This is a genomic window from Cupriavidus sp. GW822-FHT03E04 (assembly GCF_058801495.1).
This window is the reverse complement of the sequence record NZ_JBXANI010000006.1, coordinates 309,871-363,173: the sequence shown is the minus strand read 5'-3', so window position 1 is coordinate 363,173 and position 53,303 is coordinate 309,871. Positions and strand designations below refer to the sequence as shown.

At 60.3% G+C, this 53,303-nt stretch carries 61 protein-coding genes and 4 pseudogenes (1 of these 65 running past the window's edge); 20 read left to right on the top strand and 45 right to left on the bottom strand.

The window, feature by feature from the left end:
• Positions 1 to 513 precede the first annotated feature (513 nt).
• The 8 genes from AC1RQC_RS10905 to AC1RQC_RS10870 form a co-directional block, all read right to left on the bottom strand.
• On the bottom strand, positions 514 to 2,541 hold the full coding sequence (locus tag AC1RQC_RS10905; protein ID WP_492883289.1) for a YncE family protein: 2,028 nt from the start codon (positions 2,539 to 2,541) through the stop codon (positions 514 to 516).
• Between the two features lie 93 nt (positions 2,542 to 2,634).
• On the bottom strand, positions 2,635 to 2,832 hold the full coding sequence (locus AC1RQC_RS10900; protein ID WP_253933394.1) for a hypothetical protein: 198 nt from the start codon (positions 2,830 to 2,832) through the stop codon (positions 2,635 to 2,637).
• Positions 2,829 to 3,359: a hypothetical protein gene (locus AC1RQC_RS10895; protein WP_492883287.1), complete on the bottom strand. Its 531-nt coding sequence runs from the start codon at positions 3,357 to 3,359 to the stop codon at positions 2,829 to 2,831. The genes AC1RQC_RS10900 and AC1RQC_RS10895 overlap by 4 nt, the downstream gene beginning before the upstream one ends.
• Positions 3,360 to 3,432: 73 nt before the next feature.
• Positions 3,433 to 3,654, bottom strand: coding sequence for a hypothetical protein (locus AC1RQC_RS10890; RefSeq protein ID WP_492883285.1), 222 nt, complete (start codon positions 3,652 to 3,654; stop codon positions 3,433 to 3,435).
• A 61-nt stretch (positions 3,655 to 3,715) separates the two neighbouring features.
• Positions 3,716 to 4,849: a winged helix-turn-helix domain-containing protein gene (locus tag AC1RQC_RS10885; RefSeq protein ID WP_492883283.1), complete on the bottom strand. Its 1,134-nt coding sequence runs from the start codon at positions 4,847 to 4,849 to the stop codon at positions 3,716 to 3,718.
• Between the two features lie 9 nt (positions 4,850 to 4,858).
• Positions 4,859 to 5,524, bottom strand: coding sequence for a hypothetical protein (locus AC1RQC_RS10880; RefSeq protein ID WP_492883282.1), 666 nt, complete (start codon positions 5,522 to 5,524; stop codon positions 4,859 to 4,861).
• Between the two features lie 3 nt (positions 5,525 to 5,527).
• Positions 5,528 to 5,977: a DUF7832 domain-containing protein gene (locus AC1RQC_RS10875; RefSeq protein ID WP_492883280.1), complete on the bottom strand. Its 450-nt coding sequence runs from the start codon at positions 5,975 to 5,977 to the stop codon at positions 5,528 to 5,530.
• A gap of 250 nt (positions 5,978 to 6,227) precedes the next feature.
• Positions 6,228 to 7,067 carry a tetratricopeptide repeat protein gene (locus AC1RQC_RS10870; RefSeq protein ID WP_492883278.1) on the bottom strand — a complete coding sequence of 280 codons (840 nt, stop codon included), beginning with the start codon at positions 7,065 to 7,067 and terminating at the stop codon, positions 6,228 to 6,230.
• A 196-nt stretch (positions 7,068 to 7,263) separates the two neighbouring features.
• Between AC1RQC_RS10870 and AC1RQC_RS10865 the strand changes: the two genes are divergently transcribed.
• From AC1RQC_RS10865 to AC1RQC_RS10850, 4 genes are all read left to right on the top strand, one after another.
• A complete protein-coding gene (locus AC1RQC_RS10865; protein ID WP_492832512.1) occupies positions 7,264 to 7,404 on the top strand; it encodes a hypothetical protein in 141 nt (46 codons plus the stop codon).
• Between the two features lie 897 nt (positions 7,405 to 8,301).
• Positions 8,302 to 9,180 (top strand): hypothetical protein, encoded by an 879-nt coding sequence (locus tag AC1RQC_RS10860; protein ID WP_492883276.1) that lies wholly within the window; start codon positions 8,302 to 8,304, stop codon positions 9,178 to 9,180.
• 49 nt (positions 9,181 to 9,229) lie between these two features.
• Positions 9,230 to 9,679 (top strand): hypothetical protein, encoded by a 450-nt coding sequence (locus AC1RQC_RS10855; protein ID WP_492883274.1) that lies wholly within the window; start codon positions 9,230 to 9,232, stop codon positions 9,677 to 9,679.
• Positions 9,669 to 10,451 (top strand): hypothetical protein, encoded by a 783-nt coding sequence (locus tag AC1RQC_RS10850; protein WP_492883272.1) that lies wholly within the window; start codon positions 9,669 to 9,671, stop codon positions 10,449 to 10,451. The genes AC1RQC_RS10855 and AC1RQC_RS10850 overlap by 11 nt, the downstream gene beginning before the upstream one ends.
• Here the strand turns inward: AC1RQC_RS10850 and AC1RQC_RS10845 are convergent.
• Positions 10,431 to 10,679: an EAL domain-containing protein gene (locus tag AC1RQC_RS10845; RefSeq protein ID WP_492883270.1), complete on the bottom strand. Its 249-nt coding sequence runs from the start codon at positions 10,677 to 10,679 to the stop codon at positions 10,431 to 10,433. The two genes, AC1RQC_RS10850 and AC1RQC_RS10845, sit on opposite strands and share 21 nt — an antisense overlap.
• Between AC1RQC_RS10845 and AC1RQC_RS10840 the strand changes: the two genes are divergently transcribed.
• Positions 10,614 to 10,892 (top strand): IS4 family transposase, encoded by a 279-nt coding sequence (locus tag AC1RQC_RS10840; RefSeq protein ID WP_492883268.1) that lies wholly within the window; start codon positions 10,614 to 10,616, stop codon positions 10,890 to 10,892. The two genes, AC1RQC_RS10845 and AC1RQC_RS10840, sit on opposite strands and share 66 nt — an antisense overlap.
• Here AC1RQC_RS10840 and AC1RQC_RS10835 read toward each other — a convergent pair.
• A complete protein-coding gene (locus AC1RQC_RS10835) occupies positions 10,854 to 11,225 on the bottom strand; it encodes a DUF7079 family protein (protein ID WP_492883266.1) in 372 nt (123 codons plus the stop codon). The genes AC1RQC_RS10840 and AC1RQC_RS10835 overlap by 39 nt on opposite strands.
• 82 nt (positions 11,226 to 11,307) lie before the next feature.
• Positions 11,308 to 11,865 (bottom strand): hypothetical protein, encoded by a 558-nt coding sequence (locus AC1RQC_RS10830; protein ID WP_492883264.1) that lies wholly within the window; start codon positions 11,863 to 11,865, stop codon positions 11,308 to 11,310.
• A 100-nt stretch (positions 11,866 to 11,965) separates the two neighbouring features.
• On the opposite strand from AC1RQC_RS10830, the pseudogene AC1RQC_RS10825 reads away from it, so the two are divergent.
• Positions 11,966 to 12,643 (top strand): annotated as a pseudogene (locus tag AC1RQC_RS10825) (IS5 family transposase); the annotation flags it as partial.
• On the opposite strand, the pseudogene AC1RQC_RS10820 reads toward AC1RQC_RS10825, so the two are convergent.
• From AC1RQC_RS10820 to AC1RQC_RS10810, 3 genes and pseudogenes are all read right to left on the bottom strand, one after another.
• Positions 12,637 to 12,772, bottom strand: a pseudogene (locus AC1RQC_RS10820) (IS66 family transposase); the annotation flags it as partial. The pseudogenes AC1RQC_RS10825 and AC1RQC_RS10820 overlap by 7 nt on opposite strands.
• A 112-nt stretch (positions 12,773 to 12,884) precedes the next feature.
• Positions 12,885 to 13,379, bottom strand: a complete 495-nt coding sequence (locus tag AC1RQC_RS10815) for a hypothetical protein (RefSeq protein ID WP_492883262.1) — start codon at positions 13,377 to 13,379, stop codon at positions 12,885 to 12,887.
• Between the two features lie 268 nt (positions 13,380 to 13,647).
• Entirely contained in the window at positions 13,648 to 14,271 is a 624-nt protein-coding gene (locus AC1RQC_RS10810; protein WP_492883260.1) for a tetratricopeptide repeat protein, read from the bottom strand.
• 619 nt (positions 14,272 to 14,890) lie between these two features.
• Between AC1RQC_RS10810 and AC1RQC_RS10805 the strand changes: the two genes are divergently transcribed.
• The 9 genes from AC1RQC_RS10805 to AC1RQC_RS10765 all read left to right on the top strand — a co-directional run bounded on the left by AC1RQC_RS10805 (position 14,891) and on the right by AC1RQC_RS10765 (position 19,824).
• Positions 14,891 to 15,775: an MBL fold metallo-hydrolase gene (locus AC1RQC_RS10805; protein ID WP_492832492.1), complete on the top strand. Its 885-nt coding sequence runs from the start codon at positions 14,891 to 14,893 to the stop codon at positions 15,773 to 15,775.
• A gap of 508 nt (positions 15,776 to 16,283) precedes the next feature.
• Positions 16,284 to 16,994: a DUF3577 domain-containing protein gene (locus AC1RQC_RS10800; RefSeq protein ID WP_492883258.1), complete on the top strand. Its 711-nt coding sequence runs from the start codon at positions 16,284 to 16,286 to the stop codon at positions 16,992 to 16,994.
• A gap of 381 nt (positions 16,995 to 17,375) precedes the next feature.
• The gene (locus AC1RQC_RS10795) at positions 17,376 to 17,675 is read left to right on the top strand and encodes a hypothetical protein (protein ID WP_492883256.1); all 300 of its coding nucleotides are present in this window, start codon (positions 17,376 to 17,378) and stop codon (positions 17,673 to 17,675) included.
• An 86-nt stretch (positions 17,676 to 17,761) separates the two neighbouring features.
• The gene (locus AC1RQC_RS10790) at positions 17,762 to 17,917 is read left to right on the top strand and encodes a hypothetical protein (RefSeq protein WP_492883254.1); all 156 of its coding nucleotides are present in this window, start codon (positions 17,762 to 17,764) and stop codon (positions 17,915 to 17,917) included.
• Between the two features lie 81 nt (positions 17,918 to 17,998).
• A complete protein-coding gene (locus AC1RQC_RS10785) occupies positions 17,999 to 18,166 on the top strand; it encodes a hypothetical protein (RefSeq protein WP_492372329.1) in 168 nt (55 codons plus the stop codon).
• Between the two features lie 325 nt (positions 18,167 to 18,491).
• Complete coding sequence (locus tag AC1RQC_RS10780; RefSeq protein WP_492883252.1) at positions 18,492 to 18,749, top strand: type II toxin-antitoxin system Phd/YefM family antitoxin; 258 nt, start codon at positions 18,492 to 18,494, stop codon at positions 18,747 to 18,749.
• A 9-nt stretch (positions 18,750 to 18,758) separates the two neighbouring features.
• Positions 18,759 to 19,169: a type II toxin-antitoxin system VapC family toxin gene (locus AC1RQC_RS10775; RefSeq protein ID WP_492372326.1), complete on the top strand. Its 411-nt coding sequence runs from the start codon at positions 18,759 to 18,761 to the stop codon at positions 19,167 to 19,169.
• Between the two features lie 178 nt (positions 19,170 to 19,347).
• Complete coding sequence (locus AC1RQC_RS10770) at positions 19,348 to 19,527, top strand: hypothetical protein (protein WP_492372325.1); 180 nt, start codon at positions 19,348 to 19,350, stop codon at positions 19,525 to 19,527.
• A 57-nt stretch (positions 19,528 to 19,584) separates the two neighbouring features.
• Positions 19,585 to 19,824, top strand: a complete 240-nt coding sequence (locus AC1RQC_RS10765) for a protein L (protein ID WP_492372324.1) — start codon at positions 19,585 to 19,587, stop codon at positions 19,822 to 19,824.
• 921 nt (positions 19,825 to 20,745) lie between these two features.
• Here the strand turns inward: AC1RQC_RS10765 and AC1RQC_RS10760 are convergent.
• The 5 genes from AC1RQC_RS10760 to AC1RQC_RS10740 form a co-directional block, all read right to left on the bottom strand.
• Positions 20,746 to 22,458 carry a CocE/NonD family hydrolase gene (locus tag AC1RQC_RS10760; RefSeq protein WP_492372323.1) on the bottom strand — a complete coding sequence of 571 codons (1,713 nt, stop codon included), beginning with the start codon at positions 22,456 to 22,458 and terminating at the stop codon, positions 20,746 to 20,748.
• A gap of 33 nt (positions 22,459 to 22,491) precedes the next feature.
• Positions 22,492 to 23,481 (bottom strand): porin, encoded by a 990-nt coding sequence (locus AC1RQC_RS10755; protein ID WP_492372322.1) that lies wholly within the window; start codon positions 23,479 to 23,481, stop codon positions 22,492 to 22,494.
• Positions 23,482 to 23,790: 309 nt separating this feature from the next.
• Positions 23,791 to 25,104 carry a fumarylacetoacetase gene (gene fahA, locus AC1RQC_RS10750; RefSeq protein ID WP_492372321.1) on the bottom strand — a complete coding sequence of 438 codons (1,314 nt, stop codon included), beginning with the start codon at positions 25,102 to 25,104 and terminating at the stop codon, positions 23,791 to 23,793.
• A gap of 7 nt (positions 25,105 to 25,111) precedes the next feature.
• Complete coding sequence (locus AC1RQC_RS10745) at positions 25,112 to 25,915, bottom strand: cyclase family protein (protein WP_492372320.1); 804 nt, start codon at positions 25,913 to 25,915, stop codon at positions 25,112 to 25,114.
• 43 nt (positions 25,916 to 25,958) lie between these two features.
• On the bottom strand, positions 25,959 to 27,224 hold the full coding sequence (locus AC1RQC_RS10740; protein ID WP_492372319.1) for an MFS transporter: 1,266 nt from the start codon (positions 27,222 to 27,224) through the stop codon (positions 25,959 to 25,961).
• 190 nt (positions 27,225 to 27,414) lie between these two features.
• Between AC1RQC_RS10740 and AC1RQC_RS10735 the strand changes: the two genes are divergently transcribed.
• Positions 27,415 to 28,098 (top strand): TetR/AcrR family transcriptional regulator, encoded by a 684-nt coding sequence (locus tag AC1RQC_RS10735; protein ID WP_492812299.1) that lies wholly within the window; start codon positions 27,415 to 27,417, stop codon positions 28,096 to 28,098.
• A 308-nt stretch (positions 28,099 to 28,406) separates the two neighbouring features.
• Here the strand turns inward: AC1RQC_RS10735 and AC1RQC_RS10730 are convergent, their stop codons facing one another.
• The 8 genes and pseudogenes from AC1RQC_RS10730 to AC1RQC_RS10695 form a co-directional block, all read right to left on the bottom strand.
• Positions 28,407 to 29,234: an SDR family oxidoreductase gene (locus AC1RQC_RS10730; RefSeq protein ID WP_492883250.1), complete on the bottom strand. Its 828-nt coding sequence runs from the start codon at positions 29,232 to 29,234 to the stop codon at positions 28,407 to 28,409.
• A gap of 23 nt (positions 29,235 to 29,257) precedes the next feature.
• Positions 29,258 to 29,842: an NAD(P)H-binding protein gene (locus AC1RQC_RS10725; protein ID WP_492883248.1), complete on the bottom strand. Its 585-nt coding sequence runs from the start codon at positions 29,840 to 29,842 to the stop codon at positions 29,258 to 29,260.
• A gap of 21 nt (positions 29,843 to 29,863) precedes the next feature.
• Complete coding sequence (locus AC1RQC_RS10720) at positions 29,864 to 30,604, bottom strand: SDR family oxidoreductase (protein WP_477102794.1); 741 nt, start codon at positions 30,602 to 30,604, stop codon at positions 29,864 to 29,866.
• Positions 30,605 to 30,645: 41 nt separating this feature from the next.
• Positions 30,646 to 31,629 (bottom strand): aldo/keto reductase, encoded by a 984-nt coding sequence (locus AC1RQC_RS10715; RefSeq protein ID WP_492812304.1) that lies wholly within the window; start codon positions 31,627 to 31,629, stop codon positions 30,646 to 30,648.
• Between the two features lie 2 nt (positions 31,630 to 31,631).
• Positions 31,632 to 31,943, bottom strand: a pseudogene (locus AC1RQC_RS10710) (aldo/keto reductase); the annotation flags it as partial.
• Between the two features lie 37 nt (positions 31,944 to 31,980).
• Positions 31,981 to 32,112: a hypothetical protein gene (locus AC1RQC_RS10705; RefSeq protein ID WP_492883246.1), complete on the bottom strand. Its 132-nt coding sequence runs from the start codon at positions 32,110 to 32,112 to the stop codon at positions 31,981 to 31,983.
• Between the two features lie 19 nt (positions 32,113 to 32,131).
• The gene (locus AC1RQC_RS10700) at positions 32,132 to 33,124 is read right to left on the bottom strand and encodes an aldo/keto reductase (protein ID WP_492883245.1); all 993 of its coding nucleotides are present in this window, start codon (positions 33,122 to 33,124) and stop codon (positions 32,132 to 32,134) included.
• Complete coding sequence (locus AC1RQC_RS10695) at positions 33,121 to 33,549, bottom strand: (R)-mandelonitrile lyase (RefSeq protein WP_492372311.1); 429 nt, start codon at positions 33,547 to 33,549, stop codon at positions 33,121 to 33,123. The genes AC1RQC_RS10700 and AC1RQC_RS10695 overlap by 4 nt, the downstream gene beginning before the upstream one ends.
• Positions 33,550 to 33,648: 99 nt before the next feature.
• On the opposite strand from AC1RQC_RS10695, the gene AC1RQC_RS10690 reads away from it, so the two are divergent.
• Entirely contained in the window at positions 33,649 to 34,542 is an 894-nt protein-coding gene (locus tag AC1RQC_RS10690; protein ID WP_492372310.1) for a LysR family transcriptional regulator, read from the top strand.
• Positions 34,543 to 34,698: 156 nt separating this feature from the next.
• Here AC1RQC_RS10690 and AC1RQC_RS10685 read toward each other — a convergent pair whose 3' ends face one another.
• From AC1RQC_RS10685 to AC1RQC_RS10605, 17 genes and pseudogenes are all read right to left on the bottom strand, one after another.
• Positions 34,699 to 35,151, bottom strand: a complete 453-nt coding sequence (locus tag AC1RQC_RS10685) for a DUF1444 family protein (RefSeq protein WP_492883243.1) — start codon at positions 35,149 to 35,151, stop codon at positions 34,699 to 34,701.
• A gap of 136 nt (positions 35,152 to 35,287) precedes the next feature.
• Positions 35,288 to 35,881 (bottom strand): hypothetical protein, encoded by a 594-nt coding sequence (locus AC1RQC_RS10680; protein ID WP_492372308.1) that lies wholly within the window; start codon positions 35,879 to 35,881, stop codon positions 35,288 to 35,290.
• Between the two features lie 653 nt (positions 35,882 to 36,534).
• Positions 36,535 to 36,861: a toxin-antitoxin system YwqK family antitoxin gene (locus AC1RQC_RS10675; protein ID WP_492883241.1), complete on the bottom strand. Its 327-nt coding sequence runs from the start codon at positions 36,859 to 36,861 to the stop codon at positions 36,535 to 36,537.
• Positions 36,862 to 37,080: 219 nt separating this feature from the next.
• The gene (locus tag AC1RQC_RS10670) at positions 37,081 to 37,266 is read right to left on the bottom strand and encodes a tyrosine-type recombinase/integrase (protein WP_492883239.1); all 186 of its coding nucleotides are present in this window, start codon (positions 37,264 to 37,266) and stop codon (positions 37,081 to 37,083) included.
• Positions 37,267 to 37,357: 91 nt separating this feature from the next.
• Complete coding sequence (locus tag AC1RQC_RS10665) at positions 37,358 to 38,614, bottom strand: MFS transporter (RefSeq protein WP_492812315.1); 1,257 nt, start codon at positions 38,612 to 38,614, stop codon at positions 37,358 to 37,360.
• Positions 38,615 to 39,011: 397 nt separating this feature from the next.
• The gene (locus tag AC1RQC_RS10660; protein ID WP_492883237.1) at positions 39,012 to 39,638 is read right to left on the bottom strand and encodes a 3-keto-alpha-glucoside-1,2-lyase-like domain-containing protein; all 627 of its coding nucleotides are present in this window, start codon (positions 39,636 to 39,638) and stop codon (positions 39,012 to 39,014) included.
• A 35-nt stretch (positions 39,639 to 39,673) separates the two neighbouring features.
• On the bottom strand, positions 39,674 to 40,132 hold the full coding sequence (locus tag AC1RQC_RS10655) for a chromate resistance protein ChrB domain-containing protein (RefSeq protein ID WP_492812321.1): 459 nt from the start codon (positions 40,130 to 40,132) through the stop codon (positions 39,674 to 39,676).
• Between the two features lie 10 nt (positions 40,133 to 40,142).
• The gene (gene chrE / locus AC1RQC_RS10650; protein WP_492372302.1) at positions 40,143 to 40,469 is read right to left on the bottom strand and encodes a rhodanese family chromate resistance protein ChrE; all 327 of its coding nucleotides are present in this window, start codon (positions 40,467 to 40,469) and stop codon (positions 40,143 to 40,145) included.
• 15 nt (positions 40,470 to 40,484) lie between these two features.
• Positions 40,485 to 40,748, bottom strand: a pseudogene (locus AC1RQC_RS10645) (Fe-Mn family superoxide dismutase); the annotation flags it as partial.
• A gap of 27 nt (positions 40,749 to 40,775) precedes the next feature.
• Entirely contained in the window at positions 40,776 to 41,978 is a 1,203-nt protein-coding gene (locus AC1RQC_RS10640) for a chromate transporter (RefSeq protein WP_492372301.1), read from the bottom strand.
• 30 nt (positions 41,979 to 42,008) lie between these two features.
• Complete coding sequence (locus tag AC1RQC_RS10635) at positions 42,009 to 42,971, bottom strand: chromate resistance protein ChrB domain-containing protein (protein WP_492812324.1); 963 nt, start codon at positions 42,969 to 42,971, stop codon at positions 42,009 to 42,011.
• A gap of 1,188 nt (positions 42,972 to 44,159) precedes the next feature.
• A complete protein-coding gene (locus tag AC1RQC_RS10630; RefSeq protein WP_492372299.1) occupies positions 44,160 to 44,468 on the bottom strand; it encodes a hypothetical protein in 309 nt (102 codons plus the stop codon).
• A 122-nt stretch (positions 44,469 to 44,590) separates the two neighbouring features.
• Positions 44,591 to 45,256: a GntR family transcriptional regulator gene (locus tag AC1RQC_RS10625; RefSeq protein ID WP_492883235.1), complete on the bottom strand. Its 666-nt coding sequence runs from the start codon at positions 45,254 to 45,256 to the stop codon at positions 44,591 to 44,593.
• A gap of 239 nt (positions 45,257 to 45,495) precedes the next feature.
• Entirely contained in the window at positions 45,496 to 46,509 is a 1,014-nt protein-coding gene (locus AC1RQC_RS10620) for a zinc-binding dehydrogenase (protein ID WP_492883233.1), read from the bottom strand.
• Between the two features lie 10 nt (positions 46,510 to 46,519).
• Entirely contained in the window at positions 46,520 to 47,479 is a 960-nt protein-coding gene (locus AC1RQC_RS10615) for a TIGR03571 family LLM class oxidoreductase (protein WP_492883231.1), read from the bottom strand.
• Between the two features lie 21 nt (positions 47,480 to 47,500).
• Entirely contained in the window at positions 47,501 to 48,631 is a 1,131-nt protein-coding gene (locus AC1RQC_RS10610) for an alkene reductase (protein WP_492883229.1), read from the bottom strand.
• A gap of 775 nt (positions 48,632 to 49,406) precedes the next feature.
• Positions 49,407 to 50,327, bottom strand: coding sequence for a LysR family transcriptional regulator (locus tag AC1RQC_RS10605; RefSeq protein ID WP_492812334.1), 921 nt, complete (start codon positions 50,325 to 50,327; stop codon positions 49,407 to 49,409).
• A 206-nt stretch (positions 50,328 to 50,533) separates the two neighbouring features.
• Here AC1RQC_RS10605 and AC1RQC_RS10600 point away from each other — a divergent pair, with 206 nt between their 5' ends.
• Together AC1RQC_RS10600 and AC1RQC_RS10595 are read left to right on the top strand one after the other, a co-directional pair.
• Entirely contained in the window at positions 50,534 to 50,959 is a 426-nt protein-coding gene (locus AC1RQC_RS10600; protein WP_492883227.1) for a DoxX family protein, read from the top strand.
• Positions 50,960 to 51,050: 91 nt separating this feature from the next.
• On the top strand, positions 51,051 to 52,397 hold the full coding sequence (locus AC1RQC_RS10595) for an MFS transporter (RefSeq protein WP_492883226.1): 1,347 nt from the start codon (positions 51,051 to 51,053) through the stop codon (positions 52,395 to 52,397).
• Here the strand turns inward: AC1RQC_RS10595 and AC1RQC_RS10590 are convergent.
• Positions 52,375 to 52,800: a CzcE family metal-binding protein gene (locus tag AC1RQC_RS10590; RefSeq protein ID WP_492883224.1), complete on the bottom strand. Its 426-nt coding sequence runs from the start codon at positions 52,798 to 52,800 to the stop codon at positions 52,375 to 52,377. The two genes, AC1RQC_RS10595 and AC1RQC_RS10590, sit on opposite strands and share 23 nt — an antisense overlap.
• Before the next feature lie 175 nt (positions 52,801 to 52,975).
• Between AC1RQC_RS10590 and AC1RQC_RS10585 the strand changes: the two genes are divergently transcribed.
• Positions 52,976 to 53,303, top strand: partial view of a heavy metal response regulator transcription factor gene (locus tag AC1RQC_RS10585; protein WP_492372290.1) — the 5' end (the start) only. The gene runs 359 nt beyond the window's last position; the window shows 328 of its 687 coding nt (coding positions 1-328); the start codon lies at positions 52,976 to 52,978; the stop codon falls past the right edge of the window.

Genomic DNA, 53,303 nt, shown 5'->3' with positions numbered 1-53,303 from the left:
CAGGGTATTCCCTCGCGCCTATGAATCCAAACTGAACTGCACATCCTATTGACAATGGAAGTCATATCAGCGAGTCGGCAGGACCGTGGTGACTGCGGGCTAGCAACAGTGTATGAGGTCAGGCGGCGTATTGGAGTTGGCCAACCGCCCCCTCGAATAGCGCCTTCTGCTTGGCGTTGAGTTGCTCGCTCTGGACCCAGAACTTCGGCACTGTGGCGTCGTCGAGGCAAGTTTCTGAAGTCCATAGACGTCCATCTAATTTAGATGCACGCCATCTTCACGAGTCCAGCCGGAAAATTCAACGTGTGATGACTGGCCGCTTACAGTTGATCCCGCGCGAAGCGCAAACATACGCGGGGACCGAAAGCGGTGAAGAAGAAAGGCTATGTGGCCGGATGCGTAGCACGGCGACACGTTTTTACCGCCCGTGTCATCACGGCTGGACGGTGTCGTCTAATCACCTTGAAAGCGGTGGGATTTAGACCGCCATTAACAGGTGCCGAGTGAGGCCTTCTACTCACATGTAGACACCGTGCATCGCACTTGATCGGGTATGGCTGTGTCCGACGCGGGGTCGTGCAGAGGCTCGGGAACATTCCACACCATGACTTTAGGGTTGTCGGTGCCGAGCGCCATAAGGTAGACCCAGAGCGCGTCACCTTTCCAGGAAAATGCGATCGTGACAACGCGAAACCCCTCGGGCACGCGGATGTTGGCTACGGGGGTTCCGCTGCGCATGTCGAGGACGGCGATGGGTGCGTTGCTCGCGTCGCTGCTCGTGGCCAACAGGCGGCCGTGTGCTGTGCGAGCAAGGCCGCTGGGGTAGTGCACCGTGGGCGTGTTCAGATCCCATTGCGGCAGGCCGCTTTTGAGATCGACGATACGATAGTAGCGCTCGCCGGAAATCGTCACCGGGGCCATTCCCCAATTTGCCTCCAGGCTGCCGAAGATCAAATTCTCGGTGCTGGTCTTGACGGTCTTGGTGACACGTCCCGTATCAGGAGATATGCCGTAACCATCGCGGTCGGCAAGCCAGAACAGCCCGTCATTGAAATGGACGCGACGGCTAGAGACCCGGGGCGCGACATGTTTCTGGGTGTCGACGGCCTCGCGGCGCAGACTGCTGTTCCACAAATGATGGGTGAGCACGCCATTTTTCTCCGAAAGGCTATAGAGCGTGTCGCTCGCCCGGATCGCCGCGCCATGCCCCGGCTGGACTACCCAATCTTCGATAGGCCGATCCTCAAGACCGGACAGCGGGTGCGCGACGGCCTTGGTTTTGTCCAGACGCCACGACAACAGCACCGGGGCGAAGATCGTGTCGCCATGGCTCATGCCCCATAGCGTGCCGTTCGGATCCAACTTCAGGCCCGCGGCGCCGGGAAAGTAGGGGGCCGTACTCTGACGTTCCAAGCTGCTCGCCTTAAGCACCAGACGATGCGTCTGCGGCCAGCCCGAGATCAAGGCGCTGCCGTCGGGCAGTGCCAGCAAGCGCCATCTGTCGTTGTCGTAGCGGCGAAAGTTGGCTTCGTCATCGGGCAGGTCGAAAGTGGGGGCCTCTTGGACAGGCGCGATACTGCTCGCCACCTTAGGTACCTGGTCGAGCGGAGCGTGGCGATCCGGTGTCCGCATGATATTCGCGGCCTCGGCCAGTGGCATGGCATGCAGGTCGGCCGCCAGTTTGCTCATGGCGCGTTCGAACGCCGGACTTACTTTGTCGTTGACTTGTGACTCACGCTCGATATGAGGATCGGGAAAGCAGGTCACGCCGACCAGGCAGCTCACGAGCCGTAGTCTTTTGGTGGTGACGGTTTCCATGCCGCCGAACCAGACCAGGGTCATGGGGCCGCGATTGAGGGGCGACGAAACATCCATGATGACGCCGAAGTCGTCGACAACCTTGGAGCGTCCTGTTTTTCGGGTGAACGTCCAACGGTTGATGCGTTGCACGAAAAAAGGAACGTCTTTCAGATCGTCGTAATTGTATTCCCGCTGTTGTTGGATGGCTTGCTGAAACTGCGTCTTCTCGTCCGGTGTAATGGTTCCTGCCGCCAAGGCCATGTCCAGCACCGATGATGCTTTTTGGGACACTTCCTGGTTGAGCTCTTCCTGCAGGGTGGGTTGGTTGGCCAGGCTGATGGTGACCCAATAGGACTCCATTTTTGACAACGCTGCGGATCGGTCCTTCCACCGAAAGCCTTTGAGACCCGCGCCATCGATGCCCTTTTCAAGCATTGCTTTGACGTTGTCCAAGGGAAGCGGCACCAAAAAATAGATGCCAGGCTTGTAGTTATGACCGTCATGCCTCATGCTCAGCTGAGCCGGGATCGGCGTGGTCGCTGGCGTGAGCGCGAGGGCGGCCTGGCTTGCCAATAGTCCGAAAAGCAGTATCCAGGCTCGCGGCCCGCGTATTACCTTCTTTGATCTATAGCTATCCATGTTCGTGGTTACCTGCTCTTGTTGGATACGGTCGTCATGACGCGGTTGTATGAGGTCATTCAGAATTCGGAATTCGGAATTTAAAGCACGTTGGCGCGGCACGATCGGCCTCTGTCCTGGGCTTCAGGTTGGCGCAGAGGGTGCTCAGGAAAGCGTGCCATTCAGATAGTTAATTACGATCGCGCGCTCAAGTCCCTACGGGCTGCCGGCGCCATCCGCCGCTGCGCTGCGAGCGCCGATGCGGCGGCACGCGACGTGCGCTATGCGATCCCCTCGGCTGTCAGCATCCGGATGCAGCCGCTGGCCCAGGCTGATGATGGTGTCGGGCACCACAGCGTTGGCGGAGTCCGTGCCGATGCCCATGACGAACGAGCGATCAGCACAATGACTCAAGGGCGCAGCGCCTTGAACAACACAGCCCAGTTGCCTTGCGCGTTGTCGAGCAATTCACCCAGCTGCGTCCTCGCCACGGCGGCCAGCTCCGCAATCGAGGTGTCGTCCGGTACACTCTCCTCGCCTGAGATAAATGGGATGGCCGCTTTGATCTCCGTGGCATGGGCCTGCCAGCCGCCCGCTGCGGCAAGAAGGTGAGTCAAGTGGTAGCTGATCGTGAATCCCGGAACGATGGAGTTGGCCTGCTCCGCGCGACGAAGATCATCTATCCTGGCCTTCAAGACTTCGCTGGAGAATGTGTTGTCGTCGGGGGCATCGCACAGCTCTGAGTCATCGATCGCGTACTCGACCAACTCACTCCAGTACGCATGGTCATGTGCACCATCGGTTTGCAACATGTACCGGCTCGCGAACGCCGCCATCTGCTTCGGGCAGTCAATCAAAGGCGACACCACATAATCGAACCCGGGAGCGTAGCCAAAAAAATACCGGACGTCGTCCAGAACCAGCGATTCGATTCCGCCCACGTGACCTACGTACTTGTCCAGTGGGACAGGCACGGCCAAGGGTGCTGGTCGGTTGAGTACATTCCTCAAGAAATCAAACAGCAAATTGGGCCTCTTTAGCCATGAGCGTCGCGCAAGGTGTCAGCGCTTCAGCGATTTCAGGAAATAGATTGACGGCCCACCGCCCAGGGCAGGAACTTGTCAATCCGGCGATGGCGCAGGCGCGCCTCGGGATCGGTCCCGTTAAACAGGGCGCGCCGAGCAGCGCCTTGGATTTGTCGACATTGGCGGTGACCACGCCGAGGATGTTGTCCATCTGCTTCTGGATCGCCGCTGCCGTGACCAACGCTTCGAGGCCCTGACGGACTCGGTGTAGTTCACGTGCGGAACTCCACGGTGGAGCACCCGTTAAGCGCCGCCAAGCGCTGCACTGCCTCGCCGATGCGTAACCGAAACTCGCCCTCGTCTACTGATTTATCCTCGACATGGACACTTAGCACCTCGAAACGCCCTTCGGCACGATGTGCCTTGCAGTCGGCCCGGCCTGCAAACCGGTCCCCGATCAGGATTGGAAGACAGAAATAGCCGAAGACACGTTTCGCAGCCGGCAGATAGCACTCAAGTCGGTAGTCGAAGCCGAACAACTGGCTCAAGCGCTCTCTGTGGATGACAACGTTGTCAAACGGGGAGAGGAGCCTGACCGAATTGAACGGGCTCCGCGCAACGCGCTCAAGCGCATCTCGCTCGACGTAGGCGTCCGACAGGCCCGACGTCTTCAGCAAGACGATCGATCCGTCTTCGACTCTTTCCGCCAGGATCCGACGCACCATTTCCTTCAGCGTCTTTCCCGTCTGCAGGTGCACTAGCTGCTTCACTGTAACGACGCCGTGTGCCCTCAATGCGCTGTCAATGAGGTAGGCTGCATACTCTGCAAGCGTCGGCTCACGCAGATCGATGCCAGAAGGAACTATCCTCTCCGTCAGGTCAAACACCCTTTCCATGCCATTCCTTCCGCGCACCATCAGGTCGCCTTGCATGAACAACTTGTCAACGGCGCGCCGCCCGGGCCCCCAGTTCCACCAGCTTCCGCTCTCCGTTCTACGTTTCTCAATATCGCGCACGCGCAGCGGACCTTCAATGCGAACGCGATCAAGGATCTCGCTCATCAGTCGCTCGTCTACATTCCTGAAGTACCGATTGACCCCGCTTCTAATCGCCGCCATCCGGGGTAAGAAAAAGCGGTAATCCCGCATGGGTAGGTAGGATGCAGCATGAAACCAGTACTCGAACACGTGCCGATCCTGTACCAACCGGCTCAAGTGGGATGGCTCGTAGTCGGGCACTCGCGTCCACAGGATGTGGTGATGCGCGCGTTCGACCACCGACAATGTGTCGATCTGAAGGTAACCCAGGTGCTCGATCGCACGCCGCGTCCCATCTATGCCATTGCCAAAAGGCCGGGACGACGCTAGACCCTGCTGCTTCAGAGCAAGACGCCTTAACTCTTTCATTGTGTCACCTCAGCTGTTCCTGGCACCTTTAATCGCAGGAAATTCCTGCAGCAGTCGATGCAATCCGTCCTGGTATTCTGCCTCCGTCATTTCCGTACTATGTTTCGCGATCAGATAGCATAGGCCCAGTCGCTTGAGCCATTTGGTGTCGATCAGGTAGAACGCCTCGGTTTCTCTGACCTCGACAATGGACCGCCATGGCACCGAGACCACTTTGCCTCCGGGAGGCATTAGCGTCATTTCATCAGGACCAATGCGTACCCGATACGTGCCCTCCAGCCTGGCCAGTTCGGCGTGTATCCGTGATGCAAGAAATCGCTCCAGTGCCTGCATGATGGATTTTTCTGCTGCGTCGTGCAGGGGACGTGAAAGCGAATAGAGTCGATGGCTCAGCGGTCGGAGACAGCGCCGGAATAGGAGTACACACGCGATCGTGAGAATGCCAAGGGCCAGCAGCGGCTCGACCCCAATTCTGCGTTCCGGAAGGTAGAGAGCGATCGCCGAGGCCAGTAGGCCCAAGGCCACCGACACCAGCGCATGCCACCGGTGCATCCACTGATCGATCGCCGCCCTGACAGTTGCGACACGCTGGTTGGCTCGCGCCATGCGAGTGGCTCGTTCGGCATCGGCAAGCACCCGCAGGTCGGGGGCGGTGATTGTGAATATGAGTTCCATTGCCTAGACGATGAATTTCGGGCTTCCCAACGCTTTCCAATCGGCGAAGCGGCGATCCACCAAGGCCGCAAGCTTGTCATAGTTACCCCAAGTATCTTTGACGCCATAGAGCGATGATGGACTAACGCAAAAGACCTCTAGATAATCGTCTATATACCGACTGTCATTCTCCATCCCTTGGTAATACGCCACCGCAAACGCATTGCCATCGTCGGAGAGATCCCGATCGGTCAACTTTTCGTCGAGCACGTCGATAAGGAACCTGACTCCAGTGATTGTCCTTTCACGAAGCAATGAGATTTCATTGCTCGCGTCCTCCAACAATTCTTCGCTGGCGAGATTGTTAAGAAGCATCCATGCGAGAAACATCCCAATATGAGTTGCTCCAGCGGTGAGTGGCAAGTCGCCTGGGAAATCTCCACCGTAGTGCCAAGATGCGTCGTCATATTTCATGATTTGTATCCACCTAGGAAAAGGGGGCGCAGATACGCCTCTCGATCGACCCCATTTTGCTTGCGGGTCTCGATCAGTGTGCAGGCGATGCCTCCCCGCTTGCCGCCGGTAGTAACGCCGGCGAACATCGCGAAAAGACCACCAGAGTTTAGCCGTTTTGAATAGCTCTCATTGGAGTAGCTCGCCCGGATTGCTCCGTGCGGGAGGAAGGAGCCGACTCTTGGCAACTGGTGGTTCAGCAACACCTGGCTCACTGCATTGTCGTCGTGAGATCCTGTCCCACCTTCCACTCGCGCGCCAGCCGCTCGGCCTCAGCCCGCTGTTTGGCGGTCAGGTCCTCCTCGATCTCGGCGCGCAGTTTCATGCCCTCCGCCCTTGGCTTGGCCCCGCGGGTCGATAGCAGCACCCAGGCGTAGGCCAGTACCCTGTTGCGCGGCACGCCCAAGCCATTTTCGTAGGATATCGCCAGGTTCAACTGGCCAAACTCATTGCCCTGCACGGCGGCCTTCCGAGACCATTTCACGCCTTCACGCTTGTCGCTCAGGAGCATGCCTTCGCCGTTGAACAGCGCGGCGCCCAGGTTCGCCTGTGCGCCCGCAAGACCCTGCGCCGCCGCCTTGCGCAGCCATTTGACTGCCTCGCGGTCGTCCACTGGCCCGCCTTCGCCGAAGTGGTACAGGTTCGCCAGGTTGAGCTGGGCCCGCGCGTAGCCTTGCTCGGCAGCTAGGCGGAACCAGCGCCTCGCCTCGACGTCGTCCTTGGGCACACCGTAGCCGTCCCGGTACATACTGCCCATCTCAGTGCGCGCAAACGCGTCGCCCTGCACGGCGGCCTTGCGCAGCCACGCCATGCCCGCCTCTAGGTCCTTCTTGACGCAAGTGCCAAAGTAATAGGCAGCAGCCAGCTTCGTCTGGGCCGCGACCGCGCCGGCCTCGGCCAGTGCTTGCAAGGTCGTGGTGGCGGGCTTGCACTTACCACCTCTCATCGCCGCATGCAGGTCCTCGGTCTCGTCAGCCCAGGCGCTGCCGGTGGCCATGGAAATGGCAGCGAGGCTCAGTATCAGGGCTCGACGTGCTTCACTTTGCTTCATGTCGCTTTTCGGTATGGTATGCCGCAAGTTTACTGGTGACATGCTGTCAATGAAATCGGACAAGTCCTAAATGACGCGAATGCGGCGTACTTACTAATCTTCGGTTTTTGACGAGTAGTACATGGGAGTCATTGGCAACAGTGGCGTAGCGCTCCCCATACGGTTGCTAAGGACGGAAGGGACGAGACCGGAGGCCATGATCGTGCGTGACCCCATCGCGGCCACGTTCCGCGGCATGCGCAGCAGTGCACCGCAGACAGCGAATATAGCGACGCTGATCGGGAAGACCAACAGCGGCACCGTGGTACTGGCCCAGGCACGACTGTCGGCTGCTTGAAGGAAACGATTGGCGACGGGTGTGGCGTATGGCGCGGTCGATAGCTCGCTGTTTAGGACGTGTCCGATTTCATTAGCGGTATGCCGCCAGTACACTGGCGGCATACCTTATCGAAGAGCGATATGAAGCAACAGAATACACGCCGAGCCCCGATGTTGGGACTCGCCGCTATTTCCGTGGCTGCCGGCAGCGCCTGGGCTGACGAGGCCGAGGACTTGCGTCAAGGATGACAGAGCGGTGGGCATGGCGTGGCCACGGGGGTGCAGCAGGGCGAGGCGTTGCCTGAGCTGTCCGGCGTACTGTTCGGGCAGGCCGTGGCAAGCGTGTCTCGCGATAGGTGCTTGCCTTGGCTGTGTTCTCGCTCCATTTCAGCCCTTCGTCAAACTGAGCCGGTCGGAGGCGTTCGACGGGAAGAGCACGGTATGCGCCAACGGCATCGCTACCCGGACCGTCCTGTCCGGCGGTCGCACCGAACTGGGCCCGGGGCGTCGCCGCTTCACTGGGCACGAGCCACCGCCTGTATGTCGACTACGAGTATGCAAGCGGCTCCAGGCTGGACGAGCCGTGGTCGGTCAGCATGGGCTACCGGTATATCTGGTGATCCCAGTCCCAAGCCCCGCGAGCGTATCGTCAGTTGGACCTACGCGCCATGTTTGCCAAGCCCCCTGGAGCAGGGGTGAGCCTGGATGGTTGCAGCACGCCTCGTGGCGAGCGGAATTCGGAAAATTCGTCTGAATCGAACGAACACTTCTGGCGAGCTCAGTGTCAGCGGCAGGGTACAACGCGTCTCCGTGGACGCCCCATGGAAGGCAGATCCCTGCCCAGTGGGCGCGACGATTGCATCAAGATAACCTGAATACGAACAAGGACCGCTTTGATCCCCAATAAGGAAGTAGCATGACTCATCCACGAACCCCGCCGGCCTCCGAAGCACTCGCATTGTTTCGCCACAGTCGGATCGGCCCCATTTTCTTAGCCATTTTTGCCGCCGTCCTGGCCGGCGCGTCAGGCTTTGTACTGTATCTGAGCACGATTCTTCCGGTGAGTACACGGCATGCAGCCGCGCCCATCCGGTACCCTCACGTGAATCTGGGCACCCCCGACAATCTGAGCCTCCACCATGGCAGTTCCGCTTTCATGGCGATACTGGCATTAATCGTGCTGCTGCAATGCTATATGGTGATAAGGCGGCGCAAGAGCCGTTTTGAACTGCACGAAGACGGGGTGGTTCATCAGATCGGCGAGACGCGCACCTATGCGCCTTTTGCCGCCATCCAGGATGTCTATCTGTTTGCAAGTGGCCAAACCGCCCTTGCAGGATTGATCAACAACTTTGCCTACCGCACCACGCCGGAACAGAATTGGGTCCTGGTATCCGGCGAGCTCAGGGGCTTCGACGATTTTATGGACGAATTCCGTACACGCCATGTTGCTCATCGCCTGCCCGTCCTGGAACAGCAAATCGCGGATGGCCATCGTGCCACTTTTCGCTATATCCGAACTACGGATTTCTACATAAAACGCTGGATTGGCCGCTTCCTGGCTCTGAAAACGCAAGAACTGGCACTCTCGAACGAAGGGCTGCACGTTGATGGCGTCACCTGGCCTCTCAGCACGCTAAAACGTCTCGAACTGGGCAAATGGACCGAGAGATTGACCATTCAAGACCTTGGGGGGGAAACCGCGTTCTCATGCATGGGCACCGGCATACTCAGTTCCGACGTGTTCATCGAACTGGTTTGCGAACAGATCGGCCAAACGCAGGCACATACCTGACATTGGGATATGGCCCATTTCCCGCCCACGTCTCGCCGCGTGGAACGCAATGGGAAAGCCGAAGTACATCGCAATTGTTCGATCTCGGCCGCGGAGGACGAGCGTCTCGCTTGCAGATGTCCAACCTCGCCTGCAAGGCTATCTTGGCCAGACCTTCGCCGCTGGCCTTGTAGCCGCATCCGTCGGCGGTGCCGTCGTCTTCGGCACGATCCGGACTGATCCGGTTGCCAAGCGGGATCAGGCGATTTCTGAGCTGGAGCGCACGCTGCAGGACCAGGACGTGAACCGTGACGATGCGTGCGTAATGGAAGATGACTCGGAGCGGGTCGATCACCCCCAGGTTGACGCGCTACGATCTATGCAAATTTGGCCAGCCCCGCCTCCTCGCCCGAAACATAAGGCACGGCGAGACCAGCAGTTCCAATTCGAGCAGCAGGCACAGGCCATCCTGCTGCTCAGCCACCGTCCGCAACGACGGACTCGTTCCGATGACTGTTAATCATTGTCTTCTCAAAAAAAACGCAACTCTTACGATCACGATGAGAATTTCAGCACTGATACCAATTTTGGCAGCCCTGATCCCGCCACTCAGCCAAGCCCAGGAGAGCGACGACTCTCCTCCGTACCGCTATCCGACGGTAACGGCTAGCGGGCAGCAGCACAGTGATTTCGTACCGCGCGGCTGGAGGGTACTGGCAAGCGCCGCGGGCGATCTGAACAACGACGGCAAGGCGGATGTGGCGCTGGTGCTGCAAGGCAACGATGCCGCTTACCGACGCAAGAACGATGGCCTCGGAGAGTCGGAGATCGATGCCAATCCGCGCATGCTGGTGCTGGCCCTGTCCAACGCCCATGGCGGTTTCAATAAATTCCTGCAGAACAACGCCTTTATCCCTCCGCACGACAATCCGGTGGCTGACGATCCCTTCGACGGGATCGCCATCGAACGCGGCCTGCTGATGGTGTCCTTTCGCCAGTCGTCGATGAGTGCAGGGACCTGGGACACAAGCACCACGCGTTATGCCTTCCGCTACCGGCAGCAGGCGATGACCATGACTGGCTACGACTACAACTATTTTCATCGAGGCTCCGGCGAGGAACGCAGCATTAGTGCAAACCTCTCGACGGGCAGACGACGAATGAGTCGCACCGGCCTGGAAACTGGCAAGGCCGCTGTATCGTGGAAACGCATGGATGCGCGGCAGATCCCCTCCCTTGAGCGTATCCATAAAGACGGCATTTCGCAGGGACTAGTGCTTTTCGGAGATTGAGTAGAGGCAGTGGGAAACGCTCTGGTTGTCGTGTTCGGGAACTAGGGTAGCTATGCGATCCAATACTCCTCGAACACCTATGATGGTGTCGAGTACCACGGCGTTGACGGAGTCCGTGCCGATGCCCATGACGAACGAGCGATCGATCTTGAGGAAATCGGCATGGAGCTGTTCAAGGTAGGGCAGCGAACTCTGTCCCGTGCTGAAGCCGTCGAGCGCCCAGAGCACGCCCTGAATCGGAGGATTTGTCTGGTGGCCTCTCTGGGCGGCCCCCTTGGGCGCAAGAGTGATGGCGAACCCTGCGCCAAAACGATCTGGATAGGCATGCAGCGAACAATGCCTGCCGCCTTTCTGATTCAGGCGCTGCGGGAGGATTCATGCGTTCTGTATAACGAGATGCCGTTAGCCCTCCTTCTTGGCTATCTCGATTTCAGATTTTAGCTGGGTCCATACCTTCGCAAAAATTAGACGTATAAAACGCCTTGTCACAGCGGATAGACATTTACCAACCACCCCCTGTTCAGCCCTCTTCTTGATAAGTGATTCAATATCCACTAGTAGTTGCTCTTCGTCGAAGTGCCACCAAATAGATGGCGTCGGTGTCAGCATATTGCTGATACAAACGGGTGCCACTCTTTCAAACAGAGCGAACTCAACCTCCTCAATGGAGTAATATTTTGCCACCTCCGCGATTTTTTTGTAGTCGACCTCGCTATCAACAAACAAATCAGAGAGCGCCGACCGGAGTTTCCGTTGATCTAACTGATTTTCCATTTGGTAAACTCCTCTATCTCATCATCCATGGAGTCAGGCGGTTTCGAGGCAGCCCAGTCAGATGTAACCCCAGCAACCAACATCAATCCGATTGAAAATTTCCGTTGCGTTTGGCATCGCAGGATGGAATGACTTCATTTCCATCAGGCAGTCGCGTGTACTGACGGTATTCCTGAGCTCCATCTGCGGACTTGCTGACACAAAAAACAGCCGAATAACTATCTCTTGGCTGGTAAGCATCACTAATTCGAAACACATAAGTCCTATTTGCTTCGAGCCTCAACGGAAAATTATTTATTTTATGGTAATATAATTCATAGCCATCTGGCGCAACACCAAATACGATGCAATCGCCAGGCTTTAGCACTAATGGTCTGGCGCCCGCTTCGAGTGCAGCCCCCCAAGAGCTGGGATTTCTTGCATAGCTATCATAGACTGATATCCAGCCGACTAAAAACGCCTTCCCTGCGTCCTTCGGCAGGCAAATAGCAGGCTTACTGTCAATCGAATCAATGTCGGCAGTCGCCTTACGTCCAAATGATGTGGCGTTAGCGAAAGCCCCAATTTCTAAAAATAGTCCAACCAATACAAGTGCTGAATATTTCATGCTTTCTTCGCTCAAATAGGAAGGTTGTTGCATAAATCCGGTGGCGCGAGCTGACGTTTTCGCGCAACAGTCGGGGCGGCAGGTCTGTCAACTTTCCGGGGAATTGCGTAGCTTCTCGATTTTTCCCGGGAAGATGCGCAAGGACGGGCACAAGCGAAACGAGCCGAAGGGGGTCTATCGTGTCAGGAACCGGGCGGGCTACCGCGCTGGCTTGATTGCGAGAGGTGACGTGACGATGTGGGTCGACGAAAGCGTACCGGGCACGGTTCCCGATGGCACGTTGCCCAGGCTGGGGCAGCCGCACATCCACTCGGACGCGACGATTCAGATGCTGCTTGGGCTCAAGCAAGTCTTCCATCTTCCTCTGCGGGCTCTGCAGGGCTTCGCGTGCTGCCTGCGCAAGCTCGCATTCCCCGAACTGCCGGTATCGAATTGCGATCGAAGGAAGTCCCTGTGGGACGCGACGTTGAGCCGCCGTGCGCGGGAGCTCGCGGTGACGTTGCCAGCCATGTACACCGGTGAGTCGATGCACCTGCTGGTGGACAGCACTGGCGTGAAACTGTATGGCGAAGGCGAATGGAAGGTGTGCAAACACGGCTATTCGAAGCGGCGCACCTGGCGCAAGGTGCATCTGGCCATGGATGCGAATACCGGCCAGGTATGCGCGGCACCGATGACGCCTCAAGACGTCGCCGATGCCGACGCGTTGCCCGATCTGCTCGATCAGATCCCTGAAGACGTGCCGATTGGCACCGTCGGCGGTGACGGCGCGTATGACACGAGGCAGTGTCATGATCAAATCGAAGCGCGCAACTTGCGTTGCGTCGCTTCGAACCACATGCTTCATGTCGTCGAGAAACGGCATGGCGAGCACCTGCCGTACCCGCTGGCGTTCGTCTGAAGGCTTACCTCGGATCTGTTCCTCGATACGGTAAAGTGCGCGAGAGCTCATGCACCACAGGCTCGCACGAGCTCTCGTCAATCACTGTCACTGGCAGGAGGGTCAGATAGGGGTAGAGGCGGTGCCAGGACAAACACCGCCCCTACCGGGATTAGCGCTTCGACGCGCCCGTCTTCCCGCCAAGCAACGGGTTGGGATACTCGCAGCCCAACTCTACCCGCCCCTCATACTCGCGCGCCACGATCCACGCACCGCGTGTGCTTTCGCGGGCCAGGCCCCGGCCGGCCACGCCGCGCAGACCGAGCTGTTGGGCCACGGCGTCGAGATCGGTGGCGCTGGTGATGCCATAGGCAGTGTAGTTGCCGAGTTGGTAGGAGCCGAACCGCACGTTAGTGGCGGTCAGGCCGGCGACGTTGACGGGCTTCGGAGTGCGATACACGTCTGAGGCAAAGCCGCTCAATTCTTCATTCTTGCTCCAGCTTGGCAGTCCGCCGTCTTCCAGCGCGTCGACATAGGCGGCCACACCGCTGGCTTCGCCCTTGCATTCGAGAAGGGAGGACAGCGACGGCAGCTTCGCCGCATGAACGTGCGGGGGTCCGCCGATGACAAGCATGACAGCACTCAGGCGCAGCAGTTGTTTTTTCATTCCTATTTTTTCCGAAGTTGGGATTGGGTCAATATTGGCCATCAAGGGGGCACACAGCGCGACGAAATCCGATGCCGCTCTTCTTGGCCTTTCCATAGCGCCGTCTTTTCCCGACACAGCGCCACTACGTTGTCGAACCGAGTCATAACATTCCTGCCCTTGGCCACTTCGAATAGCTCTCATTGAAGCAATAAGGTGCTCGCTCGGATCGCTCCGTGCGGGAGGAGGGTGCCGACTCTTGACAACTGGTGGTTCAGCAACACGTGGCTCACTGCATTGTTGTCGTGAGATCCTGTCCCACCTTCCAATCGCGCGCCAGCCGCTCGGCCTCTGCCCGCTGTTTGGCGGTCAGGTCCTTCTCGATTTCAGTGCGCAGTTTCACGCCCTCCGCATCCGGCTTGACCCCGCGGGTCGATAGCAGCACCCAGGCATAGGCCAGTACCCTGTTGCGCGGCACGCCCAAGCCATGTGAGTAGGCTATCGCCAGGTCCAACTGGCCAAACTCATTGCCCTGCACGGCGGCCTTCCGAAACCAATTCACGCCTTCACGCTTGTTGCTCAGGAGCATGCCTTCGCCGTTGAACAGCGTGGAGCCAAGGTACACCTGCGCATCCGCGTCGCCTTGCGCGCCGGCCTTGCGCAGCCACACCGTGGCCGCCTGCATGTCCATCTTGATGCAGGTGCCAAAGTAATAGGCCATAGCCAGCTTCGTCTGGGCCGCGACCGCGCCGGCCTTAGCCCGCGCTTGCAAGGTGGTGGTGGCGGGCTTGCACTTGCCAGCCTCCATCGCCGCATACAGGTCCTCGGCCTCGCCAGCCCAGGCGATGCCGGCGGCCATGGAAATGGCGGCGAGTCCCAGTATCAGGGCTCGGCGTGCTTCACTTTGCTTCATGTCGCTCTTCGGTAAGGTATGCCGCAAGTTTACTGGTGACATGCTGTCAATGGAATCGGACACGTCCTAATTATTGAGCGTTGTCTGCGCCTTCGCTGTTATTGGCGCGGTACGCTTCCCACATCCTGTGCAATCCAGATTAATTGAGTGGGTTCGGCAGAGCCTACCGTGCCCAATCACCGACATTCGCGTACAGTACGGGGGCTCAGTTCTATTGAAGTTTTCCGTTTTGACGAGTCTTAAGCTTGCAGTGAGCTCATCTGCATCGGATGCCTTCTTCGGGGCCATTTCGGTACCGAAGTTGTCTGACTCACGGCGACCGCGAGAAGTGGCTTCTATCTGTCAACGAAGGCAATATGCGGGTACCGCGATCCACCGCGCTGGTCCAGATGCTAAGCAGCGACGAAGCCGAATGTTTGCAGAACAACGTCGATGAACTGTGAAGCAGGGGCTATTGAATTTCCGGCCATGGGAATATTCCGTTCAGTACTTACGTGAAATCAATGGTGTTCGGAACGCCGCTGCGAGCAACGGCGTACATGAGCGGAATACACGTGCACCGAGTGGCCACCGCTTCGGCTTAGTGGCTTGCTTGAGTAATGAGGAGCAAAGCTACAGCATGACCTTCAATCTTGAATGCACCGTCTCGCGCTTTGAGCACGATGGATGCAGGGTGCATCAGTATGGATCCGGGGCAGATACTTTCCATACCAACGCCTTCATCGTCGAAACCGCGAAGCAACTGGTCATCATCGACACGATGATGACCGTATCCGAAGCGCGCGGACTCAAAGCCTATGCCGGATCCATCGGCAAGCCGCTGGCAGCGATCCTGATCACGCATGGCCATCCGGATCACTACAACGGCGTTGGCCAGCTCCGCGATATCGCCGGCAAGGTCCCGGTGATCACAACGCGAGCGGTCAATGCGGCCATCCACGGGAGCGTCGATAGCAAAGCGCTGAAGTGGAAGCCGATCTTCGGTGCCGAGTGGCCCGATGACAAGTTCACCGCAGACAGGTTTATGGCGACAGGCGAAGCGATGTGGATCGATGGGCTTCGCTTTGAACTGGTGGAACTCGGCAAGGGCGAATCTGCCTGCGATACCTGCTGGCTGGTCGGAGAGAGCCGGCGGGCAGTCTTCGTTGGCGACGTCGTGTTCAATGGCGTGCACTCGTTCATGAACGATGGCCACTCGACGCAGTGGCTGCACAGCCTGACGCAATTGGAATCCATCCTGATGCCGGAAGACAGCATCTACACAGGCCATGGGCAGCCCGGAGCGCCGGCCATGGCCGTACCTGAGCAGCGGCGCTACCTCGAACACTACCGCCAGACAATTCGCCTGCTGGCATGCGGACGGCCCTGGCTCGATGGAGCTGCCAAGGGCGCCTTGGTGTGCGAAATGAATGCGTATCTGGGCACTGACAGATTGGCGGTGTTCGTGCAGGCAGGTGCCGACGCCGTGGCGCGGGAGTTGGCAGAGCAGCAGCCTGGGGATTGACCTCCCCCATTTTCCCTAATGAGGACCGGGTTGGCCCCAATCCCATCGTCTGCTCGGCGGAACAGCAGCACAGGAGTATCGCTAGGCGTTAGCACCGCCGCGGCATCATGGTCATTCCATTCTTACTGCGGAAAAATTGTCCGCAGCGCCTCACGGCGTGCGAGTGTCGGCACTGCCGACGAATCAAGTTAGGCAGCGGCATGAGCGCGCCCGCAACCGGACAAGTCCTATTTTGTGAGATTTGCCGCATCGAGAGGTGCTTGACATCTTCCAAATCTTCGCGTTGAACAGAACCGTTTTAGCTGGCCTCGGCCCCGTCCGATCTCGGTTATCGGATCAATCCCTGTCAGTTCACCTGACGGCCTTGAACGTTGCTCGGTCCATGAAATGGCAACGGATCCCTCTGGGATCTTGGATGTGATCAAAATCTGATTGATTGTCCCAGCTGGGGGTTCTAACACTCCCGCCGGGATGTGTGGACTCCCTTTTTTCATTTTAGGAGCCCATCATGTCGCAATTCCAATCCGCTTCCCAGCAAGCCCAATCGCAGTACTTCGATCTCCACATGTCTGGTATCGGCTATCTCTCACGCGTGCGTGATGTGCCGACCGACAATGGTCCTGTGCTCGCCTGCAATATCGCTGCTCTGCGTGGCAAACGCGATGACGCCCAGTACACGTACTGCGACGTCTACGTCGTCGGCCAACGCGCCAAGGAAATCGTCAAAATGCTCGAGCAGGATGTACTCGCCGATCGGAAAGTCTTGATCGGCTTCAAGCTTGGCGATCCGTCTGCCCAGGCCTATGAGGTCAGGGATGGCGAATCGCAAGGCGAAATCCGTACTGTGATTCGTGGGCGCTTGCTCAAGATCACGATGGCCAAGGTTGACCAGGAGTTTGTCGATCTGCCGGAAGACGAGAATCAGCCGCAACATCGTCCCCGGCAGAACGACCGACGCTTTGGCAACCAAGGACGTCGCAATGACAACGATTCGCGTGGACGCCAGTTCTCGCGGGACCAAGGTCAAAGCAACGTCCAACGCAACCGCGATGGCCAAGACGAAAATTCACGTGCACCGCAGTATGCACGCGATACTCGCCAAGGCAATGCGCAGCAGTCTCGCGATACGAATGGCTCGCAAGGCCGCCAGTTTTTGCGGAACACGAGCCAAAGTACTGGCTACAGCCAACGTCCCCGCTGTACCGGGTCGTATGCTTGAGTCGCTGACCTGGTGGGTTCTGAAGGGGTTCTCCCTTTCGGAACCTCCAGGTTGTCACAGGATGTTCCCGGTTTGTGCGTTGTCCGGCCAATTCAACGCTCAGCAAGCTCTGCTTGCGCCCTTAGGATGAAACTGGGTCTCTGAAATGGTTTCAGACCGGAACTCCCTGAGTCTGCACGCCTCCCACGCTGCGTCCTCACGGATGCGCAGGCTCACAGTAGCCGGCCATGTAGCAGCAGGGCGTTGGACTGAACCCCCACGTTCCAATGATTCACCCGCGGCCATCTACTGATGGCTGTTCCCTTTCCACCCTTGCGGGCTGACGCCGCCGGCTCGGGAAACTGGTGCGTCTGCCGCTCAATACTGACGGGAGATCTCACCATGTATTTGTTTTCTCAACATAGTACGGCCGACCACTACGTCGACGTTCCGCCCGGTTTCAATTTCGATGCCGCGTTTGACGATGACGTTGTCAGTCCGAGCCACCGCGAGGACCGCGCTACCAGGCACGCTCCGTGTGATGACCGTCAGCTCTTTGGCGACAGTATTTTTTACGAACGCCTCGAAGCCGGCTTGTGTGTTGTGCTGGAAGAAGGTCTGTCACGGTTCCAGCGCTACGCGCAACAAGGCCGGCTCATTGAGCTTGGTTATGCCTTCGACGGCGCGACCCGCTGCTGGTGACAGCGGCAGCCGTCCCGGCTGAGGGAAAGAAGATCAGGGTCAACGCCGAATACTGTGTGGAGTTTCATAAGCACAGCAAATGCGACGTGACATATTTCAAGACGATGTTGGAAGTCACGACATTCATCGAAGCGAACTTCCGCCATTACGGGGAAGGATTCAAGGTCGACGGCATTAGCTTTCGACCCGCCCGCTTTGACTGGGATTTGTTCGGCGAACTCGAGGAAGAGGGCGATCGGTGAGGTGTTGCTGACGCCGTGATGTTTCCAGCCGCCTGGGGAATCCGTCCCCTGGGATCGATTCCCGCTGTTAGGAGAATCGATATGGAGGGAAATCGCAAATCGTTCTGGCAGCACTGGAACGACTGGCTCTCGCAGGCTTCCGATCATGAACTGGAAGTGCTGGAGCGCTATCTGCGGCTTGCCGCAAAACGCAAGGGAAACACGAGTGTCTCCGGGGACAACCTGGTGCGCCTGTGGATCCGATGCTGAAGTAGGTATCAAACACAGCTTGACTCCTGCAATGGCTATTGATCCCAGCGGGGAAATCGCTTCCCTGTCAAGGGTGACGATTTCCCTCGCCTTCGATATGCATGGTGTTGGAGATGTCACCGATGGAGCGAGGATTGAGCGCAGTGGCACCGCCCCGGGGCGGCTTTTTTGTCACTCGTCTCCTTGCCGATCATTGGAGTTGCGAGCAAGGCAGATGAAGGGGCGGCCGTAATCCTCTCGTATATTTGCGAATAGCGGACAACCGCTCTGCAAGCGGCCAAAGGAAGTGATAGACTAGTCAGGTAACTAGTTATATGGGGCAATCATGAAAGCATGGTCTGTTCAGGACGCCAAAGCGCGTTTCAGTGAATTTCTCGACGCCTGCCTCTCCAGCGGCCCACAGATGGTGACCAAGCGCGGCACCGAAGCGGCCGTCCTGGTGCCGGTGGCAGAATGGCGGCGATTGCATGCGGCAGCCAAGCCGTCCCTTAAGGACCTCTTGCTCTCCGACACGGCCCGCACGGAATGTCTCGTGCCGCCGCGTGGCGCCGCACGTCGCCGACGTGTCGTCCCAGCTCACTGAATGCATCGCATGTACCTGCTCGACACCAACGTCATCTCTGAACTCCGGCGGCCTCGCCCTCATGGTGCGGTCGTTGAGTGGCTCCAATCGGTGACCGACGACAAGCTCTTCCTGTCGGCCGTGACCCTGGGGGAGATTCAGGCCGGCATCGAACTCACGCGCGACCAGGACGTCGCCAAGGCTGGCGAAATCGAGCGATGGGTGGATCTGGTTTCCGCCGTCTACAACGTGCTGCCTATGGATGCAGGCACCTTCCGCCTGTGGGCGCGGTTGATGCACCGGCGTTCCGAGACGCTGTACGAGGATGCCATGATCGCGGCAACGGCCAAGCAGCACCATCTAACCGTCGTGACGCGCAATGTCAGTGATTTCGCGGACTTTGGGGTCGACCTGTTGAATCCGTTCGAGCCGCATCGGTAGGGAACGCCCGCGGGGGCAAGGGAGAACGCATGAGTGGTTTTCGTCGCGAAGTGCGCAGCGCCATGCGCGCGCAGGCGAAATCGACGCCGAGCGCGCCGACGCGGCCCGGCGCGAGCCGCGCTATTCCTACGCTGACTTGACAGCCGTGGTCGGGGCGTCGATTGGGCTCTGGAAGGAAATGGCCGACAGAGAGACCGATTTCACTGCGAAAGGGCAGTTCCAGCAGTTCGCGCACGGCGCCGTCGTGGTGTGGGGCCGGCTGACGTATAGCGACCAGGCCCCCGGCGACGCGGCGCGGCTTCAAGCCTTGGTCGACGCGATCCGGCCGTCCGAGGATGAGTGGGAAAACGCCTCTTGAATCACATATGTCTGCCCTCAAGTGCGCCGGCAGGCCCATGGAGGGCTAGAGGAGAAAATGATGGCGTTGTACCTTGATGAAAAGGCAGTGAAAAAAGCCAAGCCGAACCAAGTTTTTGAAACGGAGCACGCGCCCGGAAAGACAGTGTCGCATTCGGGCATCCATGTCTGCACGGGATGCGGCCAAGAGCGCGCATTGAATGCGGGCGACCCGTTCACGACGCAGAACCACAAGCAGCACAGTACGAACCAAGGCGAGATCTGCTGGAAGCTGCGTGTCTATGCAGAAACCGAGTAAGGATAGCCGCCTCCGGGCGGCTTTTTTGTCATTCGCCATCATGCCGATAACCATTCTTACCAGCATGAGGAATCCGAGAGAAAAACTGGGCGGTTCAGGATCGGGTCAGACCGAATTCCAGCGAAATAAACGGCTTGCGTTAAGGCTAGGTTCGGTTGGCCAGCCGTAGCGTAGCGCCGCCAGCCGGGTTGCGTGGTCATTGCCGGTACTGCCTGATCGCCTCTTAACGGGCCAGCAGAAAGTTCGGAGAGTCGTTGCACGGCGTGATGCGGGAAGATGGCCAAGGTTCCGATACGGAGAGGTTCGGAACGATAGATAGATCGGAATCCCCTATCGGGCGCGGCTCATAGCTCCGAAACCCTGTCCCACCGGTTGGAAAGATGGAGGACGATGTGCTCATCGGTCGGTCTTACTTGACTCGGTACCGAATACCGGGGATGCTGCGTGGGATCTGCAGCGGCCACGTGGGCATTTAGCAGGCGAGATCGCTGTCAAGCCAGATGGCTCTAATCGACCCTTCTCTGCCATTCGCAATCACGCCGACAGATGGCCGCTTCGGGCCGAACTACGGTCAACGCGTAGAGCTGCTATCGTCAGCGCGTCCCTTTCCCTGTGAGACGCGCCCGTCCGAATGGGGGGCATGCAACGCAAGCTGCTGCAAATTCCCGCCCGAAGAAGCATCGCCCGGGCCTCTGGATGGATCGAGAAGTTCATCGAGCCCTGTTGAGCGACGCCATATCAGGCCTGAAACGCAGCGGCGGGGCAAGCCGCTCTTTCAGTGTCATCTTGGTGGAATCTCCGCTCTGGCCGGCCATGCCTGTTGTGCGTTGGCGGCGTGCCGCAGCAGGAGGCCGGCGGCCGCAAATGCACCAGCGGTGCGCGCGAGGAATTTCCGACCCGTCGTGCTCATGGCGCCTCCGTTCAGCATGTTGCGGGAATGACGGGGAGAAGCAGGAACGACGCGTACTTCTCGCCCGTGTGAACGGTGGTCTGACCGGCGAAGCGGTCAGACCTGCGGTCGTCGGGGTGATCGTGCAGCAGCACCGACGAGCCGCGCATCGACTTGCCATAAATCTGCGGATAGGGTCCGGGCAGGTCGTGCTCGAAGTCCGAGCTGCCCACAGTCAGCACCAGCCGGTAGCCCTTCGGGAAGACGAAGCACATGGGCCAGATCTCGACCTGCAGCTCGTAGATCTCGTTCGGTTCGAGAAGTTGGATCTCCTGGTGCGTGTGCACGGGCTGATACGGCCTGGAGGCTTGAGGATCCAGCTTTCGGTGCGACGCTCTAAGCCAGCCTTGCGCGAGGGGGGCATTGGGTTCGACTGCCCCCAAGATCAGGTGCTCCTTGCCGTCCGGAGCGAAAGCCCGCAGCGTCAGGAACAGATCCGCATCGCGGGCCGTCGTGGAGATCCAGAGCGTGGCAGACAGCGGGCCGGTCACCTCGGTTTCGCGCTCGAAGGGTGCAGTGCTGAAGCTTACCTTGCCTGCCATGCCGTCAAACGAGACGCGCGAAGCTGTCACGCTCGGCTCCGATCGCAGGCTCGGTGCGCCGGCGTCCAGATACATGGGCGTCCATGCGGTGCGCGCCAAGGGCCATTCATGCTCGTCGCGCTCCACAAAACGATCCACGTGGCGCACCTGCATCTTGATCGGCGGCTGCCGATCCCAGCCGTTGTCCTCGCCCTTGAGGAAGCAGTCAAAAAACCGCTTCTGGAGCGCCACGCCGTAGTCCGTATAGAACTCCGTCCAATGCTCGAGCCCGTGCAATTCGAGCCACTTATGCTTCGAGCCGGCACCCAAGTAGCCTTGGACATTGCCGCGCAGGTGCAGGCCATGGCCACCCCAGTTGCCGCAGGAAAGCACCGGTACCTCGATCGCACCCAGGTCCGCACGGCGGCCGTCAAAGTAGCTATCAGTGATAAGCTCGGCGCTCAACTGCGTCGCGTTGATGTCGACGCGATTGGCGAGCAGTTCTCCGTCGCTGAGTTCTGCCGGCCCGGAGATCGGCAACCCGTTGTTAGGGTTCACACGCCCGCGCCGCCCCAGGCCGTGCTGCACGTTTTCCACCTGCTTCGGATACCAGGCCACCATGAACGTGTTGAGGATGCCGCCGTGCCGGCAGGCGTCGCGATAGTAGTCGGAGAACCCTTCGAACGGGCAGATCGCGGCCAGATGCGGAGGACGTTTCGCCGCCGCCAGCCATTGGGTGGCGCCGTAGTAGGAAACGCCGGCCAGGCCGATCTTCCCGTTGCTCCACGGTTGTTTCGCTGCCCATTCAATGCAATCGTAGAAGTCCTGCGCCTCGCGCGGGGAGAAGCAATCGATGACGCCCGGCGATCGGCCAGCGCCGCGCGAGTCCACGCGAATGCAGATGTAACCCAACGGCACCCATCTTTCCGGATCCGCGGTTTCCCAGTTCGCGTACTTGCCGCTGCTGCCCTTCAGAATTTCCGGGTGCTTAGTAGTGAGCGATTGCCATTGTGCGGGGAATCCCACCTGGAATGGCAGGCCTTTGGCGTATGGTCCGTAGGACATCAACACGGGGTAGCGTCCTTCCTCTTTCGGGCGAAAGACGTCGGCCCGAACCACCAAACCATCGTCCATGGGGATTTCAACGTCCCAATCGATTTGCATGTCTGGCTCCTGATCGGTTTATCTTGTAAGCGGCTAAAACTTGTGGCGCATGCCCAGCGCAAAGCTGGTGCCACTGCCTTTTTCGGTAACCTTGTCGAACATCGTCACAGCGTATACGTCCGTGCGTTTCGACAGAGCATAGTCATAACCACCGGCAAGTCCGTGACGCCGATAGTCCGCCATGACATCGCTACGTACGCGTGAAGACACTGCAGAGGCCAGGATCTTCCCGCTGCCGACCGGAATCTGGGCACCCACCTGCAGCGCGTCGGTCGTCGTTGATGCACCGCTGGTACTTGTGTGGACATACTCGGTCAGCAGCTTGATGACCTTGAAGTCATAGGACAATCCCCCGGCCATCGCTGTCTGCGCCCAGCTTCCCGCAGGAAGTCCGGGACCAAGCCGGGTTCTCTGGATGGCAAAACTCGCCGATAATGGCCCGCGATCATAGAGCAGCATACCGACAGCATTGTTCTGCGAACTCGTGCCCGGCTGCTCGCCAAGGCTATACAAGCCCCGGAACGAAATTCCCGCGAATTCCGGTGAGTAGTAGCCAATCGCGTTATTCCACGCGGTATCGCCGGCAATGTATCGGCCCTGCTGGGGCGTCCACAGGACGTTCTGGAGCGGCGAAAACTTCGTCGAGCCGGAAAACGCATCGAAGAGCGCGGTCGCCAGAAACGTCGGATTTGCTAGTCGCCCGAGACGCACTTCGCCAAAACCGCCCTCCAGGCCAACGTAGGCATTTCGGGAAAAGAGGCCATCCGTGGGAGCACGCCCATTGGCACCCGTGTCCATTTGGAAGAATCCCTCGAGGCGGTAGTTCGCCTTAAGACCGGCTCCCAAATCTTCGCTTCCTGTCATGCCCCAGAAGGACGTCTGCAGACCTCCACTTTCCACGCCAGTTGCAGAACGTTGTCCACTGAGATGGGTAACGCCGACATATGCGTCCGCGAGTCCATATAGCTGTGCGTTGGTCGCGTAGGACGCGCAAGGCAGCGCAAAGAGTGCCAGCGCATACAACCTTACTATCGGTTGCGCCCTCCGTGAGCCACCCGGCTCGCTACCAGCCTTACCATAGACGGCACAGCTTGCTTGTCGTTCCTTGTACAAAATTGATCTCCTCCGTTTTATTGACTTCGATCACCTCAAAAGAACAGCGTGGTCTTGGCGCATGAACAGCCTCACTGACGGGGGCGGTCGTCTTTTTCTGCGGCATTGCGAATGCCGATATTCGCCCGAGGGAGCTGAGCGCGAGGCCCCACTCACCACAGCATCGCAGCCCATAATCGGCGGGGAGTGGCGCGCGCGGCAGTAGTGGGTTGGAGACGGTCAGGCGGACGCAGGGGCTGGCAGCACGGTCCCATAGTTGACGCCGAAACCGATCCGCGCATAGTCGTCGCGCTCGCACCAGCCACGAAACACGACGGTATCGCCATCCTCAAGGAAGCCGCGTTGTTCGCCGTCTCCGATATCTACCGGTTGCGTCCCGGATACTGTGAGTTCGATCAGCGCACCCGCTTCGCCTGGGGCGGGGCCCGAGATCGTGCCGCTGCCCAGCAGGTCGCCGCTCTGTAGGTTGCAACCGCCCATGGTGTGGTGCGCAATCATCTGGCTCAGCGTCCAGTACTGGTGTCGGAAGCTGGTATGGGTCAGCGTGCGCGGTTGCCGGCCCTGTGTTAGCTGGTGCGCGCTGAGTATCGAGACCTCCAGTTGGATGTCGAAGGCGCCGGCCGCGGCATTGTCCGCCGAGCGAAGGTAGTCGAGCGGTTGCGGGCGCCCTGGGGCGCGCGTCCAGCCTGTGCGGTAAGGCAGCAGGGCTTCCAGCGTGACGATCCAGGGCGACAATGTGGTGGCGAAGTTCTTGGCCAGAAAAGGCCCTAACGGTTGCATCTCCCAAGTCTGAATGTCGCGCGCGGACCAATCGTTGAGCAGGCACAGGCCGAAGATGTGCTGCTGCGCCTTTGCCAGAGGGATGGGCGTACCACGTGCATTTCCGATGCCAATCACCGCGCCCACTTCCAGTTCGTAGTCCAGACGCTGGCAAGGTCCATACACAGGTGCGCTGCCCGGATCGGCGCGGTACTGCCCCATCGGCCGGTAGACCTGTTGGCCACTGACGCCGATGGAAGACACCCGGCCGTGATACGCGATCGGCAGCCAGTCAAAGTTGGGGTTCACCTCCAGCCCGAACTGGCGACAGCAGTTCACTGCGTGATCGAGCGAAGTATAGAAATCCGTGTAGTCGCCGATGCGTACCGGTATCGCAAACTCGGCCGCCGCCTGCGGCACCAGCGTTTCCCGTACTCGGCTCTCATGCGCACTGCCAGCCTCCAGCAGCGCAAAGATTCCGTGGCGCAATGCGCGCCAGGCGCTCGGACCCAATTCCAGCAGCGCATTTAGCGTCGGCGCTACGGCGGCCTGCATGGCCTCGGCGGCCGGGTCTGGCAGGCAGGCCCTGCCATGCAACGCGGCCAGGTCGACGATCTGGTCGCCGATTGCTACGCCGCCACGCCAGGCCTCGGCGCTGCCTTGCCGACGGAATATGCAGAGCGGGAGGTTCTGCAACGGGAAGTCGGAACCGGGCGCATTGGCCTGTGTCAGCCAACTGCGGCGAGCGGCATCATGTGTGTGGTTCAGTTCCATGGCGTTGTCACGCGGCGTTGAGCGCGTCGTCGAAGATGGCCACAGCACGCGTCCAGCCAGCGGAGGCACCTCGGATCTTGTGCGGGAAGCAAGAGATGTAGAAGCCATCCGGCGGCAGGGCCTCGAGGTTGTGCAGCTTCTCCAGGTGGCAATAGCCGATGTTGCGGCCCGCCTTGTGGCCTTCCCAGATCAATGAGGCATCGTGTGTCTCTGCATACTTTCTGGCCGTATGCACGAACGGCGCATCCCAGCTCCACGCGTCGGTGCCGGTCAGGCGTACGCCACGCTCAAGCAAGTACATGGTGGCGTCGAGTCCCATGCCGCAGCCGCAGGCGACGTAGTCAGGCTGGCCGTAGCGCTTGCCCGCTCGCGTGTTGACCACCACGATCTCCAGCGGCTTGAGCGCGTGCCCGATACGGGCGAGTTCCGCCTCGACGTCGCCGGCGGTGACCACATAGCCGTCATCCAGGCCGGTGAAGTCTAGCTTCACGCCCGGCTGGAAGCACCACTCCAGTGGCACCTCGTCAATGGTGATGGCGCGCTCGCGCTGCCCCAATGACTCGTTCATGGTGCTGTGGAAGTGATAGGGAGCGTCAAGGTGAGTGCCATTGTGCGTATTGAGCCGGACGTGCTCGATCGCCCAGCCTTCGCTGTCCGGCAGGTCTGACGGCATCAGCCCCGGAAAAAAGGCCGTGACCTGCTCGGCGGTGGAACGATGCGACAGGTACTCGATCTGGGGGCCATAGCCGGGCGGGTCGGAGACGACATCGTTTTCCAGGTAGATCGAGAGATCGACGAAGCGGCGTGTCATGGTGACAAGTCCTTTGTGGAGATACGTGAAATGGGGGGTGAGCTCAACGGGCATCGAGGGACGGATCGGCGCCCGGCACCTTGCGCACGTGGGCGCCGGTGTCCTGCGCGGCGATTTCACGTGGCAGCAGGGCAACCACGATCGCGGATAGCAGGAACAAGCCGCCGCACAGCGCGATACCGGGCGCAAAGCCGAACCCAGTCGCCGCCCAGCCCAGCGCCAGCGGAGCAAAGGCGGAGATGCCACGGCCGACGTTGAAGCAGAATCCGGCGCCGGTTGCGCGGATGTGCGTCGGGAACAGTTCGGCGAAGTAGGAGCCCACGAGGCCGGCGAAGGCCATGAAGAAGGCGAATACCGGGCCGAGGACGAGCAGGGTCGCATGGTCCGTGGCGAAAGCATAGGCCGGTAGCGTCAGTCCGGAGCCGACCAGCGACGCGATCACGGCACGCTGTTTCCCGATGCGGTCTGCGAGCAGGCCGAAGACGTTATAGCCAAGGAACATGCCGACATTCAGCACGGCCACGAAGCTGGCCATGGTGGTGACATCGAGCCCCCGTTCCTTGACCAGGAAGGTCGGTAGCCAGGTCGAAGCGCCCCAGTACGCGGACAGCGCCAAGGCCGAGGTCGCGGTGCCGAGCAGGGTAATGCGCAGCAGGCCGGGCGCGAACAACGCAGCAAGGCTGGCACGGCCGGCGCTTGCTCTGGTGGACTGCCCACTGGACCGTTGCGCGCGCCAGACCTCAGATTCCGGCACGCGCAGCCAGACGTAGCCGATGGCGATGGCCACGGCCGCGCCGCAGAGAAAGAACAACACGCGCCAGCCATGCGCCGGCAGCAGGTAGGCCGCTGCCAGGGCGGCCACGGTTGCGCCCGAAGAGAAGGAACTGAGCACGAAGGCAGTGGCCCGTCCGCGCTGGTGCGCCGGCCAGGTCTCGTTGACATGAGCCGCGGCCGTGCTCCAGACCCCGCCCAGGCCGAGGCCTGAGAGGAAGCGCAGGAAGAGGATCTGGCGCCAGTCGGTGGCGCCGGAAATTGCCATCGTGAGCGCGCCGAAAGTCACCAGCGACAGTAGCAGCGCCTTGCGGCGGCCCATGGTATCCGCCAGCCTCCCCATCACCACGCTGCTCAGCCCGATGCCGAGCAGCGTGGCTGTGACAAGCAAGCCGGCCTGCGCCTGTGTGATGTGAAGGGATGCGGTAATAGCCGGCATGGCGATGGCAAGGATGATGATGTCCACCGCGTCGAACATATAGCTCAGGAAGCAGCCGATAAGCACGCGCCACTTCAGCGAGGCAGGATTGGGGGGCATGATGGGTCTCCTGATTTGGCGCCCCTGGCCGAAGCAGGTGACGCACCAGTTTTGTACTGACTGTACGATCGTTCAGTATCGCGCAGAACGGACTGTACACTCGTGCAGTCAAACGCTACACTGGGGTAAACGCGGGTGCGAATGTGGCGAAGTGAGGTTCGCTACAATGGCGCGTCTATATGGAGGCAGCATGGAAGGCAGGGAAGCGCGGAAGTCGGTGGTCGGGGCGCGGGAAGAAGCGCAGGGGCTGCCGATCCCGGAAGCGAGCAAGCGCGAACGCGTGCTCGATGCAGCGGAGCGGCTTTTTGCCGAAGGCGGCTTTGACGGCGTGTCGATGCGTGATATCGCGGCGGCAGCGGACGTTGGCTTGCCGTTGATCGTTTACCACTTCGAGACCAAACGAAATCTGTACCGCGCGCTCTTTGAACGGCGTAAGACGCTGTTCGAGGCCCGGCTGGCGGCGCTACACGAACCCCTCATTGCCGGCGAGGATCCGGTGGAGCACATCGTGCGTGCGTTCGTGCAGCCAGTAATGCGGATCCAGGACACGGAGGCCGGCATCGCCTACGCCAAACTCGTCGCACGCGAGGCATCGGATCCAAGAGAAGCTGAGCGAGGCATTGTTGCGGACTACTTCGACCCCTTTGCCATGGAATTCGTCAAGGCGATCCGCAAGGCCCTGTCAGGCAACAGCGCCGGCTATGCGCATTGGGCCTATCTGTTTGCCGTGGGGGCGCTGGTAATGAGCGTGTTCGACAGCCGTATCGAGCGCATCTCCGGCGGCAAGGTCAAGGCCGGCGACGCGCGGCGCAAGTCCGAGTACCTGGTGACCTTCATCGCAGCGGGCATTCGCGCCGGGGCCGACCGGACTTGAACAGACCCTACTCAACTGGTATCTGGATTATCTAGAAATAGAATTCGTTCTCGTGATAAGTCTCTGAGATGACCAGAGCCTTCCGCTTCCGCCGATGGAGCGACTTGCATCGCTGGCCAGCGAAAGTCCGTTGGCTTGGCTGGAGCAGACGTTCGATTGGCCGAGTGATCGCGTGGACCAACTACGCTTCATGGCCGGCAGGCGACGGCTGTGATTGAGGGGCGGCAGGCCGTACCCGACCCATCTCGGCCATAGAGCGTAGCGAGCCGGCAATGGCCGCTTTCGAGGCATAAAACGCCAGGCAATCACTACTGCGGAGCCAAGGGGCCAAACCAATAGGAAGCGGTAACGCCGCCATCCATCAAGAAGTCGCTGCCGGTAAGGAAACCGCCGTCAGGCCCCATGAGCAGCGCCGCGACATTCGCGACCTCATCGGGCGTGCCAGCTCGCTTCGCCGGGCAGCCGGCGATCATGCGGCGGTATCCTTCGCCACTCGGACCGGACAATTCGTCCTTCGCGAGCGGCGTGATGATGATGCCGGGGCTGATCGTGTTGACCCGCGCACCGCGCTTGCCCCAACGGACGGCCTCGAACATCACACGCAGCGCATTGCCACGCTTCGAGAGCTGATAGGCGTGCAGGGAATCCTTCACCTGGTTGGGCTGAAGCAAGGGCAGCTTCAGCAAATCCTCGACAGGTGTTGACGCGAGCGCCTTGTTTTCGTCGATTGTTAGCGGCGGCAGCCGGTGTCCTGACTGCGACGCGATGACAATTCCGGAACCGCCTTCCGCGATCACCCTGCCGAACTCTTCAAGAATGACCGCCGTGCCGTAGAGATCGACTTTCAGGATCGTCTCCGGCGAGGCTTGCGACGGCGAGACGCCCGCCGCCTGGATGAGACCGTGAACCTCTCCCAGCGATGTAGCTTTTGCGACCAAGGCTTGGATGGACGCGCGCGATGAAATATCGACGGTTGTTGTCGTCACGTCGAATCCGGCTTCGCTCAGCGTCTTCGCGGCCACATAGGCATTTTCTTGCCGCAGGTCAGCGAGCAGGAGATGCTTGCCGGCGCCGACCCGGCGCGCGATGGCCTGCCCGATTGATCCAGGCCCGATGACAACGATGACTTTCTGCATGGTGTTGTGTCCTTCTATTTGATTCAGCGATCGCTGACGCCGATGCTGCTGCCAACGTAGAGCCCGGGCGTGGTCGCAATCTTGGCGATCAGTCCCGACAGGCTATCGAGAGAGAGATCGTGACCCTGGAACGGTTCGCTCTTCTGCGTGATGGTGTATCGCCCTCCAGGATCGTGCGTGAACCAACCCGGCCGCAGGATCGTATAGTCGAGATCGGACGCCTCGATCAGCGCGGCCGAGTCCCGGTAAGGGTCAAGAATGCTGCGATATTTCTCGCCCGGCACTTCGCTGTAAATCCCCATCGAGCTGATGAAGATCAGCCGCTTCAAACCGACCGCGTGCATCGCGTCGACAATGCTTCGCGCCTGCCGGGCCATGTCCCCCGACAGGTTCGCGTAGACGACATCCTGGTCCTGCATTGCGCAGCCCAATGCGGCCGTGTCGAGAACATCCCCTTCGATGATGGTCACGCGGACCGGGTCAGGGTTTTCAAGCCGCCTAGCCGCGCGTAAAAAAAGCGTCAGCGAGACGTCCGCGCGTTCAAGCAGAACGCGCGTCGTATTCCGCGCCAGGCCGCCATTGGCTCCAAGGATCAGAATTCTTGTCATTCAGGCAATCCCCAGTCGACTTCACAGTTCCTGAGCCGTGGGGCGGAACAGGATTTCGTTCACGTCCACGTCTTCGGGCTGTTGTATCGCGAAAGCGACCATCCTTGCAAAGCTGTCTGCCGGAATGGCGAACTTCTCGTAAAAGTCGGCGATGCCTGCCGCTACATCGGCTTCGGTGACGCTCTGGGGCAGTTCCGACTGCACCGCGCCCGGCGAAATGATCGTCGTGCGGATGTTGTGGGGCTTCACCTCCTGACGCAGTCCTTCGGAGAGCACCCGAACCGCTGTCTTCGTGGCGCAGTAAACAGCGTTGTTCTTGCCGACCTTATGGCCCGCGACCGACGACACGTTGATGATGTGACCGCTTTTCTGGCGCGTCATATGCGGGAGCGCCGCGGCGATGCCATACAGCACGCCCTTGATATTGACGTCGATCATCCTCTCCCAATCCTCGATCTTTCCGCGCTCCAGAGGCGAGTGCGGCATCAGACCGGCATTGTTGATGATGACGTCAATGCGGCCGTGGGTCTTCACCGCCCAATCGACGAGCGCCTTGACCTGTTGGGCATCAGTGACATCCGTCTCGACTGCCGCGTCTTCGGGGAGCTCGAGTTCGGCGGCCAACGCCTTCAGGCGATCGACGCGACGAGCGCCGAGCACCAGCTTTGCGCCGTCTGCCGCCAGGCGGCGAACGGCTGCTTCACCAAGGCCGCTGCTTGCGCCGGTGATGACAATAACCTTGCCTGCGATGTTCTCTGACATGGTCGTCCTTTCTGCGCAAATCGCGCGATTAATGGAGAGGGCTACTTTCCGACGCGCGCTTGCAGATGCGCCGGGTAACGGTCGCCCTGGACAGCAATGGTCGAGAGCGCCGAATCGATATCGCGCAGGTTGTCGGCGGATAACTCGACGGCGGCCGCGCCGATGTTTTCTTCCAGTCGATGCAGCTTCGTCGTGCCGGGGATCGGCACGATCCAGGGCCTTTGCGCCAGAAGCCACGCAAGCGCGATTTGCGCGGGCGTCGCATTCAGTCCGGTCGCGATCTGTTTCAACACGTCAACCAGGCCCTGGTTGGCTTTGCGGTTTTCTTCCGAAAAACGCGGCACCACATTGCGGAAGTCGGACTTGTCAAAGCTGGTGCTCTCATTGATCGCGCCCGTCAGGAAGCCCTTGCCAAGCGGGCTGAACGGCACAAAACCAATGCCCAGCTCTTCGAGTAGCGGCAGAATCTCCTTCTCGGGCTCGCGCCACCACAGAGAATATTCGCTTTGCAACACAGCGACCGGCTGCACGGCATGAGCGCGACGGATCGACTGCACGCCTGCTTCCGACATGCCGAAATGCTTGACCTTGCCTTGCTGGATCAACTCTTTGACGGTGCCCGCGACGTCTTCCATTGGAACGTTCGCATCGACGCGGTGCTGATAGAAGAGGTCGATGCGATCGGTCCGCAGCCGCTTCAGCGCAGCGTTCGCCACTTCGCGGATGCGCTCCGGTCGGCTATCCTGGCCCTTGCTGGCGTCGCCATCTTGGAAACCGAACTTCGTCGCGATAACGACCTGGTCCCGAAATGGCTGCAGCGCCTCGCCCAACAACTCTTCGTTGGCGCCTTGCGCATAGGCTTCGGCCGTATCGAAAAATGTCACGCCGCGTTCGAACGCGGTGCGGATCAGCTTGAGCGCGTCGGTCTTGTCGGCGGCGGGACCGTAGCCATAGCTGAGTCCCATGCAGCCAAGACCGGGGGCAGAGACTTCGAGGCCGCTTTTACCGAGAATTCGTTTTTGCATGTTTATTTCCTTGCATGTGATGGTGAGGCACAAGTCAGGCGTGCTGTTCGTGGCCGGTTCCCCGGGGCGCCATGTACCTCGATTTTTGCCGCTGCCGTTTCAATCTCCCGCATGTCGTCCGCTGTCAGCATGACGCTCGCCGAAGCTAGGTTCTCGTCAAGCCGATGCAGCTTTCGGGTTCCGGGGATCGGCGCAATCCAGGGCTCTTTTGCAAGGAGCCATGCCAGCGCGATCTGTGCGGCAGTCACCTCTTTTTTGCTCGCGATCTCGTTTAGCAGGTCGACGAACGCCAGATTGGCCTGCATCGCCTCAGGGGTGAAGCGCGGAAACCAGGACCGGACGTCGGATTTATCAAAGCCCGCCTTGGGATTCGATCATCTCCTGCTTGTCGGGCGCAGGACCGTAATTCGCGCTCATGCCCATGCAGCCGAGGCCAAGCGCGGAGACTTCCAATCCGTCCTTACCAAGGATACGTTTGTGCATCGTTTCGTGCCCGTATGGTTTAGCGGTCGATCGCCGCATCCAGGGAAGCCGACAGCGGCGCGCCCTTGATGTCGATCGTCTCGAAGGCGTTGTCGATCTCGCGCAGGTCGTCCGGCGTCAGCACAAGGTCGGCGGCCGGCAGGTTGTCATCGAGGTGCTCGATCCTTGTACCGCCGGGGATCGGCACGATCCAAGGCTTCTGCGCGAGCAGCCACGCCAGCGCAACCTGAGCCGGCGTGCTGTTTTTGCGGGCGGCCAGGTCCTTCAGAAAGTCGACGACCTTGAAGTTGGCCTCCATGGCTTCGGGCGTGCAGCGCGGGAAATCCTTGCGCAGGTCGTTGGCATCGTCAAACTTCATGCCTCGCGTGATCTTGCCGGTCAGGAAACCCTGGCCGAGCGGGCCCCATGCAACGAGGCCAATGCCCAGCTCCTCGCAGAGAGAGAACTTCGTCTGCTCAGGCTCGCGCATCCAGAGTGAGTAATGGTCCTGAATGGCCGTCACCGGCTGCACCGCGTGTGCCAGGCGGATGTTTGCCGCGCTTGCCTCCGACAAGCCGAAGTGCAGGACCTTTCCTTCGGCGATGAGATCTTTGACAGCACCAGCAACGTCCTCCATCGGCACGTTCGGGTCAACGCGGTGCTGATAAAGGAGGTCGATATGATCGGTGCGCAGGCGTTTAAGGGAAGCATCGACCACCGCGCGAATATGCGAGGGCCGGCTGTCGAGTCCGGTCAATTCGCCTTTCTCATTGATCGCGAAGCCGAACTTCGTGCACACCAGTACCTGGTCCCGGACCGGCTGCAACGCCTCTCCGACCAGATCTTCGTTGATGAAGGGGCCATAGCCTTCGGCTGTGTCGAACAGCGTGACACCGCGATCTACGGCCGAGCGGATGACCTGCAGCGCTTCACTGCGCTCCGTTGCGGGCCCGAGTCCGAAGCTCAGGCCCATGCACCCGAGGCCGATAGCAGAGACTTCCAGCCCGTTCTTTCCGAGAATACGCTTCTTCATGACCCAACTCCTTGATCGCTTACGGTCACGCCGGCCAGGTACTGCTCGTCTGTGACCTTTTCCATCCAGTCGACCGGGCTGCCGTTAAGCTTTTCAGCGATAGCGATGTGCGTCATCGCCGTGATAGCAGTCGCGCCGTGCCAGTGCTTTTCGCCGGGTGCGATCCAGACGATGTCGCCAGGCCGGATCTCCTGAACTGCGCCGTCCTCGTGCTGCACCAAACCGAGGCCTGCGGTCACGATTAGCGTCTGACCGAGCGGATGTGTATGCCAGGCAGTCCGCGCGCCCGGTTCGAACGTCACCGTCGCGCCGCCAATCCGGGCCGGCTGCTCGCCTGCGAATGGTGCATCGACTCGCACTGTTCCCGTGAAGTACTCCGCGGGCCCTTTCGCCGAAGGCTGCGAGCCGCTTCTTGTGATTTCCATGGACGCTCCTTGGTTTGGTATCTCGACCTTCAATTTAGCAACGCGTCTTCCCGCGATAAAGAGCTAGAATCCGCATGATGCTAGAAGGCAGGCTTATAAATGGCGCGTTCCGACCTCTCCGATATCACCGCGTTTTTGGCCGTCGCACGTGATGGCAGCTTCACAAAAGCGGCCGCGAAGCTCGGCGTTTCGCAGTCTGCGCTAAGTCAGACTGTGCGCAATCTGGAAGCCCGGCTCGGGCTGCGGCTTCTGACTAGAACCACCCGCAATATTTCGCCGACGCAAGCCGGCGAACGGCTTATCCAGTCGGTCGGCCCCCGCCTGGATGAGATCGAGGCCGAGCTGAGTGCGCTTACCGCTCTGCGTGACACGCCGGCGGGCACGGTGCGCATCGCCGCTGGAGAACACGCGGCAGAACTGCTGCTGTGGCCGGTAATCGAACGGCTTCTGCCTGACTATCCGGACATCACGATCGAAATCGTTGTCGACAACGGACTCACGGACATCGTCGAACAACGGCTCGATGCAGGTGTGCGGCTTGGCGAGCAGGTCGCCAAGGATATGGTCGCCGTTCGCATCGGCCCCGATGTGAGCATGGCCGTGGTCGGCACGCCGGAGTATTTCGCGAGGCACTCGAAGCCGAAGACGCCGCAGGACCTGACGGCACATAACTGCATCAACATCCGGCTGCCAACGGCCGGTGGCATTTACGCGTGGGAGTTCAGGAAGGGAGGACGCGAACTGAACGTGCGCGTCGAAGGGCAACTCGTGTTCAATACGGCGACGATGGCCGTCAAGGCCGCACTTGCTGGCGTCGGCCTCGCCTTCGTTCCCGAACAACGGGTGCAGTCGCAACTCGCGAGCGGGGAGCTGCTGCGCGTGCTGTCCGACTGGTGTCCGTCGTTTTCCGGCTTTCACCTGTACTATCCGAGCCGCCGGCAACCGACTCCTGCGTTCGTTGTCGTTGCTCAAGCGCTGCGTCAAGGCGCGTAGGCTTCACGCATCAAATATAACGCGGTCGTCCAACAGCGCCTTGAGCGTCTGCTTTCAGAGGCCGGGCTGCCTGCCGGATGTCGAATAGTTGATGGGAGCGAATGACGGTTCGTGGCCGGCAGCAGCAGTCCGCTCAATCGCGCCGCCGCCGGCAACTTAAGCGGAAAGAGCGTGAGGGACCCACTCTCCGTCACGACGGGCGAACACGCATGTCGTCAGTGCGTACCTTTTCTCAGGAAGGTCTCTGCTGGCCATCTCCTGCATGAATGACAGCGCGCCTTCCCATCCGGAAGCCGACACGAACAACAAATCGCGCGCGGGGACTACAGCGAGAATTTCGCCAGGCATCTGTTCCTCGACCTGCTCCCATAATGATTCCAAGAGCAGCAAGGTCGCCTCAAAATTCCCTCCGGCGGTAACCATGTAGCGAGGCGCCTCGCCATGAAACTCAATCTCGGGTAACCGCATAGGCAAATTGCGAAGAGCGAGTGAATGCAACTCTTCCTCTGAAATCGAGGCATCCCTAAGTTCTCGATAGGTAACGAAACGAAAGTGAGTTGGCAAGTCGATTGCGTACATGACAATCAAGTCTGCGGCAAACGGTCGCATGACAGGCGATTCGTCGCGAGCGAGGGTCAAGACTACGGCAGAAGGGTCGGCCGGTTCCATCACCTTGAGGATAGGGACTAGGTCGAGTTCTCTTTGCTGCGGCAGGCCAACGCCGGTGCGTGGCACTGCAAGGCGGCTACAGACATTCGTACTTGCCCTCGGCATCAACATATAGGACGCTGACCACGTACCACCGCCCATCAATCCTTTTCAGGTGATACTCGTAGTCATCCGTCATCGTTAGTGAGCCTGTGACCCTTGTGTGACGGGTCCTCACCAAGGACGCCTCACCTGCGGAATCGGCGCTGACGATTTCCTCTTGCGTACTGCTGTGCGCGGACCTGCTCCCAAATGAGATGGGCTGGTGATTACAGCCGGGCGGACAATACTTTCTCATCAGTACCTTGTTCGCTGATTCCGCTGCGGCCATGCCAAGAGCAGCATCACGCTCATCCGTCGCAGTGGCATACTGATTCCAGGTCTCGTAATCCGAGATGAAAGCGCGGATCATTTCTGTCGGTTCAGCTTTTACAACCGCAGATGCATCCAGATGAAAAGCGGGAACTTCCTCGGACTGCAAATGTACGCCCGGAATGGGTGCCTGCCGCGCCGCCTTGCCCCAGATCGCAATGGTCCCTTCGAAGTGGCCAGGATCCGTTGCCGCAATGCATATTCGCGATGGAATGACGCTCTTTTCTTCGTATTCGGGACTCGCGCTGTATTGGCGCACGTTCCCGTTCCTTGCCATCGGCATGATCGTATCGTGATCCAGCCGTTGTTTCAGCTGGGCCGAAAATGGCGGGACGTAGACAATGTTTGGGGGAACATCCTCGCCACCGAATTTAGCAGGTAACAGGAACAGCTTCTACAACTTGCCACGCCTGTAGAGCGAATCGGCCTTCTCTCGCGAGTCAATGTGCCGATAGTCCGGACCGCTGGCCGGCAAACCTTTTCGCTTGAACCAGCCGAACATCCTTTCAAACTCCCGAAAGAAATCAAACAGGACGTACGCTAGGGCAGGAGGACTTCAAAAACCACCAGTGACCTCATGGAACATGCCGCGTAGGCCAGGCGCATATGAGAGTGGCGTTTCCACAAAGAGATTGACGATCTTCCTTGAGGTAACGTAACCGAGATAAGCGAAGAAGCTTTGCCCCGGGTGGTGCCCTCATAGTGGGAGGAATTCACTTGGAAAACAAAACCAGGGCGGTAGCTCATCTTCGCGAAGCGGGTCAATCATAGCAAGTCTCAGTCATTTGCCGGCACTCGGAAGTTTAACCTGTGGTTCAGTGATGCATGGGCTAAGACGAATTCCATGAGGTGTCTAGTAACTTCAAACGAGCACTTGTGGCCCGAGACTGTCATGTCGCGCCATTCGCTCTGTCAGCCAGTCACAGCAGGGAAACTCTGGGAAGGCTCCTCCTTGCCAGTGTCGGACCAAAATCGCCATGTTCCCGTCTCGTTGCCGCCAACGAAGTAGCCCTCGGCCGCCGGTACACCGTTCGGATGAAAATCTCGCCAGAGCCCTTCTTCTTTCCCTTTGACATACGTACCCTCAGAGAGAATCGAGCCATTCTCTCCATAGTGAACAAAAAGTCCATGGCGAAGCCATTTGCTTCCATCCGGCGCGATCACGCGCGCGTAGCGATAGCGCACGCGTCCCGAGTCGTAGAGAATCTCAGCAATATCAAGCTTCGAGGAGGCGTTCATCAGTCGCTCGTTCGTCGGTGGATATACGTATTCTAGCCTTCGCCACAGAAGGTGCTTCAATAACCGCTCATGGCTATGGCTTCAACTGGTCAACGCGACGGCCAGATAGTCCAACATCTCCCTGGTGAGACTCCAGGCGCGTATCAGCTGGCGGAGATCCGTCATAAACGTGGGTCCGCTAGCTATGCCGCGTCCGGGAGGCGGATGCCCGTTCCCGCCTCAGGACCCACGAAAGAACTTCTCGACGTCCTGTAAGCGCCCGTCGCGATCTGCCGTGCTATATAGCGTTGTTGTCGCGATGGAGGTGTGTCCCAGGTAGCCTTGCATGACGTTGAGGGCCATGCCGGCGGCGAGACCGTGTGAGCCGAATGCATGCCGGAAGGCATGCGGGTGAATCCGGCCCATGTCTGCCAATAGTGCCTTCGGAGAGCGCGTATCCGAGGCGGGTCTGGCAGAGCTACACGCAAGCCATGCACGGATCAAAGTCGACTTACGGTCAATCGACCGGTTTGATACGTCGAAAGGCGCCCAGGAGCGCCAGGTCATAGGTGATTTTGAGCAGGCCGCAGGCGACCAGCGGTGCACCGACCCAGCCCAAGGCCAACAGCGCGCCTGCTAGGGTCGGGCCGAGTGCGGAAGCCAGGCTTCTGGGGACCGCGGTCAGGCTTGCGGCCGCCGGTCGCTCCGGCGGCGTGACCACCGCCATCACATAGGCAGTCCGGGTCGGTACGTCCATCTGGGACAGCGCGCTGCGCACGAGCAACAAGGCCAGGGCCGCCACCAGGGAGGGGGAGAAGGCGGCCGCGATCAGGCAGAGGCTGGATGGAATATGGGTAAACACCATCGTGTTCAGCAAGCCGAACTTGCGGGACAGCGGCACGGCAACGAGTTGGGAGCCGGCCGTGAGCATCCCCGCCCAGAAAAAGAACTGGCCAGCGGCGCCAAGGGAAAGACCGAAGCGCTGCATCAACCACAGTGCCAGCAGCGAGTTCACCACCAGCCCGCCGGCAAAGGCGTCGACGCTAAAGAGCAGTGCAAGGCGGGTAATGATCCGGCGAGACGGGCCAAGCGGTACTCGCACCGATGTCGCGTGCGGGTGTGGCTCGGGGATGCGCGCATAGAGGAACCAGAGTGCGACACCCGTCAATGCATAGATCATGAACATCACGCGCATGGCGCTGAGGAACGATATCCCCAACTGCGGGGCAAGCCAGCCCGGCAGCGCTGCCGCCAGCGCGCCGATGGCGGCGGAGAAGGCGCCAGTCAGGCTATAGCGGGCGAATAGCGCAGTGCGAGCATCAGAGGTCGACGAGTCGGCGAGACGAGCCTGCTCCAGCGGCAGGAAAACACTAACGTCACCGGAACTCGGGTTGAGCGTGCCGACGAATGCGACGAGCAACAGTGGCCATAGGGAGGACAGTCCGGCGAAGCCGATGCCGGTTGCGACCATCAATGCAGCCGCCAACACCAGCAGGCGGCGCTGTGGGTAGCGATGGCCGAGGACGCCTACCAGTATCGTCGCCAGTGCTGAGCCGATCAGGGTCGCACTGCTGATCAACCCCACCGCCAGTTGCGCGAAACCGAGCCCCAGCAGGTATGCTGGCAGCAGGACGGCGATGAACCCGTCACAGAAGCCGCGTAACGCGCGGCCGACGAGAAGCGGCAACGCGCCTGCGTGAACGCCTGCCGGCAACACCTGGCGTGCAAGCCAGCCTCGACTGTTGGGTGCAACTGGGTCTTTAAGGGTATGCATCGCGAAGGTGCCGTCTGTGTGATGTGTCATAGCCGGCCGTACTGAAGTGGATCCGGTCAATTCAGGTGGGTTCTCGAGCAATAAATTGCATGAGGGTCTCCCGATCGGCAGCTTGAGCCGTTCTCCTGTGGCCAACTCGCGTCAATTATCTTCGTCATTATCATCGTCGGCACGGGCGGCGAACTGTTTGCCGTCTTCGCCAATGAGAACGGTTTGATTCTCGCTGCCGGTGCCGAGCGTAATCTCATAGCGGATCTTGCCGTTTGCTGTCTGCTTCTCGATCTCGCCGACCGTACGGCCCTGCGCTTGCTTCTCGATTGCCGCTTTGACCGGAGCAGGTACTTGCGCAATATCAATGGGCTGGTGACTGCGCTCACCGAATAGCTCTTCCTTGTTGTCACTTCGTGCTGGCGTTTCCGAATGAGACGGTGTCGAACAAGGTCACGCTATCCGCCTTGGTCCATACGCCGACCCGGCCGGCGCCGCCGATGTGATCGTCCGCGACATCGATATAGCGCTTGCCGTCCAGCGCCACCTGGATGCGGTTGCCCACGAAGTCCACGTGCAGCGTATGCCAGACCCGGGCGGCGACAGGGGCTTCCTGGTACCGGATCGTGTGTCGGCGGCCCCCCGTCGTGTAGTACAGCGAGACGTTGTTTTCCAGTGCGTTTGCCCGCGCGACATAGTAGTTATCGCCGTCCTTCCAACGCCAGACAACGCCGCCAGCTTGATCTTCGCGGCCTGAAACGGGCTTGAACTTCGCCTCCACGAAGCCATCGGCGATAGAGACGTCTTGCTTCACGCACCAGGGGAAATCTCCGGAGCCCGATTGCTTGAGCACGTTGGCGCCGTCCTGCGCGGTCGGGTCTGTCTCGACGGTCCATTTGGGCTTGCCGCGGCCGGTGACACCCGCCACCCATCCCGCCGGCAATGCACCTTGTTGGTCCTGGTTGAACATAAGCGTCTCTCCAGTTGCCGGCATGGCTGTCAGAAGCATCGATACCATGAGCAGGATCGGTTTCACGGAGCACCTCCTGGGCGATGCGGTAACGGAACGATTTACGCCGGCATCTTCGGCGGCCATTGATGCGTTTCCGCCTGGCAATGCTGGCACCAGGCATACAAGGCGTCATACATCACCATGCCGTGCCGGAGCATCTCGTGATCGTCGACGAATACTTGCGAGAGACCCAGCGAGATAGCGTAGAGCCCTGCGGATTGCGGGGTCAGGTCCAGCTTTGACGTGTCCGCGCCCCGCACAATGCCAGCGAGTTGTTGCAAGGCAGGATCGTTCAGATGGTACTTATCCAGGAACGCGTCGAAGCTGCACAGTTCGCCGACATGCGATAGCTCGACGCCGGGGATGTCGTAGGGAACGGCACCCGTCTCGCCAGCGACTTTCACGACGTCGCCGGTGGGCGCGTACAAAAATTCTGGTCCCTTGTCGATAAAGCGGGCGATCAGCCAAGGACAGGCAATCCGGTCAATCTTCGGACGTTCGCGGGTAATCCATTTCATGGCTGACTCCTTACGGTTTGCCGATCGTGGGGTGATTGCCGGCGGCCCACTCCTCGATGCCGCCGGTGAGATACGCTGCTTGGAAGCCTGTGTCTTCTAGCCGGGCGGCACTGTCCTGGCTGACTTGATGACCGTGTACGCAATAGACGATCACCGGTCGGCCGGTGTCGAGCGCGGAGATCCAGCCGTCAATGTTGTCGGGATCGCGCCAGGAGGCGCCTGCGATCATTTGCGCGCTGGCATCAAAGGCCGGCTTGCGTCTGACGTCGACAATCTGAGGTGGGGCAGGACCTTGGATAGCTTCGGCAAGTTCGCGGGGAGAAATGGCTGTGGGCATGATCTGGTATTCGAATTATTTTTGGGCCACGGCGAAGCGCTCGGCTGCCTGGGCCCAATGGATGTTCTGCACGAAGGCATCCGCATAAGCCGCAGCTTTTGCGCCGAAGTCCCTGTGGTAAGAATGCTCATACATGTCAAGCGCCAGGATCGGGGTAGCCCCGGCGAGGGTATGTGCGTGATCTGGCGCCCACTGGTTGACGAGCCGCTTGTCGCGCGGCGAGTAGTTCAGCAGCACCCATCCCGAGCCGCCGCCTAGCGCTTTGCCCATTGCGGTGAATCATGATGGATTCCTTGTTCGTGCGGCTCATGCGTGGAGGAGTGGGTAGGCGACCAGGCCGATTAGTGCAGCGCCGACGACGATGACTGGTTCAGGCAGCTTCTTGAATTTCCAAAGCAACGCGACGGTAACAAGCGCAAGCAAGACCGTGGGCAGATCGATAATTGAGCGTTTGGCCAGGACGATCACGGCGCCCGTGATGGCCCCAACAGCTGCCGCCGTCACGCCATCGACGAAGGCGATGATGCCGGGGCGCTTCCCGTACTTCTTGAAGTAGGGTGCCGGGATCACGGTGAACAGGTAGCAAGGCAGGAAGGTGCCCAGCGCGGCCACGGACGCCCCTGGCAGGCCGGCAACCAGATAGCCGATGAACCCGACCGTGATCACCACGGGGCCCGGCGTGATCATGGCCACTGCCACTGCGTCGACGAACTGCTTGTCGTTCAACCAATGGTGCTCGGTCACTACGCCGCCGTACAGGAACGGCACGATGGCAAGTCCGGACCCGAAGACGAAGGCGCCGGCCTTGGCGAAGAACACGCCGATTTGCGTCAGCAGCGGCCAGTCCACGGTGCTGACGATCCCGCCCACCGAGGGCATTTGCGTCGCCGCGAAGGCATTGAGGCCGCCTTGTCGCAGCCACTTCGGTGGCGCGCGCCAAAACCACACCACGATGCCGGCCGCCAGGAACAGCCAGGCGATCTCGGATTCGGTCACCACGGTCACTGTTGCCAACACCAGGTAGATCACCCACAGCAGCTTGTCCTTGCCCACGCTCTTGTTCGTGAGCTTGTAGGCGCTGATGGCAATGATCCCGATGACCGCGGCACCGACCCCATAGAACACCGACTGCATCCAGGTTAGCCCGCCAAATCGCACGTAGGCCCAACCCAGCGCCACCACCATCAGGAACGACGGGATGACGAACGCAATGCCGACCAAGGTCGCTCCGACGAGGCGATAGTGCACATAGCCGAAATAGATGGCGAGCTGCGCGGCCAGCGGACCGGGAGCCAACTGCGCCAGCGCTAGGCCTTCCTTGTAGTCGGCATCGTTGATCCACTTGCGCGTATCCACCAGGTCCCGGTGCATGTAACCTGCGAGGGCCACGGGGCCGCCGAAGCCCAGCGTACCCAGGCGCAACATATAGAGCACAAGTTGCCAGAGCGTATAGCTCGGCCGTTCGGCCGCCGGGGCCTGCGGAATTTCGGTTTGCTGCAGGTTGCTCATTGATCCTCCTTGAGATGGGTTCGGTGACGGCTAGCGTTTCCGGTTATTCAAAAAGTGGGCATGCAGGGAATCCAGCACCAAGCCGATTTCGGCCAGCAGCGCATCGTCGTCGGCTAGCCGCTCGCGGGCGCCGGCCAGAATCGCCTCGAACCCGCTCGCTTCGGGGACGGTCGGGCCGCCGACATCCAACGCGTGGACCATTCCCGCCAGACGCTGCAATCCAGGGTTCGCGTCAAGGCCAAAGCTCGCTAGCAGCACTTCGAAGGACACCTTCTCGCCGACGTGGGTGAAGGTCGCCCCGTCGTAGTCAAAGCCCAACGCGTCTGCGGGGCAATCGCTGGGGCTTTCGAGCCACAGGAATCGGGCGTGGGGGTCAATAAAGCGCTGGATCAGCCAGGCGCAAGTCACCCGGTCGACCCAAAGATGGCGGCGGGTGGCCCATAGCCGTCCCTGATACTGCGCGGGGTCGCGCCGGGCGATTGCCCCGGAAGCGGGATGCGGTTCTCCCGGCGACAGGATCGTTTCAACGGCGCCCGTGAAATCTCGCCACTGCGCTTCAGCACGCAAGGACGCCTCGTTGGGAAAGAAGTCGACCTTGCGGATCGCTTCAAAAATGCGTCCAAGCCGTCGCAACAAGCGGTTGAGTTCGGCCTCACTTAGTCCGGAAAGGGTCTGGCGGGCTTCCGAGACAGATGCAAGGAGTTCGGCGTATTCGCTCGCTCGGTCGAACAGTGCGCGATATGCGGCAGCGTCGTCATCCTGATGGGGATGCACCGTCAACAGCCAGGCTTGGCCGTCCTGCTGCTGCGTCTCGTCGGCCAGCTCGCGGAACTGTTCCACCTGTTCGGCGCGGGCAGGCAGCAGATAGGCTCCGTCGCGCAAGGCGGCTCCGCCTAACGCCTTGAGGGTGCGCCAAATCCGCATGCGTGCAGTCGCGCCCGATGTGGGAAGGCTGACAATCAGCAGGATCCAGGAGTCTTGGGGTGTGGTCATGGAAGGCAGCATAGGGAGACATCGCACAGGTTTCAATGATGTAGAGATCATTACAAAAGTTCGTGCGATTATGGGATTTCGTCCCAATTGCGATCTCGCGTAGCTAGATCTAGGAAATGCTGCATCACAGCATTTCCACTAAAGGCGGACACCCGGCGTACGACAAGTGCACTGAAGGGCGAGTGTTTGCACCACGCGATTGGACGGCCAGCCGACGGCATTCCGCATGAACACGCACCTCGGACCGTACCGCGCGAGGTCGGGGTTCGGTTACGGTACAGACAGCCGCCAACAAGAAGTGCAACCGCGCCATGCCACTTGACCAGGCACGGGCCACCATGGCAGCTGGAGTTCAGAGTTAAGCGAGCAAAGATTCCGTTGAGTGAGCGAAACCCGTCCTTGGTGAGGGTTCTTTTGCGCCCCCATTCATGCCGATAACTATTCTTGAACTAAACCCCTGACGCGGTAGGGTTGGCCAGCCTTAGCGGAGCGCCGCCGGTCGGGTTACGTGGTCATTGCCGGCACTGCCAGATCGTCTCGCAACGGGCCAGCAGAAAGCTCGGAGAGTCGCTGCTCGGCGTGATGCTGGACGATGGCCAAGGTTTCGATACGGAGAGGTTCGGAACGACGGATACATCCGAATCCCCTATCGGGCGTGGCTCATAGCTCCGAAACCCTGTCCATTTCGCCGGTTGGAAAGATGGGGGACGATGTGCTCATCAGTCGATCTTACTTACTTGGCTCGGTACCGAATACCGGGGATGCTGCGTGGGATCTGCAGCGGCCCCGTGGACATTTAGCAGGCTAGGTCGCTGTCGAGCCAGATGGCTCTAATCGACCCCGAAGAACCGTCCAGCCTCCTGCAGCAGGAGTGGCGGCTATCAGAGTGAGGATTCAACCGGTCGTTCGGGTCTGGTTCATCGCGAAGACCGCTTCCGAAGTGCTGCCGCCATTGCGGCTCTTTATTTTCGGCTCGGCGCGGTAGAACAGGTCCAGAAGCGATCGGGGTGAGTCGGTGAATGCTCAGGCAGCCATTGCGACTGCCTTAGTCGTTCGGCTAGTGGTCTGGCCCGTTCGGCATGCGGGACTGCGGCAACACACGGCGCGGGAAACGCACCCGATACCCACAGAGCGGCGCGTGGTCAGGCAAGAGTCAGGGCCGTACCACTTGTGCCACCCCGCGTCGTCTCAGTTCGAAGCGATCCCGGCCTGTCGGACCACCTCGCGCCAGCGTGGGACCTCCTGGCGGATCGCCGCAGTCATCGCTTCCGGGGTGCCAGGCTCGATCTCCTTACCTACCTGCTCGTAGCTGCTGCGAATGTCGGCGGACTCCATGACCGCGGCCAGTTCCTTGTTCAGCCGGTTGACAATGGGCGTGGGCAAGTCCCGCGGCGCCACCACGCCGATCCAGACCGCGTCAAAGCCCTGCCAGCCGAGATGGCGGTGCGTCGGTATAAGCCGGCCTGGATTCGAGGACTTCCTGGAAACCAAAGTCATAAACGGAGCTTGACGCGGTAATCCGTGGAGTCTCGACATCTGCGGAAGGGGCAATGCCGGGCGTACTCGCGTGACGCCCGGCTCTCGACGCGAGGCCCGTTAGGCGTCGCGTTTTACGGCGGTCAGGCAGTTTCTTCTTCTTCCCGTGCGGCCATCCAATTCAGCAAAACGGTCCTGCCCCACTGAATGTCGTCGCGTATAGCGCCCGATGCCATCTTCGCGTCGTGCTTCGTCAGTCCTTCTAGCACACGGTAGTGCGGATGCTCGTCCAGGCTTTCCCGGCTGGCTTGCAGTTCAGTGTGAAAGACGTGTAGCAGGGGGGCCATGCGTACCCACATGCTCTCGACGACCGAAAACAGGTTCGGCAGACGCGAGGCCGCCAGCAGTTCGAAATGGAATTTGCGGTTCTGGCTTGCTGCTTCGCGCGGGCTGGTTGCCACCGCCTTGATGAACGCTTCATGCGTCTTGCGTAGCCGGGCGATTTCCTGCGGCGTCACCCGAAGTGCGGCCGCTTCCGCGGCAGCGCCTTCGAGGAGGGTGCGCATCAACTGGATCTCGGACACCGTATCCGCATCGAGTTCGGGCACCGTGATTGATATTGCCGCTGTCATCGTCAGGGCTTGTTCGCTGACGAGCCGGAAGATTGCCTCACGCACTGGCGTGCTGCTCGTTCCCAGCGATTGGGCCAGTTCCGCCACGCGCAATCGTTCGCCCGGAACGTACTTGCCACTCATCAGTGCGGACCGGATCTGGTCATAGACGCGTGAAGACAGATTGCTCTTCTCCACGCGCGCTAGTTCTCTCGTGACGTCTTGCCTCGATAGGGGATGTTTAAGGACACATCATATGTCATACGCAATGCCCATCTACACGTCATCCCGGAATCTATCCCATACGGCCGGCTGGCCAGGAAGGCAATTGCCGGTTCCAGGCCGAGTGGCTTACTGGTGGCAACGAGACTCCAACACACCGCAGCCGTGCCCATCTTGGGGGTGGGCACGGCCTCGGCGACGCTACGGAGCGGCGGTCAGAGCCGGATCAGCTGCTTGCCTTGGGCATCCCCTGCCTTGAGGGCAGCCAGTGCCGCGGGCAGCGCAGCGAAATCGTACATGGTGGTCTCCGGCAACTGCAGATTGCCGCCGCGAAGCTGCTCGAACAGCCTGAGGCCGGCGCCCCGCCACTCTTGCCAGTCCTGTGCGGCTGCGAAGGCATGGGCGCTGTTGAGCGCTACCTCATGAAGCGAGATCGCACTAGTGAAGGCGGGCAGTGGTGCCTGCTCCTGGCGGTCCTGGATGCAGACCAGATGCCCGTTGTAGCCGAGTCGAGCGGCCAGCGAGCGGGCATGGTCGCCGCTGACCGTATCGAATGCGGCGTACAGCCTGCGCGTGCCGAGCACGGCCTGTAGCCGGTCGAGCCAGCCCAGCTCGCGGTAGTCAAAGGCGCCGGCCACGCCAAGGGCGGTGAGCCGGGCGTGATGCCTCGTCGAGGCAGCGGCCCAGACCCGCCAGCCGCGCGCGAGCGCCAACTGGACGAGGATCAAGCCAACGCTGCCGCCCGCGCCGCTCACCAGCACGTCGCGCGCCGGCGCGTCGGGCACTTTTTGCAGCGCTTGCCAGGCGGTCAGCCCAGGACAGGGCAGGCTAGCGGCGAGTTCGTCGCTCACGTTTTCGGGCACCGGCAACAGGCATTCGGCGCGCAGGCGGGTGTATTCGGCAAAGCTGCCGTCGCGCGCCAGGTCCTGGTGGTAGGCAAAGCGGGCTCCGACAGGCAGCCGCACGCCGTCTGCCAGCGCTGCGATGCTGCCGAGGCCGTCGACGCCGGGTACGTGGCCTGGGCGCCACGCTGCGTGGCCCCATTCGATCATCTTCCAGTCCACCGGATTCAGGGCGATGATGCGGTTTGCCAGCAGTACTTCGCCAGCCCCGGGCAACTGCATCGCCTTGCGCTGCAGCTTCAAGGCCGAGGGCTCGCCTGTCTCGGACCAGGTCCAGGCAAGGTATTCGCGCGGGGAGGACTGGCGATCGTCGGTAGGTTGATGCATCTGGGGTTCCTCAGGCGGTTTCTGGCTGAGCATTGGCGATGCGCGCGTCGTCGTGAAAGTGCGGCAGTACGTGCGCCGCGATTTCCTCCATGACTTCCTGCACCGGCCGGTGGCTGCGGCGGAAGTGCAGGCCGATATGTCCGGCGCCGGCTTCGCGCATGGCATGGAGCTCGGCAATCAGGCCGTTGCGGCCAACTGCCGCGCCAAAGCGCTGGCGTTGCAGCGGCGCGTTCGCATGGTCCAGCAAGTCAAGATGGATAAAGCTGATGTAAGGCTTCGCGCCGGCCACGCTGCGCCAGAGCACGCTGCGGCGCGTGTGGTCTTCCGGCGTGCCGGGATAGGCAAGCCACCCGTCCATATGCTCACCTACCCAAGAGGGGGTCTGCTGGGCCAGTCCTGCTACCAACAGGGGCAATGGCTTATGAAGGCGCGGCAATACCTTGACGCCAGCGGGCAACTCGGCCGCGCCCACGTCGCGCAACAGTGCTACCTGGTTGCGGAAGGCCTCGCCGCGGTGTTCGAAGTCGCGGCCGAAGACCGGGTATTCGATGGGGCGATCGCCGCTGGCCACCCCGAGCAGTAGCCTGCCGTTGCTGAGATGATTTACTGTGGCGGAGGATTTCAGTGTCAGCACCGGTTCGCGCAGCGGCAGCACCACCGCGGCCGTGCCGAGCAGGATGCGCTCGGTCACGCCCGCCAGGTAGCCCAGGTAGCTGAAGGTTTCGAAGACCTGCGCGGCGTCCCCGAACTGCGGGTCATAGAGCGGTACGTCCCGCACCCACAGTGCGCGAAAACCGAGTTGATCTGCCAACCTGGCCAACTCGCCGTGCCGGGCCAGGTCCGGCTCTCCGGGCAGGCGGCCGGCCTGGCGGCGCGCAAGGTCGCCGGCAGGCGACCAGTCATTGTCCAGCGGCAATTCGACGCCGACGCTGAAGCCTCCGGCGGTCAGTTTTTCCAATGCGGATGGCATGGCGATTCCTTGTGTGCCGGTCTATGCGGCGGCCTTGGTTTCGAGCGAGGCGGCGGTGTAGTGGGGGTAGTCTGTATAGCCGGCAGCAGCACCCCCGAAATACTTGGAGCGGTCGCCCACACTGAGCGGCAGCTTGTGCTGCAGGCGGTAGGGCAGATCCGGGTTGGCAACAAACGCGCGGCCGAAGCCGATCAGGTCCGCCCAGCCATTGGTCAGCGCTTGCTCGGCACGCGCCAGGGTGTAGTTGCCGGAATAGATCAGCGTGCCCGGATAGATGGCGCGCAACGCTTCCTTGAACGCCGCCGGCATCACCGGGGCATCTTCCCAGTCCGCCTCGGCGATATGAATATAGCCAACACCGATCTGCCCGAGCGCATGCGCAGCGGCAAGGTAGGTGGCTTCCGGCGTGTCGTCGACCGCGCCTTGCAGGGTGGTCAACGGCGCCAGCCGCACACCGATGCGTTCCTTTCCAACCACGTCGGTCACGGCCTGGGCCACTTCCTTGAGGAAGCGCAGCCGATTGGACAGCGAACCGCCATATTCGTCATCACGGGCATTGGCTTGCGAATCGATGAACTGGTTGATCAGGTAACCATTGGCGCCATGTAGTTCAACGCCGTCGAAGCCAGCCTCCAGCGCGTTTCGCGCGGCGCTGGCATAGTCCGCGATGATGCCCCGGATTTCGTCGACAGCAAGCGCGCGCGGCGTGGAATGCTGGATCATCTCGCCGACGCCGGCTTGCGGGCCGCGTCCCTCCGGATCGACGAATACCTTGACGCCATCCGCGACCAGCGCCGATGACGAAACCGGCGCGGCATTGTCCGGCTGCAGTGACGTGTGCGAAACCCGGCCCACATGCCAGAGCTGCGCGAACATTCTGCCGCCGGCGGCATGCACCGTGTCTGTGACCTTGCGCCAGCCGCGCACCTGCTCCGTGCTGTAGATGCCGGGGGTCCAGGCATAGCCCTGGCCTTGCCTGCTGATCTGCGTGCCTTCGGAAATGATCAAGCCTGCGCTAGCGCGCTGGCTGTAGTACTCGGCCATGAGGTCGGTGGCGATGTCGCCGACGCCAGCCCGCGAGCGGGTCATAGGAGGCATGACGATGCGGTTGGGCATCTCGATGTTGCCGAGGCGGTAGGGAGTGAAAAGCATGGTTCTCTCGCACGTAGGAAGGGTTAGGCTGAAAGCCGCCACGAGGAGCCGGCCAGCATGAAGACCCTTGGGGTTGCTCCGGCCGCGTTGCCGGCAAGATGTGGCGATTATCGGGAGAACCCGGGTTCCGAAAAAACCCCGCCGCGGGCAAATGATTCTTGCGCCCAGGTCAAGGATATGTCGATGTGCGCCCTGCGCTGGAGAACAACGGAGCGCGGGAGAACGGCTAGGAAACTGGCGGCTTTGGATGCGCCTCCGCGGGCAAGGGCCGCCGGGCATTGTTGCCTCGGATTTGGGATCAACTCTATCGAAACGTCCGTTTCACCGAGGAGGTAAAACGGTGGATCGCTTTCGACACGATGCGGACCATGAACATCATGGGCATGTATCGCTGGGTATCGAATCACCGTCGGGGAGAGTGGTAAGGCCGCGTCGACCACGGCACGTTTCGGGGCTGAGGCGCTGGTTCCTGGGCGTGTTGGCGATCGCGCCGGCGCTAGCCGCAGTGACCACGAGGACCGATCGCGAGCCGCTGGTGCGGTGCTAATCTGCCCGGTGAATAGATCGTTCGCTCATCGGCCAAAGTCGCCACTTCCGACCGGTAGCGTCCAGGACGACCCTCCAAATCACCCGGCCCCTAGGCGACCTTGCGGCAATTGCTGTCGCCACACGTCTTCCCCATTGTGGGGATGCCATCCGGAAGACTTCCGGCTCGGCGCGATGTACTATCAGTTCAAGGCAACGTGCCTCAGCCCTCACGAGGGTGGTGAGATCCCTAGCCACGATTCCGCTCATCAACTGCCTCAAGCAAGAAATCCAGGAACGTGCGCACCTTTGCCGACAGATTTCGGCTGCTGGGATAGACGGCTGAAACTGCCTGGGACGGTGGACGTACGTCCGCCAGTACCTCGACCAGGCGACCACTACGAAGATCATCATCAACCGTGAAATCGAGCAATTGCGCGATACCGGCATCGCTGAGTACGGCAGCCAGCGTGCCCAGCGGGTGATCAAAGGTCATGCTCGAGCGAATGGCGACTTCGCTTTTGGAATTCCCCTCTGCAGAAAAAGTCCAAGGCAGGACGCGTCCGCTATCGGGCATAAGCAACCCCAGGCAATTATGCTGGCGCAAATCATCGGGGCTGCGGGGGACATCATGCTGGCGCAGGTACGCTGGCGTGGCAACGACACGAAACTGTGCCTCATGCAAGCGGCGCACAACTAGCCGTGAGTCTGCTATCTGCCCCAGCCGGATAGCCATATCAAAGTCCTGTTTCACAAAATTAGCCAACGAATTGCTAAGAGAGACTTCGATCCTCACTTGCCCCATGTAGCGCTCGACGTACCGCGGGATCAGTGGGATGACGCGCTTGATGCCGTAACTGTAAGGCAGGCTTATGCGCAGCACTCCGCGAGGCCTGCTATGGCAGGTAAGCGCCTGCTCTACCTCTTGGATGCTTTCCAGCGCCTGGTGGCAGGTCTTGTAGTAAGCAAGTCCGTCGTCCGTCAGGCGGATGGCGCGGGTTGTGCGCTGAAACAGCTTGAGCCCCAACCTGTTCTCCAAGCGCCGCACAGCCTTACTAATCGCGGACGGTGTGGTCCCCAGGGAGGCCGCCGCCGCGGTGAAACTCTGCGCTTTCGCCGCGGCGCAGAACAGTTCCACTGTATTCAGTCTGCTTGTGCCCAGATCTTTCATGACGTGTGTCCCCGAAAGGAAGTATCGCGGCATCATCCCTTGCCGCGCGGAGCTTGGCCAACGTGATATGGCCGACTCGCAATGCTGCATGTTCAAGAATTTGTGCCGCCGTGGCACAAATGAAATGCCGCCAGATGACTTCTTGTTGGTAGGGACTACTCGTAGAGTATGAAGTCATCAGGATCGTAACTATATGGAGTCTAGGGATGAACAAAATCCAATTTTTTCCTGCGTCACCGAGACTGCACTTGGGCGTAATCGTAGGGCGCGCACTGCTGGGCGCGCTGTTTGTCGTATCTGGCTTGTTGAAAATCGGACATTTTGCCAGCGTTTCGGCAATGCTCACAACCTTAGGGCTGCCATTCGTGCAGTGCGTCACCGTCCTTGTCATTGCCGTCGAAGTTGGTGTAGGGCTGGCATTGGCGCTAGGTTGGAAAACGCGGTTGGCCGCTGCGGTACTGGCGCTGTTTGTGGTTCCGGCCACGCTTACCTTCCATAGCTTCTGGCTCGCTGACTCTGCCAACTACAGTAACCAGCTGAATCATTTCCTCAAGAATAGCGCCCTGTTCGGCGCATTGCTGATGCTCGCATGCACCGATGCAATCCCACGCCTCAGGCGGGCTGCCGACTAGGCAAAGTCGAGAGTCCGTGGCGAACCTTCGGTCAGGATCTGAGTCGGGTTGCCATCAATATCCAACAATGCCCCAACAGGAGGTACCTGCGATGCTTAAACCGCAGCCCACTATAGACGTTTCGGCGGTCGTGGACACAAGCCGCCTCAGCACCTTCCAGATCTGGATCCTGCTGCTGACTGGCCTGACAGTCATCATCGATGGGTTCGACGTGCAATCCATGGGCTTCGTCGCGCCCGCCATCATCCAGGCCTGGGGTGTGGACAAGGCTGCGCTCGGCCCGGTATTCGGCGCCGGCTTGCTGGGCATGCTTCTGGGTTCGCTGGCCTTCAGTGTCGTTGCCGACAAGGTGGGGCGCCGCCCGGTCTTGATCTGGGCTACGCTTGCCTTTGCGCTGTGCATGCTCGCCACTTCTCAGGCGACCACCATTACGCAACTGCTGGGGCTGAGGTTTGCTACGGGCGTGGGCCTGGGCGCCATCATGCCCAACGCCATGGCGCTGGCGAGCGAGTTCAGCCCCAAGCGCAAGCGCGTGACGCTGATGATGCTGGTGTCTTGCGGTTTCACTGTCGGTGCGGTGCTGGGTGGTCTGATCTCGGCCGTGCTCATTCCGGCCTGGGGCTGGCAGTCCGTTTTCATCGTGGGTGGCATGGTGCCGATGGTGCTTGCGATCTTGATGTTTCTGCAGATGCCTGAGTCCATGCAGTTCTTGGTGGTGCGCAGCGTGCGGCTCGATCGGGTAGCGGCGTGCCTGCGCCGCATCGACCCGTCCCTGGCGGTCACGCCGGATACGCGCTTGGTCGTGCACGACGCTCGCCAGGGTGGCGTACCCGTGCTGGAGCTGTTTCGCGGCGGCCGCGCCAGGACGACCTTGCTCCTTTGGGCAGTCAATTTCATGAACCTGCTCAATCTATACTTTCTCTCCAACTGGCTACCCACGATCGTCAAGAGCGCCGGGCTCCCGACTTCGACGGCGGTGCTGGTAGGCACGACGCTGCAGATAGGTGGGGTGGTCGGAACGCTAGCGATGGGGCCGGCGATTGACCGCATCGGCTTCTTCAAAGTACTCGTGCCGGCCTTCCTGTTGGCAGCGGTCACAATTGCAACTATCGGTCAGTCTGGTCTACCGCCGGCATTGCTGTTTCTCGTTGTCGGCATCACTGGGATCTGCATCATTGGCGGTCAGCCTGCGGTAAATGCCCTGGCTGCCACTTACTATCCGACCGCGTTGCGCTCCACTGGCGTGGGCTGGAGCCTGGGAGTGGGACGAGTCGGCTCCATTGTGGGGCCGGTGGTCGGAGGCGAACTGATCCGGCTGAACTGGTCTAATGCCGACCTATTCCTCGCTGTGGCTGTGCCGGCCGCGATCTCCGCGCTGATGCTGTTGCTGATGGCGAGGCGTCCCCACTTGGCGATCAACGCAAGCGCGGCGCAATGACGGCGTTGTGTAGGCAGCCCGTGCAGTCTTCCAACGAGCGATTGCCGTACGGTCGCGCACCTGCTATTGATGCTCGGCTCATGCTGCTGTCCGGGCCAACTCCCGGCTGGCGTTCTTTGACGGCCCCTCCAGCGAATCCGGCACCTGCGATCCGCGACAGAGGGAAACCATCTACCCCGGAGGTGTCAAAAAGCCAGGTGAATGACTGCTCGCTGCTGACCAGAGTGACGGTTTCGCCGAGTGCGACAATGATACAGGGAGGGTTGGCATCCAGGCGGACGAAGCGGTCAGCCGATTCGCTGGAAGCAGCTCCTCCTGGGGGATGGAGTGGATCAGCCCAAACCGGGAAGAGGAGATATAGCCGAAGGGGAAATGCGAAAGCCAGGGCGGCGATCTTCGACATGAGGAATTCCAGTGGAATTGCTACGTGAGCGGAAACGGTGCGGCGTATCGAGAACCATAGATCACTGGACTCAACGCCACGCTGTCGTCCGCCTTACGGAATTGTCATTCAGCGCTCATCTGATTTCGGTTAAAAATGACGTCCGGAACTGGGTTTCCTGCTCAAGGGACATCAAATGAAAATTCTGATCGTCGAAGACGAGGCCAAGACAGCAGACTACTTGCGCATAGGTTTGACCGAGAGCGGATGTGTGGTCGATGTGGCAAGCAATGGCATCGATGGGAGACATCTGGCTGTACAGAACGACTACGACGCGATTGTGCTTGATGTCATGCTGCCCGGTATCGATGGATTTGCCGTACTGGAAGCGCTCAGGGCCAGCCGACAGACACCTGTGATCATGCTGACCGCCCGTGACAGGATCGAAGACCGCGTGAAAGGTCTGCAGGCGGGCGCTGATGACTACTTAATCAAACCCTTCTCATTCCTCGAACTGCAGGCAC

Excerpts from the sequence above, each read along its gene's own strand:
- AC1RQC_RS10890 (WP_492883285.1), bottom strand. The coding sequence starts at position 3,654 with ATGGACAACATCCTCGGCGTGGTCACCGCCAATGTCGACAAATCCAAG.
- AC1RQC_RS10885 (WP_492883283.1), bottom strand. The coding sequence starts at position 4,849 with ATGAAAGAGTTAAGGCGTCTTGCTCTGAAGCAGCAGGGTCTAGCGTCG.
- AC1RQC_RS10880 (WP_492883282.1), bottom strand. The coding sequence starts at position 5,524 with ATGGAACTCATATTCACAATCACCGCCCCCGACCTGCGGGTGCTTGCC.
- AC1RQC_RS10875 (WP_492883280.1), bottom strand. The coding sequence starts at position 5,977 with ATGAAATATGACGACGCATCTTGGCACTACGGTGGAGATTTCCCAGGC.
- AC1RQC_RS10870 (WP_492883278.1), bottom strand. The coding sequence starts at position 7,067 with ATGAAGCAAAGTGAAGCACGTCGAGCCCTGATACTGAGCCTCGCTGCC.
- AC1RQC_RS10865 (WP_492832512.1), top strand. The coding sequence starts at position 7,264 with ATGATCGTGCGTGACCCCATCGCGGCCACGTTCCGCGGCATGCGCAGC.
- AC1RQC_RS10860 (WP_492883276.1), top strand. The coding sequence starts at position 8,302 with ATGACTCATCCACGAACCCCGCCGGCCTCCGAAGCACTCGCATTGTTT.
- AC1RQC_RS10855 (WP_492883274.1), top strand. The coding sequence starts at position 9,230 with ATGGGAAAGCCGAAGTACATCGCAATTGTTCGATCTCGGCCGCGGAGG.
- AC1RQC_RS10850 (WP_492883272.1), top strand. The coding sequence starts at position 9,669 with ATGACTGTTAATCATTGTCTTCTCAAAAAAAACGCAACTCTTACGATC.
- AC1RQC_RS10840 (WP_492883268.1), top strand. The coding sequence starts at position 10,614 with ATGGAGCTGTTCAAGGTAGGGCAGCGAACTCTGTCCCGTGCTGAAGCC.
- AC1RQC_RS10835 (WP_492883266.1), bottom strand. The coding sequence starts at position 11,225 with ATGGAAAATCAGTTAGATCAACGGAAACTCCGGTCGGCGCTCTCTGAT.
- AC1RQC_RS10830 (WP_492883264.1), bottom strand. The coding sequence starts at position 11,865 with ATGCAACAACCTTCCTATTTGAGCGAAGAAAGCATGAAATATTCAGCA.
- AC1RQC_RS10815 (WP_492883262.1), bottom strand. The coding sequence starts at position 13,379 with ATGAAAAAACAACTGCTGCGCCTGAGTGCTGTCATGCTTGTCATCGGC.
- AC1RQC_RS10810 (WP_492883260.1), bottom strand. The coding sequence starts at position 14,271 with ATGAAGCAAAGTGAAGCACGCCGAGCCCTGATACTGGGACTCGCCGCC.
- AC1RQC_RS10805 (WP_492832492.1), top strand. The coding sequence starts at position 14,891 with ATGACCTTCAATCTTGAATGCACCGTCTCGCGCTTTGAGCACGATGGA.
- AC1RQC_RS10800 (WP_492883258.1), top strand. The coding sequence starts at position 16,284 with ATGTCGCAATTCCAATCCGCTTCCCAGCAAGCCCAATCGCAGTACTTC.
- AC1RQC_RS10795 (WP_492883256.1), top strand. The coding sequence starts at position 17,376 with ATGTATTTGTTTTCTCAACATAGTACGGCCGACCACTACGTCGACGTT.
- AC1RQC_RS10785 (WP_492372329.1), top strand. The coding sequence starts at position 17,999 with ATGGAGGGAAATCGCAAATCGTTCTGGCAGCACTGGAACGACTGGCTC.
- AC1RQC_RS10780 (WP_492883252.1), top strand. The coding sequence starts at position 18,492 with ATGAAAGCATGGTCTGTTCAGGACGCCAAAGCGCGTTTCAGTGAATTT.
- AC1RQC_RS10775 (WP_492372326.1), top strand. The coding sequence starts at position 18,759 with ATGTACCTGCTCGACACCAACGTCATCTCTGAACTCCGGCGGCCTCGC.
- AC1RQC_RS10770 (WP_492372325.1), top strand. The coding sequence starts at position 19,348 with ATGGCCGACAGAGAGACCGATTTCACTGCGAAAGGGCAGTTCCAGCAG.
- AC1RQC_RS10765 (WP_492372324.1), top strand. The coding sequence starts at position 19,585 with ATGATGGCGTTGTACCTTGATGAAAAGGCAGTGAAAAAAGCCAAGCCG.
- AC1RQC_RS10760 (WP_492372323.1), bottom strand. The coding sequence starts at position 22,458 with ATGCAAATCGATTGGGACGTTGAAATCCCCATGGACGATGGTTTGGTG.
- fahA (WP_492372321.1), bottom strand. The coding sequence starts at position 25,104 with ATGGAACTGAACCACACACATGATGCCGCTCGCCGCAGTTGGCTGACA.
- AC1RQC_RS10745 (WP_492372320.1), bottom strand. The coding sequence starts at position 25,915 with ATGACACGCCGCTTCGTCGATCTCTCGATCTACCTGGAAAACGATGTC.
- AC1RQC_RS10740 (WP_492372319.1), bottom strand. The coding sequence starts at position 27,224 with ATGCCCCCCAATCCTGCCTCGCTGAAGTGGCGCGTGCTTATCGGCTGC.
- AC1RQC_RS10735 (WP_492812299.1), top strand. The coding sequence starts at position 27,415 with ATGGAAGGCAGGGAAGCGCGGAAGTCGGTGGTCGGGGCGCGGGAAGAA.
- AC1RQC_RS10730 (WP_492883250.1), bottom strand. The coding sequence starts at position 29,234 with ATGCAGAAAGTCATCGTTGTCATCGGGCCTGGATCAATCGGGCAGGCC.
- AC1RQC_RS10725 (WP_492883248.1), bottom strand. The coding sequence starts at position 29,842 with ATGACAAGAATTCTGATCCTTGGAGCCAATGGCGGCCTGGCGCGGAAT.
- AC1RQC_RS10720 (WP_477102794.1), bottom strand. The coding sequence starts at position 30,604 with ATGTCAGAGAACATCGCAGGCAAGGTTATTGTCATCACCGGCGCAAGC.
- AC1RQC_RS10715 (WP_492812304.1), bottom strand. The coding sequence starts at position 31,629 with ATGCAAAAACGAATTCTCGGTAAAAGCGGCCTCGAAGTCTCTGCCCCC.
- AC1RQC_RS10705 (WP_492883246.1), bottom strand. The coding sequence starts at position 32,112 with ATGCACAAACGTATCCTTGGTAAGGACGGATTGGAAGTCTCCGCGCTT.
- AC1RQC_RS10700 (WP_492883245.1), bottom strand. The coding sequence starts at position 33,124 with ATGAAGAAGCGTATTCTCGGAAAGAACGGGCTGGAAGTCTCTGCTATC.
- AC1RQC_RS10695 (WP_492372311.1), bottom strand. The coding sequence starts at position 33,549 with ATGGAAATCACAAGAAGCGGCTCGCAGCCTTCGGCGAAAGGGCCCGCG.
- AC1RQC_RS10690 (WP_492372310.1), top strand. The coding sequence starts at position 33,649 with ATGGCGCGTTCCGACCTCTCCGATATCACCGCGTTTTTGGCCGTCGCA.
- AC1RQC_RS10685 (WP_492883243.1), bottom strand. The coding sequence starts at position 35,151 with ATGCGACCGTTTGCCGCAGACTTGATTGTCATGTACGCAATCGACTTG.
- AC1RQC_RS10675 (WP_492883241.1), bottom strand. The coding sequence starts at position 36,861 with ATGAACGCCTCCTCGAAGCTTGATATTGCTGAGATTCTCTACGACTCG.
- AC1RQC_RS10670 (WP_492883239.1), bottom strand. The coding sequence starts at position 37,266 with ATGGGCCGGATTCACCCGCATGCCTTCCGGCATGCATTCGGCTCACAC.
- AC1RQC_RS10665 (WP_492812315.1), bottom strand. The coding sequence starts at position 38,614 with ATGCATACCCTTAAAGACCCAGTTGCACCCAACAGTCGAGGCTGGCTT.
- AC1RQC_RS10655 (WP_492812321.1), bottom strand. The coding sequence starts at position 40,132 with ATGAAATGGATTACCCGCGAACGTCCGAAGATTGACCGGATTGCCTGT.
- chrE (WP_492372302.1), bottom strand. The coding sequence starts at position 40,469 with ATGCCCACAGCCATTTCTCCCCGCGAACTTGCCGAAGCTATCCAAGGT.
- AC1RQC_RS10640 (WP_492372301.1), bottom strand. The coding sequence starts at position 41,978 with ATGAGCAACCTGCAGCAAACCGAAATTCCGCAGGCCCCGGCGGCCGAA.
- AC1RQC_RS10635 (WP_492812324.1), bottom strand. The coding sequence starts at position 42,971 with ATGACCACACCCCAAGACTCCTGGATCCTGCTGATTGTCAGCCTTCCC.
- AC1RQC_RS10630 (WP_492372299.1), bottom strand. The coding sequence starts at position 44,468 with ATGACTTTGGTTTCCAGGAAGTCCTCGAATCCAGGCCGGCTTATACCG.
- AC1RQC_RS10620 (WP_492883233.1), bottom strand. The coding sequence starts at position 46,509 with ATGCATCAACCTACCGACGATCGCCAGTCCTCCCCGCGCGAATACCTT.
- AC1RQC_RS10615 (WP_492883231.1), bottom strand. The coding sequence starts at position 47,479 with ATGCCATCCGCATTGGAAAAACTGACCGCCGGAGGCTTCAGCGTCGGC.
- AC1RQC_RS10610 (WP_492883229.1), bottom strand. The coding sequence starts at position 48,631 with ATGCTTTTCACTCCCTACCGCCTCGGCAACATCGAGATGCCCAACCGC.
- AC1RQC_RS10605 (WP_492812334.1), bottom strand. The coding sequence starts at position 50,327 with ATGAAAGATCTGGGCACAAGCAGACTGAATACAGTGGAACTGTTCTGC.
- AC1RQC_RS10600 (WP_492883227.1), top strand. The coding sequence starts at position 50,534 with ATGAACAAAATCCAATTTTTTCCTGCGTCACCGAGACTGCACTTGGGC.
- AC1RQC_RS10595 (WP_492883226.1), top strand. The coding sequence starts at position 51,051 with ATGCTTAAACCGCAGCCCACTATAGACGTTTCGGCGGTCGTGGACACA.
- AC1RQC_RS10590 (WP_492883224.1), bottom strand. The coding sequence starts at position 52,800 with ATGTCGAAGATCGCCGCCCTGGCTTTCGCATTTCCCCTTCGGCTATAT.